This window comes from Mycobacterium sp. NGS26, assembly GCF_059813025.1.
The window spans coordinates 278,807-333,228 of the sequence record NZ_JCALDU010000002.1; the positions used below are offsets into that span (position 1 = coordinate 278,807).

Below are 54,422 nucleotides of genomic sequence, written 5' to 3' on the forward strand. Positions count from 1 at the left end.
GCGCACCCAGCTGGTGGTCAGCCCGGCGATGCTGTGGCTGTGGATCCGCGGGGTGCGGTTCATGTACTCGGTGGACCCGCAGCTGCCGCCCGGGACCAAGCCGCGCTGGCGCGACTACTTCCGCGCGGCGCGCCGCGGCCTGGTGCCGGGGCCGCGGCGGTTCATCCGGGTGGTGGGGAGCTACTACCGGCCGGGGTTCCACCCGTCACAGCTGGGCGGGCTGGGCCTGGCGGTCGACTACCTGGCCGTCTCGCCGGCCGCCCGCGCCTCGCACTGACCCATGACCGGAACCTCCGGCATCACGTCGCACGTCACCGGGTCCGCCGGCGTCGACCTGGCGGTGCACTCCTACACCGACATCGACCCGGCACGCCCGACCATCCTGGCCATTCACGGCTATCCCGACAACCACCACGTGTGGGACGCGGTCGCCGAGGAGTTCGCCGAGCGCTACCGGGACCGGTACAACGTCGTCGCCTACGACGTGCGCGGGGCCGGCGAATCGTCGCGTCCCGCAACACGATCCGGGTACGCGTTCGGGCAGCTGGTGTCCGACCTCGTCGCCGTGATCGACAGCCTGGGCGTCGAGCGGGTGCACCTGCTGGCCCACGACTGGGGCTCGATCCAGGCCTGGGCGGCGGTCACGGCTGATTCGGTGATGGGCGATTCCGTGATGGGCAGGATCGCCTCGTTCACCTCGATCTCGGGCCCGCACCTGCGGTACGCGGGCGCCTTCCTGCGATCCGGGCGCACGCCCCGGACGTTGGCCCGGGTTGCCAGGCAGCTGGTGGCGTCCGGATACATCGGCTTCTTCCTGTGCCCGGTGGTGCCCGAGCTGGCGTTTCGCTCGCGCATGGGCGTGAAAGTCGTTGAGGCCCTGGAACGCATCGGCCGGTCCAGCAGCCGCAGCCGGCACCGCAAGCCGGCGCGGTCGGTCGCCGACTACGTCAACGGGCTCAACCTGTACCGGGAGAACATGCCCGCGCCATTCCTGGCGCCGGGGCCGCTGCCGAAGACCACGGTCGCGGTGCAGGTGCTGGCGCCGCGCCGCGACATCTTCGTGACACCCGCCCTGCAGCGGTTCACCGGCTCGATTCCCGCCGGGGGCCGGGTGATTTCGATCGAGGGCGGGCACTGGGTGGTGACCTCGCGCCCCGAGGTCATCGCGCGGCTGACCGCCGAATGGGTCGATCGCAACACGGGCGCCTCGGCCGCCGACGACGGCGCGCCGGTCGCGCGCGGCGGCCCGCGCGAGGTGCGCGGCAAACTCGCGCTCGTCACCGGGGCGGGCGCCGGCATCGGCAGGGCCACCGCGGTGGAACTGGCCCGGCACGGCGCCCACAAGGTGGTGATCGTCGACCGCGATCTGGCGGCGGCCAACGAGACGGCGGACGCCGTCCGGGCGGCCTGCGCCGAGGCCGCGGTCTACCGGGCCGACGTCAGCGACGAGTCCGCGATGAACGACCTTGCCGCACAGGTCCTCACCGAGCACGGCGTGGTCGACATCCTGGTGAACAACGCCGGCATCGGGATGGCGGGCCGGTTCCTGGAGACCACCCCGGCGAATTGGGACGACATCATCGGGGTCAACCTGCGCGGCGTCATCTCCGGCAGCAGGGCGTTCGGCGCGCAGATGGTCGAGCGCGGCGAGGGCGGAACGATCATCAACGTGGCGTCGGCGGCGGCGTTCCTGCCGTCGAAGTCCATGGTCGCCTACGGCACCACCAAGGCGGCGGTGCTGGCGTTCAGCGAGTCGCTGCGGGCCGACCTCGCCGACGAGGGCATCACCGTGACGGCGGTGTGCCCGGGATTCGTCAACACCAACATCGCCAATAGCACCATCTACGCGGGCATGCCGGACGAACAGCAGGCCCGCGCCCGCGAGAAGGCGGACGCGGCCTACCGGCGGCGCAACTACACACCCGAGGCCACCGCCAGGGCCATCGTCAAGGCCGTCAGGACCGGCCCGGCCGTGCTGCCCATCGCCGCCGAGTCCAGGATCGGCTACGCGATGCGCCGCATCAGCCCGTCGGCGATCCGGCTCTTCGCGCGTTTCGATATCCGGCAGACGTAGGGGTTTGACTGTGCCGGAAAGCATTTGGACGTCCAGGCCCGCCGACCTCTACGGCCGGCGCGACCACGATCGGCTGGCCACGATGCTGTGGGGGATACGCACGCTGTTCGGCGGGCTCGCCTCGGTCTCGCGCTGGGAGCCGTCGCGGGTCAGGCCGGTGCGGCGCACGCAGACCGCGGTGGTCACCAAACGCGAACTCGTCGCCCCGGACGTCGTCGCATTGACGCTCGCCGATCCCGACGGCGGGCTGCTGCCCTCCTGGACGCCCGGCGGGCACATCGACGTCCAGCTGCCGTCGGGCCGGCGCCGGCAATACTCGCTGTGCGGCCCGCCCGGGCGGCGCACCGACTACCGCATCGCCGTGCGCCGGATCGCCGACGGCGGCGGCGGGTCGATCGAGATGCACGACGCGTACGGCGTGGGCGACGCGCTGGTGTTCGAGGGCCCCCGCAACGCGTTCTATCTCGGCACCGCCGAGCGTGACGTGCTGTTCGTGATCGGCGGCATCGGGGTGACGCCCATCCTGCCCATGCTGCACGCGGCCCAGCGGCGCGGAATCGACTGGCGCGCCGTCTATGCCGGCAGCAGCCGCGCCTACATGCCGTTCCTGGACGAGGTGGTGTCGGTGGCCCCGGAGCGCGTCACGGTGTGGGCCGACGACGAGCACGGCCGGGTCGCCGGCGTGGACGAACTACTTTCCGGCGCCGGGCCGACGACGGCGGTGTACGTGTGCGGGCCCACCGGCATGCTGGAGGCGGTGCGCGTGGCCCGCGACCAACACGCCGACGCGCCACTGCATTACGAGCGGTTCAGCCCCCCGCCGGTGGTCGACGGCGCTCCGTTCGAGCTCGAGCTCGCGCGTTCCCGCCGGGTGCTGCGCGTGCCGGCGAATCGGTCCGCGCTGGACGTGATGCTCGACCACGACCCGACCACCCCGTACTCCTGTCGGCAGGGCTTCTGCGGGACCTGCAAGGTCAAAGTGCTTGCCGGACAAGTCGATCACCGCGGCCGCACCGCGGTCGGCGGAGACGAGATGGTGGTGTGCGTGTCGCGGGCGAAGGGCGATCGCCTGGTCATCGACGCCTGAGGCGCGCCGACCGGGGGAGCCGGTAGCCCACGTGCGGCACGGGCACGCCGGGCAGCGGCTTCCACACGAAGGTGCGGCCGTCCAGACGGAAGTTCCTGTGCTCGTAGAACTCTCGCGCCTTGAGGTTGTTCTCCGCGCACCACAGGATCACGTCGCCCGGCGGGTCGGCGCGCACCGCCTCGTCGAGCAGGCGGCCGCCGATGCCGAGGCGCTGGCTTGCCTCCGCCGTGTACAGCGCGTCGATCTGCACGTCGTCGGGATTGAGGGCGTCGGGCCCGAAGATGGTCATGCCGAGCGGGTCGCCGTCGCGCTCGGCAATCCACATGGACCAGCCGGGGCGGCTGAGGTCGTGCGGGTAGGTCTCGGTGGCCCAGCGCTTCGGCGAACCGAGCACGTCGAGCAGATCCTCGGCCAGCATCCCCGACCAGGACCGTCGCCACACCGGATAGTGCATCCGCGCGACGTTCGCGAAATCGGCGGGCTTGGCCTCGCGGATCGTGATCATCGCGCCCGGGAGCCTTCCAGGTAGGCGGCCAGCGCGTTGGTCAGGCCCCGCCGCGCCACGTCGAGATCGGCGTACGAACCCAGCTGGCGCTCGGAGACCAGGCCGCGCATCGCGCCGGGGATCAGGGCGGCGACCTCGCGCACCCGCTTCGGGTCGACGTCGAGCCCGGCGAACGCGCTCTGGCAGGTCTGCAGCCAGCTCTTGCCCCAGGAGAACAGCTCGGTGGCGGTCCGCGGGTAGAGCCGCTCGAGCTCGACGGGGTCCCGGGGCAGCGCGGCCCGCAGGTTCTCGATCGCGCGCGAATCCGCCGATGCCAGGCCGTGATAGAGCGTTTCGACGATGGCGCCGACGCGCTCGCGCAGGGGAGCGTCCGGCTGGACCGGCGCGGACAGCGTGGAAAACGTCGCGGCGCGCCGCTCGGCGGTGCGGTGCAGGACCGCGGCCCAGAAGCCGTCGGTGTCGCCGAATTGGTACTGCACCGCGCCCCAGGTGGCGCCGATGTCCTTGGCGATGCGGTTGGCCGACACCGAGCCCGGCTCGCCCGAGGCCAGCGACCGCAGCGCCGCCTCGAGCATGCTCTCGCGGGTCGCGTTGCCGCGCCGGTTGGGGCGGCGGCCGGCGACCTTGGATTCGGTCACCCGTCTAGCCTAACATTTTCATAGAGGGTACTGTGATTCGTCGAGGAGGGATGCTCGCATGGCAGGGTTCGATGGCAGGGTCTGATGGCTAGGCCGCCGTTGTCGATGAAGCCGACCGGGTGGTTCCAGGTCGCCTGGTCCGACGAGATCGGCGCCGGCGACGTGCACAGGATGAAGTACTTCGACCAGGACATGGTCGCCTGGCGGGCCGACTCCGGCGAGCTCACCGTGATGAACGCCTACTGCGAACACCTCGGCGCGCACCTGGGATACGGCGGCAAGGTCGTCGGCGACGTGCTGCAGTGCCCGTTCCACGGGTGGCAGTGGAGCGCCGAGGGGCGCAACGTGTGCATCCCGTACCAGGACCGCCCCAACCGCGGCCGGCGCATCCGCACCTATCCCGTCGTGGAGCGCAACGAGTCGGTCTACATCTGGCACGACGTGCAGCGCCGCGAGCCCTACTTCGACGCGCCCGACGTGTTCGCCGCGTTCGGCGACGGCAGCAGCGCCGCCGGCTACTACCCGCAGCAGCGGCTGTACCGGCAAAGCCTCGAGCTGCACCCGCAATACGTGCTGGAAAACGGTGTCGACTTTGCGCACTTCAAGTTCGTGCACAACACGCCGATCGTGCCGGTGTTCACCCGGCACGACTTCGGCGAGCCGGTCTCCTTCGTCGACTTCACCATCACCTTCGAGGGCGACGACGGCCAGCGGATCGAGGACGTCAACAGCGGGGTGCAGGCCATCAACGGCGGGCTGGGAATCGCGGTGACCAAGAGCTGGGGCATGGTCGACAACCGCACCATCTCTGCGATCACGCCCGTCGACGAGTCCACCTCCGATGTGCGGTTCATGGTCTACATCGGTCGGCCTGAAATCGACGCGGGCAAGGACCCGGCCCGGGCCGAGCGCAAGGCCGCCGAATTCGGGCGGGAAGTCATCCGGCAGTTCGAGCAGGACATCGAAATCTGGTGCCACCAGCGCTATTCCGACCCGCCCGCGCTGGCCGCCGACGAGTACGAGGGCTTTACCGCGATCCGCAACTGGGCCAGGCAGTTCTACGAGGAAGGCTTGACGGCATGAACGCACCCGCCGCACCCATTCGCGTCTTCCAGGTCGGAAGCGGAAACGTCGGCTCGGAGATGATCAGGCGGATCGCCACCCAGCCCGACCTCGAACTCGTTGGCGTGCACTGCTATTCGCCGGAAAAGGTCGGCAGGGACACCGGGGAGTTCGCCGGCCTGGCGCCCAACGGGGTGAAGTTCACCGGGACTGTCGAGGAGATCGTCGCGGCCAGCCCGGACGTGCTGACGTTTCATGGCGTGTTCCCCGACGAGGACCTCTACGTCAAGGTGCTCGAGGCGGGCATCAACATCGTCACCACCGCCGACTGGATCACCGGGTGGCACCGCGACAGGAACCACCCGCACCCGTCGGGCAAGCCGGTGACCCGGCTGCTGGCCGAGGCCGCCGAGAAGGGCGGCGCGACCTTCTACGGCACCGGGATGAACCCGGGGCTGAACCAGATCCTGGGCGTGGTGTGCTCGGCCGACGTCGCCGACATCGAGAACATCACCACCATCGAATCCGTGGACGTGTCGTGCCACCACTCCAAGGACACCTGGATCGAGGTCGGCTACGGCCAGCCCGTCGACGACCCGGAAATCCCGTCGAAGCTGGAGAAGTACACCCGCGTGTTCGCCGACAGCGTGCTCATGATGGCGGACTGCTTCGACCTACCCCTCGACGAGGTGAGGTTCAGCTACGAGCTGGGCGCCTGCACCAAGGACGTCGACCTGGGCTGGTACACGCTGCCCAAGGGCTCGCTGGGCGGCAACTACATCAAATACCAGGGCATCGTCGACGGGGTGCCGCGCGTCGAGACGCACCTGGAATGGCAGATGACCCCGCACACCGACCCGAGCTGGAACATCAAGGGCTGCTACATCACCCAGGTCAAGGGCGACCCGTGCGTCTACAACAAGCACATGATCTTCCCCAAACCCGGTGTGGACCTGTCCAACCCGGACAATTTCGCGTCGATCGGCATGACCGTGACCGGCATGCCCGCGCTGTACTCGATCAAGTCGGTGGTGGCGGCGCCGCCCGGGCTGATCACCAGCGCCGACCTCCCGCTGCGCGGGTTCGCCGGACGCTTCAAGAAGTAGGCTGCGCCGAGTCTCCTTGTGCTCTAAGCTCTTTCGCTAGCCGTGCCACGGGCACAGGTCGCGGATGGTGATCCGGACGACCTGCGCCGCGCCGTCGGGGCCCAGGTCCGGATTGGCCGCCGCGAACTGGCTCGCCATGCTCTGCGGGGGGAGGCCGGCGTCCATCAGGCCACACATGGCCAGGCCCTGGTCCAGGGCCGCCGAGCCGCCGTAGCTGTTACCGAGGCCGGCCGCGGCGATGTCTTGCAGGAAGGCGTGCCGGCCGCACCCCGGGCCCGCCCCCGGTGCCTGCCCCTGGGGGCACACCGGTGCCGGGGCGGCGTTCGCCTGAGGCCCGGGGCCCAGGGTCATGGCCGCCAGGACCGCCAGGCCGGCCGTTCCCGCCGTGCCGACTGCGCGGGACAGAGTTGACATTTGCCACCTCACTCGGTGGCAACGGTCCATCGGCACTGGACCCGGCCCTGGCCTGGCCCGTCAGGCCGGAAGCCCGGGCGGAGGCACGATAGATCGTTGCCTCGACGTTTTCGTGACTGTCTCGCTGCGCATATTTTTGCTCAGCGTGATTCCAATGTGGTTCCGCAAGGTCACACGCGGCTGGATTTTGGCTGTGAGTTTCCTGGCCGTTTGCATTCGCGTCACCAACCGGACACCTTGGCGGCCCGGGCTAGGGTGAAGACCATGCGGGTAGGCGTGCTGGGGGCCAAGGGCAAGGTCGGGTCGACGATGGTGGGCGCCGTGCAGGCCGCCGAGGATTTGACCCTGTCCGCCGAGGTGGACGCCGGCGACCCGATGAGCCTGCTGACCGACGCCGACACCGAGGTGGTCATCGACTTCACCCACCCCGACGTGGTGATGGACAACCTGAAGTTCCTCATCGACAACGGAATTCACGCCGTCGTCGGCACCACCGGGTTCACCGCGGAGCGCCTCGAGCGGGTGGAGTCGTGGCTGTCCGGGCGGCCGAACACCGGCGTGCTGATCGCGCCGAACTTCGCCATCGGGGCGGTGCTGTCGATGCACTTCGCCCGGCAGGCCGCGCCGTTCTTCGACTCGGCGGAGGTCGTCGAGCTGCATCACCCGCACAAGGCCGACGCCCCCTCGGGCACCGCGGCCCGGACCGCCAAGCTGATCGCCGAGGCGCGAAAAGGGCTGCCGCCCAACCCCGATGCCACCAGCACCGGCCTGCCCGGCGCCCGCGGCGCCGACGTCGACGGCATCCCGGTGCATTCGGTGCGGCTGGCCGGGCTGGTCGCCCACCAGGAGGTGTTGTTCGGAACCGAAGGGGAGACGCTGACCATCCGCCACGACAGCCTGGACCGCACGTCCTTCGTGCCGGGCGTGCTGCTGGCCGTGCGCCGCATCGCCGAACGCCCGGGCCTCACGGTGGGCCTCGAGCCGCTGCTCAATCTGCAATGACGCGCACCCAGCTGCTCATCGCCTTGCTGTGCGCGGCAATGCTGGTGTACATCGGCCTGCTCGGCCGGCTGGCCGTCGCGCTGATCGCCTCGGGTCGGGCCGCCGCCGTCGGCCTGGGGCTGGCGCTGCTGCTGATGCCCGTGATCGGGCTGTGGGCGATGATCGCCACGCTGCGGGCCGGGTTCGCGCACCAGCGGCTGGCCCGCCTGATCGCCGAGGACGGAATGGAACTCGACACCAGCGCGCTGCCGCGGCGGCCGTCGGGGCGCATCGAGCGGGATGCGGCCGACGCGCTGTTCGCCACCGTGCGCACCGAGGTCGAGGGCGATCCCGACGATTGGCGGCGCTGGTACCGGCTGGCCCGGGCCTACGACTACGCGGGGGATCGCCGCCGCGCGAGGGAAACGATGAAGACCGCAGTCGAGCTGCAGGGCCGCCGATGAGCAACACATGAGCAAGACGCTGCTGATCGTCCACCACACGCCGTCCCCGTTCACCCAGGCCATGTTCGAGGCGGTGCTGTCCGGCGCCACCGACCCCGAGATCGAGGGCGTCGAGGTGGTGCGCCGGCCCGCCCTGACCGTCGCGCCGGCCGACATGCTCGCGGCCGACGGCTATCTCCTCGGCAGCCCGGCCAACCTGGGCTACATGAGCGGCGCGCTCAAGCACGCGTTCGACGTCTGCTACTACCCATGCCTCGACGCGACGCGCGGGCGCCCCTTCGGCCTGTACCTGCACGGCAACGAGGGCACCGAGGGTGCCGAGCGCGCCGTGGAGGCGATCACCACCGGGCTCGGCTGGGTGAAAGCCGCTGAGCACGTGGTGGTCTCGAGCAAGCCGAGCAAGGAAGACCTCGAGGCGTGCTGGAACCTGGGCGCGACGGTCGCCGCTCAGCTGATGGGGTGACCCCGCAGGTCAGTCGTCGGCGATGCCCGGCGCGCTCAGCGCCGCGACGGTGTCCTCGCGATGTGCCAGGGATCGCGCGGCGGCGGCGAACATCTCCAGCTTGTCGATGACGGTCTGCCCTTCGGGCTTGTGCCCCCAGATGCTGATGCCCTGATGAGTGGTGGGTTTCCAGGTGGACTCGTCGACGACGATCGGGTTCCACCCGACCTCCCACTCGAACCCGGACGGGGTCATCGCGTAGTACGACAGTTCCTTGTCGTTGGTGTGCTGCCCGACCGACAGGGCCATGTGGAAGCCCAGCTCCTTGACGCGCTGATATGAGGTCACCATGTCGTCGAGCGTGCCGACCTGCACGTTCACATGCTGGACGCGCGTGCGAATCGGGTTGACGGGCAACGCATTCGCCGCCGCGATCGCCACCGAGTGATGGCGCTGGTTGACCCGCAGGAAGCGGATCTTCAGCTTCATGCCGTTGATCGTCTCGTCGATGTAGTCCGACAGGCGCGCGTCGAACACGTGGCTGTAATACCCGCGCAGCCGATGCGGCCTTTTCGTGGTGATGGCGACATGGCCGAGTCCGCCTGCGCCGGTGACGAATCCGCTGCCCGGTATGTCCAGCGGCAGCGCGGCGGTGCGGGCGGTGGTGTAGACCTCCTGCGTCAAGCCGTTCGGCCCGGGAAACCGCAGGAAGCGCTCGACGCCGCGCAGCTTGGCGTCGTCGTCGGAGCCCTCGACCGCCGGCACGCCGTGGTCGGTGACCCGGCTGTGGATCTCGTCGAACGTGTCGTGGCCGTCGAGGTGCCAGCCCAGCGCGACGACGTCCTCGGCCGGTCCCCGCCGCAACAGGAAGCGGCATTCGTTGGCGTCCAAGCGAAATCGGACCACGTCGGGCATCATCTCGTCGAGGTGCATGCCGATCGCGTCGCGGCCGAAGCGTTTCCAGTCGTCGAACCTGTTCGTTTCGATCACGGCGTAGCCCAGGTGGACATTGCCGAACAGATCAGCGGTCATGCGAATCTCCTGCCAAAAATGCGGCGGTGACCGCGTTGAAGAAGTCGGCGCGTTCCCACTGCACCCAGTGGCCGGTGTTGGCGCTGATGAGCACGTCGGCGTTGGGCAGCCGCTTGCCGAGCATCGCTGCGCCGCTTGGCTTGTTGACCTTGTCGTCGCGGCCCCAGATGACCAGGGTCGGGGTCGCCAGGCTGCTGAGCCTGCTGTCGCGCGTTGGGTCCATCCGCCACAGCGTCCGCAACCCGTTCGGGCGTTGCAGGGGCGGGTTGGCGACGACCTCCGGGTCGATCGACGACGCATAGCGGGACTCGATCAGCGACTCCGGTACGGCGCCGCCGTCGTACACCAGATAGTCGCGGATGAACGTGCGCATCTTGTCCAGGCTGGGCCCGTCGCCGCCGTAGTACGACAACAGTGCCTTGAGGCCCGCGGTCGGCAGTTCGCGGCTGAGGCCGACGCCGCCCGGGCCCATCAGCACGAGCCTGCCGACCCGGTGGGGCGTGTCCAGCGCCAGGCGCAACGCGCAGGCGCCGCCGGCGGAGTTGCCCACCAGGTGCGCCCGCTGGATGCCGAGCTGGTCGAGCATCCCGCGGATGTGGTCGGCGAAATATCCGAAGGGGTCGCTTTGGTCGACGCCCTTGGACGATTGGCCGTAGCCGGGCATGTCGGGAACGATCACAAGGAAGTTCTCCGCCAGGGCGTCGATGTTGCGCGAATAGTTCGACACGCCAGAGGCTCCGGGGCCACCGCCGTGCAGCAGGACCACCGGCTCGCCGGCGCCCTTCTCGGCGACGAAGATGTCCCGGCCGTTGATGCGCACGGTCCGCTCGGTCATGGTGAGGCTTGTCATGAGGGTTTCCCTTTATGTCTTGAATTACGCCTTGAATTACGCCTTGAATCACCCCTGAATCCGGCCGGAGGGGGCGGCAGCGGCCGGCCTTCGGCGGCGCCGGCATAGGTGAACCCGTCGGGTCGCACGACAACCGCGGAAGCGCCCTTCCTGTCGAGCCAGCGCGTCAGCACGCCGTCGGCGTCGACGACGCTGTCAGGACTCGGCTTGCTTCCCGGCACAAGGACTTTCACGATGGGCACGCCGGCCGCGCGCCAGTCGTCCAGCGCGGGTGCGGGGCCGAGGTGCAGGACTACCCATTGGCCGCCGACGACGTCGTCGAGGCGGACGGCGTCGCCCTTTTCGTCGACGACCCACGGCTGCGGGATCAGGCAACCGACCGAGGCGTTACCGTTGGGCGCCAGCAGACCCTTGTGATGGCGCGCATCCGGCAGCCACCGATGTTGGCGCAGCCACGCGGTGAATCCGGGCACCTTGCTGATCGTTCGGTACACGTGATTGCGCACCGCCGCGCGGCGGGGGTCTCGCTGGGTGATGACCTGCCCGACCTTCACCGCGCGGCTGGTCACCTCCTTGACGTGCGGCACCCGCTCGGCCTGGTAGGTGTCGAGTACCCATTCGGGCAGGGACCCGCGCAGCACCGCGTCCAGCTTCCAGCACAGGTTCGCGACGTCGCGAACTCCGGCGCACATGCCCTGACCGATCCACGGCGGCATCGCGTGCGCGGCGTCGCCGGCCAAGAAGATCCGCCCGACCCGCCACCGGTCGGCGAAGCGCACGTGGTGGCTGTAGCAGGCGAACCCGAGGATCTTCACGTCTTCCGGCGAAATGCCCTGGCCGCCTAGGACTTTCCAGATCGCTTCCTCGTTGAGGAGGTCCTTTTCGTCCTCCTCGTCGCGCACCGGGAACTCCCAGCGGTGATGCCCCAGCGGGGTGGGGCAGTCGACGGTGGGCCGGGCCGGGTTGCAGTGGAACCGAAGCCGGTCGTGGCCGGGCCATTCCTTGAGCACCTTGGTGTCGATGACGATCCACCGCTCGGCGTAGGTGCGGCCCGAGAAGCCGATGCCCAGCTGCCCGCGGATCGGGCTGGACCCCCCGTCGGCCGCGATCACATAGGAGGCCCGAATCCGCCGCAGCTCATCGGCTTTGAGATCGGCAAGCATCAACTCGACGTCCCCGTCGCCCTGGATCACCCGCAGGCACTCGTGCTCGAGGAGGACCGAGACGTTGGGGAAGCGGTCGACGCCCTCCCGCAGCACCTTCTCCAGCGCGGGCTGGTAGATGAACTGCTGGGGCGGGTGGCCGTTGCCGCGCGAAACCGGCAGCAGCCGCACGAACGGCACGCCGTCGGCGTCGACGAAGGTCGCCCCGTTGCCGGGCTGCATGTCGGCGTTGAGGCGGTCGGCCAGGCCGACCTGTTGCCAGATGCGCACGACCTCCTCGTCGGTGGAGATGGCCCGGGCGCGGGCGTAGATGTTCGGGTCGCGCTCGACGACGACGACCTTGAGCCCCGCCTGGCCCAGCATGTTGGCGGCCGTGACGCCCACGGGTCCGTACCCGACGATCGCCACGTCGTACGTCGATTGGTCTGTCATGGGCCGGCCCTTCGGGGAGTTGCTGGGGGAGTTGTTAATGTAGCGTTCCATACAGTAAGCTGTCGGCAGCGTGATCGTCAACACCCGGAAGGGGCCAGCGTGGCAGCGAAGAGTCCATCCGCCGGTACGCGGCGCACTCGCGCCAACGGCGAGCAATCCCGCGAGCGCATCCTGGACGCGGCGACCGAGGTGGCCACCGAGCGCGGCTACGACGGCGCCACGATCTCGCTGGTCAGCAAGAAGAGCGGTCTGCCGCCGACGTCGATCTATTGGCACTTCGCCGACAAGGACGACCTGATCGCCGCGGTGATCGAGCGGAGTTTCCAGCGATGGCTGGCCGAGCTGGACCTGCCCGACGTCGGGTCGGACCGCGAGTGGGCGACGGAGCTCGGCGCGCGGGTCGCCAAGGCGCTCCTGGACGCGCCCGATTTCCTCCGGCTGGGGCTGATGCTGTCGCTGGAGCGTCGCCCCGTTGAACCGCGGGCCAGGGCGATGTTCCTCGAGGTCCGCGATCGGGCGTTTCACCGGTTCGAGGCGATCGTGCGGGAGGTTGCACCGAGGCTTGACGACGAAGGCGTGCGCACGCTCACCACTTACGCGATCGCGGGCGCCGACGGCTTGTTCATCGCCAAGGAAGTCGGCGGGGACTCCGTGGACCTGGTCAAGTTGTTGGGTCTGCACGCGCGGGTCGTCTTCGAGGCGGCCGCCAAAGTTCTCGAGTCCGAGTAGTCGGCAGGAGCAGATCCATGAATACCGAACAATTCCCGGTCGCGATCATCGGGTCGGGGAACATCGGCACCGACCTGATGATCAAGATCCTGCGCGGCGACGGCCCGTTGCGGGTGGCCGCGATGGTCGGGGTGGACCCGGAATCCGACGGGCTGGCCCGGGCGAAACGGCTTGGCGTTCCCACGTCTTCGGACGGGATCGACGGCCTGGTGGCGATGCCGCACTTCGGCGACATCCGGCTGGTGTTCGACGCCACCTCGGCCGGCGCCCACGCCAGGCACTGGAACGTGCTGCGCGACAAGGATGTACGTGTCCTCGACCTGACACCCGCGGCGATCGGGCCGTTCTGTGTGCCGGTGGTCAATCTCGACGACCACATCGACGCGCCGAACCTCAACATGGTCACGTGCGGGGGACAGGCCACCGTGCCGATCGTCACCGCGGTCAGCCGGTCGGCGCTCGTGTCGTACGCCGAGATCGTGTCGTCGATCTCGGCGAAGTCGGCCGGTCCGGGCACCCGGGCCAGCATCGACGAGTTCACCGAGACGACCGCCACGGCGCTGAAAGTCGTTGGGGGAGCGCAACGAAGCAAGGCGGTGATCATCCTGAACCCGGCCGATCCGCCGATCCTGATGCGCAACACCGTGTACTGCCTGGTCGAGGGGGACTGCGACCACGCGGCCGTCGACGCGTCGATCACGGCGATGGTTGCCGAGGTGCAACGCTACGTGCCGGGCTACCAGCTCAAGCAGCCCGTGCAGTTCGAGACGTTCGACGCCGACAATCCGCTGCACATTCCGGAGACCGGGAAATTCATCGGCACCAAGGTGACCGCGATGCTGCAGGTGACCGGTGCCGCACACTACCTGCCGGCCTACGCCGGCAACCTCGACATCATGACCTCGGCCGCGCTCGCGACCGCGGAACGGATCGCCGCGCACTCGATGACTCACTCGATGACTGGAGTATCGAAATGACCGAGCGGCTCTACATCAGTGACGTCACGCTGCGCGACGGGATGCACGCCGTGCGGCACCAGTACAGCCTGGGACAGGCCACCGAGATCGCGGCGGCGCTCGACGCGGCGGGGGTCGACTCGATCGAGGTGGCGCACGGCGACGGGCTGTCCGGATCCAGCTGCGTCTACGGGTTCGGTGCTCACACCGACCTCGAGTGGATCGAGGCGGTGGCCGGCGTCGTCCACAGGGCCGCGATCGCGACGCTGGTGCTGCCGGGCATCGGCACCGTGCGCGAGCTGGCCGCCGCGCACCGGGCCGGAGCCAGCGTGGTGCGGGTGGCCACGCACTGCACCGAGGCCGACATCTCGGCGCACCACATCGCCGCCGCGCGCGAACTCGACATGGACACCGTCGGCTTCCTGATGATGAGCCACATGGCCGGCCCGCAGCAGCTGGCCGAGCAGGCGAAGCTGATGGAGGCTTACGGCGCCGGGTGCGTGTACGTCGTCGACTCGGGCGGCGCGATGACCATGCGCGATGTCGCCGAGCGCGTCGATGCCGTGCGCCAAACCCTGGACGGCGCAACGGAAATCGGTATCCACGCGCACCACAACCTGTCGCTCGGCATGGCGAATTCGATCGTCGCCGTCGAGCATGGCTGCCGCCGGGTCGACGCGTCGTTGGCGGGCATGGGCGCGGGCGCGGGCAATGCGCCGCTCGAGGTCTTCGTCGCGGCGGCCACCCGCATGGGCTGGCGACACGGCTGCGACCTCGACGCCCTCGAGGACGCCGCCGACGACCTGGTCCGGCCGCTGCAGCAACGACCCGTGCGCGTCGACCGCGAGACGCTGACCCTGGGCTACGCGGGCGTGTACTCGAGCTTCCTGCGTCACGCCGAGGAGGTCGGCGAACGGTTCGACGTCGACGCGCGTGCGCTGCTCGTCGAGGCCGGACGCCGCGGCCTGGTCGGCGGGCAGGAAGACATGCTCGTCGACATCGCCCTCGACCTGTCCGGCGAACGGGCTTCGGTGCTGCCTTCCAGGCTGCCGGGCTGATGGATCTCAGGAACGACGACGCGCGGCCAGCTGGCCGTCGTCGCCCCACCGGGCCATGATGTCCTCGGCCCGGGATGCGCGGCCGGCCAGCTCGAATGCGATGATCCCGGGCCCGCCGCTGCGGCGCATGCGCTGTTCCAGCACGAGCATCACCGTCGTGTAGCCGAGGAAGCCCAGGGCGGCCGTCGCGAGGCGACGGTGCGTTATGCGCGTGATCGCACTCATGTGTAGGACGGCCGGAAGGCCTCGGCCGGCTGCGCCAAGGCCAGCGCCGAGCTGGTGCCGATCGGCCCGTGCCGATCGAACAGGGTCGCGGCGCCGGTGGCCACACCGGCGGTGCCGTAGTGGCTCTGGGCGGCAAGGCCCAGGAATTCGCCGTCGGGCAATCGGCTCGCGGTGACGGTGTAGTCGGCGTTGATGTAGCGCAATCCTCCTGTGCCCCAATGGGTCAGCGAGCTGGTGATGTCGCCGACGAACGCCAGGCGGGTGAACGGGGTGAGGGGGTGTCCCTCCACCATGGGGCGGAACACCCGCGCCCAGGCGAACTTCTGCGAGTGGGACTGCTCCCACTCGCCCGCCGCGATGCCGGGGCTGCCCTCGAGCGTGGCGCCGTACCCCCAGATGAGAAACGGCATGTCCGCCGGGAAGCCGGCGGAGTCCGCCGGCAGCGGCGGCATCTGGACCGGGGAGGACCAGACCCGGCCGTCGGGATGCTCGCCCCGCCTCAGGAACAGCGCGCTGGCCCGCGCGACGGTCGTCCCGTTCTGCACCAGCGCCCCGTCCACCAGCTTGATGCGCCGGCCCTCGCGCTGCACCGAGGTGCGGATCTGCACCGGCTCGAGCAGCACCGGGCGCAACAGGTCGACCGTGAAGCGGGCGGGCTGAAACTCGGGGTCGATGCCGGATCGCTCTATCCCCCAACCCAACAGGCCGCCGACGTTCTGGCCGCCCATGGCCGCACCCCAGGGGCCGCGCGTCAGCGGGCCCGGCAAATAGGAGTCGCCATCGACAGTGAAGAACGCCTCGGGCATGATGGCGGAATCCTCGATCGTCACCAGCATCACGATAGGACACCGGATCGTAAGGGCAGGATCGTAAGGGCATGTCTGCAGTGATCGAAATCCCCAGTGACCGCAACCCCTTCCCGGCGACAGGTGTCTCGCGCGATCCCGACGGCGTCCCGCACTACGAACGTCTGCCCGCGACGCTGCTGGACATGCTCGCCGAGCAGGTCGACAACCGCCCGAACGGCGAGGCCGTGGTCGAGCTCGGCGGAGGCCGCCTGACCTACCGCGAACTGTGGAACCGCGCGGCGCGGGTGGCCGGCGGGCTGCGGGCCGACGGGCTGGGCCCGGGCGATCGCGTCGCGGTGCGCTACCCGGCCGGCATCGACTGGGTGCTCGCGTTCTGGGGCACCGTGATGGCCGGTGGCGTTGCGGTGCCGGTCAATACGCGCTCCGCGCAGCCCGAGATCGAGTTCATCCTGTCCGACGCGGGCGCCCGGATGGATCTGGCGCCCGGCACCCCGCTGCCCGACGGCGAACCGCACGTGACCCACGGGCTCGGCCACGCCGACACGGCCGCGCTGTTCTACACGTCGGGAACCACCGGCCATCCCAAGGGCGTTCCGACCACGCACGAGGCGTTCCTGACCAACACCGAGAACATGCTGCGCTGCCTCGGGGAGTCGGCCGATCTCGGCGACCGGCTGCGCACCCTCATCTCGGTGCCCCTGTTCCACGTGACCGGTTGCAACTCACAGCTGTTGATCGCCGCCCGGGTCGGGGGAGCGGCGGTGATCATGCCCGCGCTGAACCTCGACGAGTTGATCGCGACGCTGCCCGCCGAGCGGATCTCGTTCATGGTCACCGTGCCCGCGGTGTACTCGCTGTTGTTGCGGCACAAGGACTTTGCCGCGGCCGACGTTTCAGGCGTGCGCTGGGTGGGATACGGCGGCGCACCGATCGCCCCGACGCTGGTGCGGTCGGTGAAGGAGGCGTTCGGCCGGGCCACGGTGTTCAACGGGTACGGCATGACCGAGAGCGCCTCGCTGATGACGGTGCTGCCCGACCGCGACGCCGTCGAGCACGCCGACTCCGTCGGGTACGCCGTGCCCTCGGTGGATCTCGGTGTGATCCCGTTCGGCGAGGACGCCGGCGAGCTGACGGGCGAGCTGGTGGTGCGCGGCGCCAACGTGACCCGTGGCTACTGGAACCGGCCCGAGGCCACCGCGGCCACCATCGTGGACGGCTGGTTGCACACCGGCGACGTGGTCCGGGTCGACGACGCGGGCCGGGTGTACATCGTCGACCGGCTCAAGGACATCATCAACCGCGGCGGCGAGAACGTGTCCAGCGTCGAGGTGGAGGCCGTGCTGCTGGCGGCGCCCACCGTCGCGGACGCCTGCGTGCTGGCGGTGCCCGACGAGGTGATGGGGGAGAAGGTCGGCGCGGTGCTGTTCGGCGGCCAGGACCGGGTCGACGTGCCGGCCGTGCTCGAGCACTGCCGCGCCGAGCTCGCCGACTTCAAGGTGCCGCAGTACGTCACGGTGGTCGACAGCCCGTTGCCGCGCAACCCCGGCGGCAAGCTGCTCAAGGGCAAGCTCCGCGAGCAGGTCCGGTGGGGCGACCCGCTGCGATGAGCCTGCTGATCGCCAACCGCGGCGAGATCGCGCTCCGAATCGTCCGCACCGCAACGGAACTGGGCCTGCAAACGGTCGCGGTGTACGCCGAGGACGACGCCGACAGCCCGCATGTGCACGCGGCCGACGAGGCGATCGGCCTGCCCGGCGCCGGCCCGCAGTCCTACCTGGACCACGCCCAGATACTGGCTGCCGCCAAGAAGTCCGGCGCCGGGCTGATCCACCCGGGCTACGGATTTCTGTCCGAGAACGCCGAGTTCGCCCGCGCCTGCCGGGCCGCCGGATACACGTTCGTGGGACCGCACCCCGACGTGCTCGAGCTGGCCGGCAACAAGTCGGCGGCCCGCGGTGCCGCGATCGCCGCCGGCCTGCCGGTGCTGCCCGCGACCGAGGGCCCCAGCACCGTCGACGATATCCGGGCGTTCTTCGCCGCCCGCGACGGCGGCATCATGATCAAGGCGCTGGCCGGCGGCGGCGGGCGGGGAATGCGCAAGGTGCGCAGCGCCGATCGGATCGACGACGCCTACCGCCAGTGCGCCGCGGAGGCGCGGCTCGGTTTCGGCGACCCGGCGCTGTTCGCCGAGGCGCTGCTGGACGCGGCACGGCACATCGAGGTGCAGGTGGTGGGCGCGCCGGCCGGGCACCAGACCCACGCGCTGGCCCTGGGCGACCGCGACTGCAGCATCCAGCGCCGCTACCAAAAGCTGGTCGAAATCGCGCCCGCGCAAGGCCTTTCGGACACCCTGCGCCGCGAATTGCACCAGGCCGCCGCCCGGCTGTGCGCCAGGGTCGGCCTGCACGGGCTGGCCACGGTCGAGTTCCTGGTCACCGGCGAACAGTACGTTTTCCTCGAAATCAACCCGCGAATCCAGGTGGAACACACCGTCACCGAGGAGACCACCGGGGTGGACCTGGTGGCCGTGCAGCTGGCCATCGCCGGCGGCGCGTCCTACTACGGGCTGGGCAACCAGCTGGGCCTGCCGGCCGGGATCGCCTCCGACGGCACCGAAGTCATCGGCGAACCGGCCGCGCGACGCGGCATCGCGATCCAGGCCCGGGTCAACATGGAGACCTTCGCCGCCGACGGGTCCGTCGTCCCGGCGGCGGGCACGCTGACGGTGTTCTCGCCGCCGACCGGGCCGGGGGTGCGCGTCGACAGCTACGGCCGTCCCGGCCTGGCCACCAGCCCGCGCTACGACTCGCTGTTGGCCAAGGTCGTCACGCACGTGCGGGGGTCGTCGTTCGCCGCGGCGGTGCGCAAGGCCCGCACGGCGCTGGACGAGTTCGCCATCGAGGGCGTCGGCACCAACGTCGGACTGCTGCGGGAGCTGTTGTCGGACAGCCAGATCCAATCGGGTGTGGTGACGACGGGCTTCCTCGACGAGAGGCTGCCCGAACTTGCGGCCGCGGCGCTTTCCCACCAGCACGACACCCGGGTGGCCGCCGTCGAGCTCTACCCGGGTGAGGAAGTGCTGCGCGCGCAGCTGGCCGGCACGGTGGTCGAGGTGGCCCCCGAGGGCGCGGAGTACGGCCCCGGCGCCCAGCTGGTCGTGCTCGAGGCGATGAAGATGCAGCACGCGCTGGCGGCACCGGACGCGCTGCGGACCGCGCGCAGCCTGGTGACGCCCGGCCAGGTCGTCGGCACCGGGGACCCGTTGCTGGTCTTCACCCGGACCGGGGCCGGTGGCACCGGCGAATCTGCCGCGGCCACAACGGATCTCGATCGCCCCCGCGCCGACCTCGACGAGGTCCGCGAGCGCCACCTGCTCACGCTCGACGAGGGCCGGCCGGCCGCGGTCGCCAAGCGGCACCAGCAGGGCCGGCGCACCGCGCGGGAGAACATCGCCGACCTGGTCGACCCGGGCAGCCTCGTCGAATACGGCGCCCTGGCCATCGCCGCGCAGCGCAGCCGGCGTTCGGAGGAGGACCTGATCGCCAACACCCCGGCCGACGGCCTGGTCGCCGGTTTGGCGACCATCGGGGGCGCCGAGACGATAGTCGTGTCCTACGACTACACCGTGCTGGCCGGGACGCAGGGCATGCGCAACCACGCCAAGACCGACCGGGTCTTCGAGCTGGCCGCCCGAAAACGCTTGCCGGTGGTGCTGTTTGCCGAGGGGGGCGGTGGGCGGCCGGGCGACACCGACGTCGGCGGGCAGGCCGGGCTGGACGTGCCGACGTTCCGGATGCTGGCCGGCCTGAGCGGCCGGGTGCCGCTGGTGTCGATCGTCTCCGGCCGCTGCTTCGCCGGCAACGCCGCGCTGGCGGGGGTGTGCGACGTGATCATCGCGACCCCGGACGCCAACATCGGGATGGGCGGCCCCGCCATGATCGAGGGCGGCGGGCTCGGGGTGTACCCGCCCGAGGCGATCGGCCCGATCGACGTGCAGCGCCACAACGGCGTGGTGAGCCTGGTCGCCCGCGACGAGGCGCACGCGGTGGCGCTGGCCAAGCAGTACCTGTCGTACTTCCAGGGCGGCGTCGGCGATTGGGCAGCGCCGGATCCGCGGCTGGCCCGACAGGTGGTGCCGCAGAACAGGTTACGCGCCTACGACGTGCACCGGGCGATCGAGTCGATCGTCGACATCGGCTCCGTGCTCGAGCTGCGACCCGACTACGGCGTCGGGATCGTCACCGCGCTGGTCCGCGTCGAGGGCGTGCCATATGGCTTGATTGCCAACAGCAGTCACCATCTCGGCGGCGCGATCGACGCCGAGGCGGCCGACAAGGCCGGCGACTTCCTGGCGCTGTGCGAGTCGTTTCGGTTGCCGGTGATCTCGCTGTGCGACACCCCGGGGTTCATGGTCGGGCCGGACGCGGAAAAGGAGGCGGCGGTCCGGCGGTTCGGCCGGATGTTCGTGCTGGGCGCCAGGCTGACGGTGCCGCTCGGAATGATCATCCTGCGCAAGGGTTATGGGCTGGGCGCGATGGCGATGGCCGGCGGCTCCTTCCGCGCGCCGCAATTCACCGTCGCGTGGCCGACGGGGGAGATCGGCGGCATGGGCCTGGAGGGGGCCGTGCGGCTGGGCTTCAGCAAGGAGCTCGCCGCGGCGGCCGATCCCGAGGAACGCCGACAGCTGTTCGACAAGCTGGTGGCGGCGGCCTACGAGCACGGCAAGGCGCTGCGGGCGGCCACCACCTTCGAACTCGACGACGTCATCGACCCCGCAGACTCCCGGGCCTGGATCACCAGGCTGCCGGGAGGCTGAGGATCGAACCGGATCTAGCTGTTATGCGTGGCCGGAGCCGCAGCCGACGCCCGGCAGGCAACCCTGGCCGCCCGGCACGCCGCCGGGACCCGCGAACTGGCCGCCCGAGCCGCAGCCGACGCCCGGGACGCAGCCCTGCCCGCCCGGACCGCCGCCGGGGCCCTGGTTCTGGCCGCCGGAGCCGCAGTTGCCGTTGGCGTCACAGCCGCCGCCGCCCGGGTCGTCCTTGAACACGACGTGGGTGGGCGCGGGCCCCGTCGCCGCTGGTCCCACCACAAAAACGTCGGCGGCCGCCGTCGGCGCGGCGGCAATCGCCGCGGCAACCGCACCGGCCACCACCATTGGTTTCATGAGGGTCAATTTCGCTAACATGCGTGTCGCATACCACGCCAACACGTGTACAAAACATCTACAGGACACCGTGACCCTCCGACCGCGGCGCCCGGCCACCACACAGTCACCAACGAGACAGAAGGCACACCGATGACCTCACTGGATCTGACCGGCCGCACCGCGATCATCACCGGCGCCTCGCGCGGAATCGGGCTGGCCACGGCGCAACAGCTGGCGGCCGCCGGCGCCGACGTGGTCCTCACCGCCCGCAAGCAGGAGGCGGCCGAGGCGGCCGCGGCGCAGGTGGGCGAGAAGGCGCTGGGCGTCGGCGCCCACGCGGTCGACGAGGACGCGGCCCGGCGCTGTGTGGAGCTCACGCTGGAGCGCTTCGGCAGCGTCGACATCCTGGTCAACAACGCGGGGACCAACCCCGCCTACGGTCCCCTGATCGATCAGGACCACGCCCGCTTCACCAAGATCTTCGACGTCAACCTGTGGGCGCCGCTGCTGTGGACCTCGCTCGTGGTCAAGTCGTGGATGGGCGAGCACGGCGGGTCGGTGGTCAACACCGCATCCATCGGCGGCTTGCACCAATCGCCGGCGATGGGCATGTACAACGCCACCAAGGCCGCCCTGATCCACGTCACCAAGCAGCTGGCGCTGGAGCTGTCGCCGCGCATCCGGGTCAACGCGATCTGCCCCGGGGTGGTTCGCACCCGGCTCGCCGAGGCGCTGTGGAAGGACCACGAGGATCCGCTGGCCTCGTCGATCGCCCTCGGGCGCATCGGCGAGCCGACCGACGTGGCCGGGGCGGTCGCCTTCCTGGTTTCCGACGCCGCAAGCTGGATCACCGGCGAGACGATGGTGATCGACGGCGGCCTGCTGCTCGGCCCGGTGTTCGGGTTCCGGCAATGAGTTCCCAGGACTCCACCCAGGACTACGCCGCCGACCTGGACGCGCGGGTGCAGGCCCTGTTGGACGAACACGACCCCGCGACCAGCGACCCGCGCGAGTTCCTCGGCGCGCAATACGACGCGGGCCTGGCGTGGGTGTACCTGCCGCGGGGTTTCGGCGGGCTGGATCTGCCGCGGAAGGCCCAGGAGCGCGTCGACGCGAAGCTGGCCGCCGCCGGCGCGCCGATCGGCGGCACCGTGAAGAACTACATCGGCATGGGCATGGCGGCGCCGACGATCGCGGCGTTCGGCACCGACGAACAGAAGCGAAAGTTCCTGCGCCCCTTGTTCACCGGCGACCAGATCTACTGCCAGCTGTTCAGCGAGCCCGGTGCCGGATCCGATCTGGCCGGGGTCGCAACGCGCGCGGTCCGCGACGGTGATGACTGGATCGTCAACGGGCAGAAGGTGTGGACGTCGCAGGCGCAGCACGCGCAGATGGCGATCCTCGTCGCCCGCACGGACCCGACGGTGCCCAAACACTTTGGCCTGACCTACTTCCTGTGCGACATGACCCAACCCGGCGTCGAGGTGCGCCCGCTGCGCCAGATCACCGGCGAGGCGGAGTTCAACGAAGTGTTTCTCACCGACGTGCGGGTGCCGGATGCGAATCGGCTCGGGCCGGAGGGCGGGGGCTGGCGCGTTGCCACCACCACGCTCAACAACGAGCGGGTCGCGATCGGCACTCGCGCCGGAACGCCGCGGGAGGGCGGCCACATCGGCAAGGTCACCCGGGCCTGGCGAGACGAGCCCGCACTGCGCAATCCCGCCATGCACGACGAGCTGATGCGGCTGTGGGTCGACGCCGAAGTCCTGCGCCTGGCCGGCGAGCGGCTGCGGCAACAGGCGGTCGCCGGCCAGCCCGGACCGGAAGGCGCCGGCATGAAGGTGGCCTTCGCCAAACTGGCGCAGGCGATTTCGGGGTTCGAGATCGAGTTGCACGGCGAAGCGGGGCTGCGCTACGACGACTGGACCATGCGCAGGCCGGAAACGGTCGACCTGATCGGTCGCGAGCCCGGCTACCGCTACCTGCGAGCCCGCGGCAACTCTATCGAGGGCGGCACCTCGGAGATCCTGCGCAACACCATCTCCGAGCGGATCCTGGGCCTGCCGGGCGAACACCGCGTCGACAAGGACGTCGCGTGGAAGGACCTGGATCGATGAGCACCGGCGACCTGCTGTACTCCGACACCGAGGAGGCGCTGCGCGACAGCGTGCGCCACCTGTTCGCCGACCGCTGCCCAGCCGAAGCCGTGGTCAGCGCGTATGACCCGGTGCCGCAAGACTTTTCACCCGTGTGGCGGACGCTGTCCGCCGACCTGGGGGTGGCGGGTCTGCTGGTGCCCGAGTCCCTCGGCGGCGCCGGCGCGGGTGCGCGCGAGGCCGCCGTCGTCATGGAGGAGATCGGCCGGGCCGTGGCGCCGGTGCCGTTCCTGTCCAGCGCGGTGCTTGCGACTGTCGCGCTGTTGCGCGCCGGCGACACCGAGACCGTGCCCCGGCTGGCCCAGGGGTCGGCGACCGCCGCGCTGGTGGTGCCGCTGTCCACGGCCCCGGGAGATCCGATCGCGGGCGTCGGCGTCGCCGGCGATGGGCTCACCGGCTCGGTCACCAGCGTGGCCGGTGCCGCCGAGGCCGACGTGCTGGTGGTGCCGATCGCGGGCCCGGACGGGCTCGAACTCCACACCGTCCCCTCCGGCGCGCCCGGGGTCGAGGTGTCGCCGCTGCTGGCGTTGGACATGACGAGACCCCTTGCGAATGTGCGGTTCTCGGCGGCGGCGTCGTCGTCGATCGGGGCGCGGGTCGGGGCGGCCGAGGCGGCCGTGACCGCGGCGCTGCAGACCGGGGCGACGCTGCTCGCCTCCGAGCAACTCGGCGTGGCGCAGTGGTGTTTCGACACCACACTCGCTTATGCCAAGCAGCGCAAGCAGTTTGGCCGCACCATCGGCTCCTATCAGGCGATCAAGCACCGGCTGGCCGACCTGTGGTTCGAGGTCGGGTCGGCGACGGCGGTGGCCCGCTACGCCGCCGACACCCGCGCCCGCGGGGACGAAGACGCGAACACCGCCGCGGCCATCGCGCAGGCCTACTGCAGCGGCGTGGCCGTGCACGCCGCGGAGGAGTGCGTGCAGCTGCACGGCGGCATCGGGATGACCTGGGAGTATCCGGCGCACCTGTATCTCAAGCGGGCCAAGAGCGACCAGCTGGCGTTCGGGTCCGCCTATCGTCACCGGGCCCGGCTGGCGGAATTGGTGGGCCTGCCTCCGAGCTAGACGAATCCCTGCGTCAATGGGGTTCGTCGTCGTCTTGGCCGCGCAGGAATCGTTCGGGGTGGTGGAAGCTGTTTGTTCTGGGCTGGCCGCGATCGAGATGCGGCGGTGGGATCCATTCGGTTTCGCCTCTTGTGTTGGTGCGGGTGGTCCAGCCCTTCTCGACGAGTCTGTTATCCGGGCCGCAGGCCAGGCCGAGGTCGGTGATGTCGGTGCGCCGCGTGTTCGTCCATCCTGTTACGTGGTGGACCTGGCTGTGATAGGCCGGGGCGTCGCAGCCCGGCCTGGTGCACCCGCGATCCTTGGCGTACAGCATGATGCGTTGTGCGGGGGAGGCCAGCCGCCTGGTGTGATACAGCGCCAGCGGCTTGGCGCCATCGAAGACCGCCAGGTAATGGTGGGCGTGGCCGGCCCAGCGGATCACATCCGACATGGGCACCAGGGTGCCGCCGGCGGTCAGCGCCTTGCCCGCGGCGGCCTCCAACTCCCGCAGCGTGGCCATCGCGATGATTGACACCGGCAACCCGTTGTGCCGCCCCAACTTTCCGGAGGCGAACAAGCCACGCAGTGCGGCCAAAAACGCGTCGTGGTTGCGCTGGGCTGCGGTGCGGTGATCGCGGCGCACCGCCTCCTCATCGGGGGCCGCATCCACGATCGGGGTTTGGTCGTCGGGGTTGCAGGCGCCGGGGGCGGCCAGCTTGGCCAGCATGGCCTCGATCGCGGCCCGCAGCTCGGGGGTGATCATGCCGCTGAGGCGCGACATGCCGTCGTATTCCTGGGCGCCCAAACTGATGCCGCGCTTGCGGGCCCGTTCGGTGTCGCTGAAGTCGCCGTCGGGGTGCAGCCAGTCCATGATCCGCTGGGCGTAGCGGGCCAGCTCGTCGGGGCGGTAGTGGGCGGCGTGCTTGGCCAAATCGGCGTCGGCGGCCTCCCGGATAGACAAATCCACCTCGGCGGGCAGGTGGGCAAAGAAACCCCGGATCACGCGCACGTGCCCGTCGCCGATGAGGCCCGCCCGTTGGGCGGTGGCGGTCGCGGCCAACCGCGGCGCCAACAACTCCCCGGTCAGCGCGCGCCGCTCACCGAGGTCCTCGGCGTCGTCGATGCGCCGGGCGGCCTCGGCCCGGGTGATGTGCAACCGGTCGGCCAGCGCGCTGCGCAGGCTGCCGCCCAGCTCTTCGGCGCAGGCGTGGGCGCCGATCTGGTTGATCAGGGTGTGCTGCGGGGCGCGCAGCCGCCGCGCCGCGCATTCGAGCAGCTCGAGGGTTCGCAGTCGTTCCGGGGTGGTCAACACCTCAAAGGACAACTCGCCCAGCCGGTCCAGGGCGGTGTCGAGCGCGCCGAAGGCCTCGACGATCTCCTCACGACTGCTCGCACCCATGCCCCCCAATCTATCGAACACCTGTGCGAATCAACATCGCCAATCGCGCAAACTGTGGATAAAGCCGCAACTGTGGATTAAATCGCGCCGCCGCCGCGGGTCACTCCCCGCGACGTCCGGGCCAGTGCCTCCTGCGGTAGTTCGAGGGCTTTGCGGCACAGCCAGAGCTCTTCGGTGAGGTCGTGGAAGCCGACCAGCGCGACGGTGTCATCGCGGCGCCGCATGGCCGACTTGCTCATGTTGGCCCACACCGTGTGGCCGTCCCGGTGCCGCAGCTCCACCAACCGCGGGCCGTCGGTTCCCACCAGCGCGACCCAGTGGTCGTCGGCCGGCAGGCGGTGGAAGACGTCGTCGAAGTTCGTCGGTAGCCGCTCGTCAGACGAATAGCCGACCATCTCGCGGAACGCCCCGTTGGCGAAAAGGATGGTTCCGGCGCGGTCGACCGCCAGGGCCGGCGTGGGCAGCCGCTCCAGCACGACCAGCGCGGGCATGTCCCGCAGTGTTTCCATGGGCAGCTGACCCGGTGGCTTCGGCCGTCGTCGTTCGATGCGTTCGCCGTCCACAGTGGTGGGACCGTTGGTAGCCACGGCTCACTCCGTCATCGCGCCGACCATTCCGCTGGCAGCAAATGCTAGATTACGGCGCGTGCGAAAGTCCATAGTCCGATAGTCGAATTTGCTATTCGGCACGTGCGCAATTGTTTGCGGTGGCGGATAACGATATTGCGCGGGTCTTCTGGCGTATTTCGTTAGCTGACACAAGCGAAATTCGGTTGCTGCCGCTCTGCCACAGCAAACACGCTAGCGCGGTAGCGCCGAGGCGAAGAGGTCCGTCATCGCCGCCCAGTGCCGCTCGTCGGCCGCGGGGTCGTAGGGCGGGTTGTCCGGGACCGCGAACCCGTGCGCCGCCGGGTACCACTCGATGGTGTGGGCAACCCCGGCGGCGGTCAGCGCCTTGCCGAGTTGCTCGGCGTCATCGGCCGTGAACGATGCGTCGTTCTCGGCGCCGCCGACGTACACCGTGGCGCTCATCCGGTCGGCCAGCAGGTGCGGGCTGTCGGCCGTGTCGGTCACCAGGCCGCCGCCGTGGAAGGACGCCGCGGCCGCGACACGGTCGGCGACCCGGCCGGCAACCACCAGCGACGTCCGCCCGCCCATGCAGTAGCCGCACACACCGAATCGCTCCCCGGACACCTCGGGGCGAGCGGCCAGGTAGTCGAAGAAGGCGGCGGCGTCGGCGGCCATCTTGTCCGGCGTGATGCTGCCGATCATGGCAAACAGCCGCCGGCGTTCGCGCTCGTCGCCGAACACGGTGGCCATGTCGAACGGGGCCCAGTCGCCGCTGCGGTAGTACACGTCCGGCAGCAGCACCGCGTAGCCGAATCCGGCCAGCTTGGCCGCCATCTGGTGGAAGGTGTCGCGCACGCCGCCGGCATCCGGGAACATCACCACGCCGGGCCAGGGGCCCGAACCGTCGGGAGTGAACAGGTGGACGGTGCAGGTGCCGTCGTCGGTGGTGACGGCGTCTTCGATGTTCGGCATGGCACCCGTTCTACTCCTGCCGATCGCCGCTAAGCTGGCCGCGTGCCGGTTCCCACGCCCTACGAGGACCTGCTGCGCCTGGTGCTCGAGCGCGGCGCGGCCAAGCCGGACCGCACCGGCACCGGCACCCGAAGCCTGTTCGGCCAGCAGCTGCGCTACGACCTGTCGGCCGGCTTCCCGCTGCTGACCACCAAGAGGGTGCATTTCAAATCGGTTGTCTACGAGTTGTTGTGGTTCCTGCGCGGCGACTCCAACGTCGGCTGGCTGCGCGAGCATGGAGTCACCATCTGGGACGAATGGGCCGACGCCACAGGCGATCTCGGGCCGATCTACGGCGTGCAGTGGCGATCCTGGCCCACCCCGACGGGTGAGCACATCGACCAGATCAGCGCCGCGCTGCAGTTGCTGCGCACCGACCCGGACTCGCGGCGCATCATCGTGTCGGCGTGGAACGTCGGCGAAATCCCGCGGATGGCGCTGCCGCCGTGTCACGCGTTCTTCCAGTTCTACGTCGCCGACGGGCGGCTGAGCTGCCAGCTCTACCAGCGCAGCGCCGACCTGTTTCTGGGGGTGCCGTTCAACATCGCCAGCTACGCGCTGCTGACCCACATGATGGCCGCCCAGGCGGGGCTTTCCGTCGGCGAGTTCGTCTGGACGGGCGGTGACTGCCACATCTACGACAACCACGTCGACCAGGTGCGGCTGCAGCTGAGCCGCGAGCCGCGGCCATACCCGGAACTCTTTCTGCGCCAACGGGATTCGATCTTCGACTACACCTACGACGACGTCGGCGTGAAGAACTACGACCCGCATCCCGCGATCAAAGCCCCCGTCGCTGTATGAGCACCCTGGGCCTGGTGTGGGCTCAGTCGACGTCCGGTGTGATCGGGCGCGGCGGTGACATCCCGTGGCGGGTGCCCGAAGACCTGGCCCGCTTCAAGCAGGTGACCATGGGCCACACGGTGGTGATGGGCCGGCGAACCTGGGATTCCCTGCCGGCGAGGGTCCGGCCGTTGCCGGGCCGCCGCAACGTCGTCCTGTCCCGCCAAACCGGGTTCGCGGTCGACGGGGCCGAGGTGTTCGGTTCGCTGGAGGCGGCCCTGGCCGCTCTCCAGACCGAGCCCGAGACGTGGGTGATCGGCGGCGCGCAGATCTACTCGCTCGCGCTGCCGCACGCCAGCCGGTGCGAGGTGACCGAGGTCGAGATCGACCTGCCGCGCGACGACGACGACGCGCTGGCCCCGGTGCTCGACGCCACGTGGCGGGCCGAGACCGGCGAGTGGCTGCTCAGCCGCTCGGGGCTGCGGTACCGGTTTCACAGCTACTCTCGGCGGTGAGTGCTCGTGTCCGCGCCCATGGCCTGACCTGACATACTCGACGTCGGGGTCGGTCTACCGGGTTTACCAGGAGCTTCCAGGAGGGGAATTTGGCAGTGATCACCGAACCCACAAAGACGTTCACCCGCATGTTCCGGGGCTACGACCCGGCCGCGGTCGACGCCCACATCGAGGTGTTGACCACCAAGCAGAAGCTGCTGCTCGACGACGTGGAGAGTTTGCGGGCCCGGCTGAAGGAATCGGGCGATGAGGCGGCCGCGCTGCGCAAGGAGGTTGCCGTCCTCACCGACACCTCACCGTCGCCGCACGCGATGCAGAAGCGGATGGCGAAGATGCTGCGGCGCGCGGTCGACGAGGTGTCCGAGATGCAGGCCGAGGCGCAGGCCGAGGCGGAGGCACTGATCGCGGCGGCCGAGGCCGAGGCCGAGGCCACCCGGCAAAAGCGCGACGAGATGTTGGCCGACATGGCCGCCCAGCAAAAGGCCCTCGAGGCCGAGTACCAGGAAACCAAGGCGAAGCTCGAGGCCGAGTTGGCCAGCCTGCGCGACGACGCCGAGCAGGCCCGCGAGCGGCTCCTGGCCGAGGCGCGACAGCGGGCCGACCGGGATCGTGAGGAGGCCCGCCGCGCGGTGAACGCGGCGAGCCAGCAGCGGATCAAGATCCTGGAGCAACTGATGGGCGTGTACCGCGACCTGGAAGCGGTCCCGGGCGCCCTCGAGGCGGCGTACCAGGAACGCGACGACCTGCCCGACGGCAGCGCCGTGGTGCCGCTGGACGAGAAAGTCAGCGCCGGCTGAGCGCGCGGCTGACCGCCGCGCAGGCCCGGCGGATAGCCGTTGCGGCCCAAGGATTTAACGAACCGCGGCCCACGGGCTCGGTGACGCGTGCGCACCTGAAACGGCTCATTTCGAGAATCCAAGTGCTGCAACTGGATTCGGTGTCGGTGGCGGTGCGCGCACACTACGCGCCGGTGTTCAGCCGGCTCGGCCCGTACGACCGCGACGTGCTGGACCGCGCGGCGTGGGGCCCGCGCCGGGCGCGGTTGCTGGCCGAGTACTGGGCGCACGAGGCCGCGCTGGTGGCCGTCGACGACTGGCCGCTGCTGCGCTGGCGGATGCGGCAATACCCGCACGGCCGCTGGGGCACCCATATCGTCAAGGCCAACCCGCGGCTGGCCGACGAAATCGTCGCCGCCGTGGCGGAACTCGGGCCCAGCACCGCCGGGCAGATCGAGGCGCACCTGGCCGGCGGCCCGCGCGGCCCCAGGGGAAGCTGGTGGGGCAGCCGCAGCGACACCAAGTGGGTGGCCGAGGCGCTGTTTTCCTCCGGGGTGCTCACCACGGCCACCCGGGTCGGCTTCGCCCGCCACTACGACCTGGTGGAGCGGGTGCTGCCGGCCGACGTGCTGGCCCGCCGGGTGGACGACGACGAGGCCATCCGCGAGCTCACGCTGCGGGCCGCCACCGCGCTGGGCGTGGGCACCGAGGCCGACATTCGCGACTACTTCCGGCTGCCCGCGCCGCGGGTCAAGCCGGCGATCGGCGACCTGCTGGCGGCCGGGGAGATCGAGCGGGTCAGCGTCGACGGCTGGTCCGCGCCGGCGTACCTGCGGGCCGGGCGGACGGTGCCGCGCGCGGACCGCGGCACCGCGCTGCTTTGCCCGTTCGACCCGTTGATCTTCTTCCGGCCCCGGGTGGAGCGGCTGTTCGAATTCGCTTATCGCATCGAGATCTACACCCCGGCAGTCAAGCGCAAGTACGGCTATTACGTGTGGCCGTTCCTGCTGGACGGCCGGCTGGTCGCGCGCGTGGACCTCAAGGCCGACCGCGGCGCCGACTCGCTTCGCGTGGTGGGCGCTTTCGGCGAGCCCGACATCTCGCGGCCCCGGGTCGCCGCGGCGCTGGCCGGCGAGCTGGAGTCCATGGCGTGGTGGCTGGGCCTGGGCGGGCTCAGCGTTTCCGGGCGGGGCGATCTGGCCCCGGCGCTGCGCGCGGCCGCGCGGCACGCCTTAAGGTGAGCGCCGTGGCCGAGCTGGCGCCGATGCGCGTGCAACTGATCGCCAAGACCGAGTTCCTGGCACCCCCCGACGTGCCGTGGAGCACCGACGCCGACGGCGGTCCCGCGCTGGTCGAGTTCGCCGGCCGGGCCTGCTACCAGAGCTGGTCGAAGCCCAACCCCAAGACCGCGACCAACGCCGGCTACATCCGGCACATCATCGACGTCGGCCACTTCTCGGTGCTCGAGCACGCGAGCGTGTCGTTCTACATCACCGGTCTGTCCCGGTCCTGCACGCACGAGCTGATCCGGCACCGGCACTTCTCCTACTCGCAGCTCTCGCAGCGCTATGTCCCGGAACGGGACTCGCGGGTCGTCGTGCCGCCGGGCATGGAGGACGACCCCGAGCTGCAGGCGATCCTGGCGGCCGCCGCCGACGCCAGCCGCGCGACCTACGCCGACCTGCTGGCCAGGCTGGAGGCCAAGTTCGCCGATCAGCCCAACGCGATCCTGCGCCGCAAGCAGGCCCGCCAGGCCGCGCGCGCGGTGCTGCCCAACGCGACGGAAACCCGCATCGTGGTGACCGGCAATTACCGGGCGTGGCGGCACTTCATCGCGATGCGGGCCAGCGAGCACGCCGACGTGGAGATCCGGCGGCTGGCCATCGAGTGCCTGCGGCAGCTCGCGGGGGTCGCGCCCGCGGTGTTCGCCGACTTCGAGATCTCCACCCTGGCCGACGGCACCGAGGTCGCCACCAGCCCGTTGGCTACCGAAGCCTGAGGCCGCTCACCGGGACACGGCCGGGGCGGCGGGTACCAAATGGCTTGCCGCCGCCAGGTAGCCTGAACACCGTGAGTACCGTCGGATTCGACGCCCCGGCGCGCCTGGGAACTCTGCTGACCGCGATGGTGACGCCGTTCGGCGCCGACGGGACGGTCGACCTCACTACTGCCGCCCGGCTGGCGAACCACCTGGTGGAAGCCGGCTGCGATGGCCTGGTGATCTCCGGAACCACCGGCGAGTCGCCGACCACCACCGACGACGAGAAGCGCGACCTGTTGCGCGCCGTGCTCGAGGCGGTGGGGGACCGCGCCCGGGTGATCGCCGGCGCCGGCACCTACGACACCGCGCACAGCATCCGGCTGGCCAAGGCCGCCGCGGCCGAGGGCGCCCACGGCCTGCTGGTGGTCACCCCGTACTATTCGAAGCCGCCGCAGAGCGGGCTGATCGCGCATTTCACCGCCGTCGCCGACGCGACCGAGCTGCCGGTGCTGCTCTACGACATTCCGCCGCGCTCGGTGATACCGATCCAGACCGAGACCATCCACGGGCTGGCCGCGCACCCGAACATCGTCGGAATCAAGGACGCCAAGGGCGATCTGCACGCCGGCGGCCAGATCATGGCCGAGACCGGGCTGGCCTACTACTCCGGCGACGACGCGCTGAACCTGCCGTGGCTGGCGATGGGCGCCACCGGCTTCATCAGCGTGATCTCGCACCTGGCGGCCGGTCAGCTGCGAGAGTTGTTGTCCGCCTTCGGTTCCGGCGACATCGCCACCGCCCGCAAGATCAACGTCGGCCTCGCCCCGCTGTGCGATGCGATGGCCCGGCTGGGCGGGGTGACGATGTCCAAGGCGGGCCTGCGCCTGCAGGGCTTCGACGTCGGCGACCCGCGGCTGCCGCAGATGGCGGCGACGCCGGAGCAGAGCGACGCGCTGGCCGCCGACATGCGCGCGGCCTCGGTGCTCAGGTGAGCAAGTGGATGTAGACCTCACCCCACCGGGTCCGCTGACCGCGGGTGGGTTGCGGGTCACCGCGCTGGGCGGCATCAGCGAAATCGGCCGCAACATGACGGTTTTCGAGCACCTGGGCCGGCTGCTGATCATCGACTGCGGGGTGATGTTTCCCACCCATGACGAGCCCGGGGTCGACCTGATCCTGCCCGACCTGCGCCACATCGAGGACCGGCTCGACGACGTCGAGGCGCTGGTGCTGACCCACGCGCACGAGGACCACATCGGGGCGATCCCGTTTTTGCTCAAGCTGCGGCCCGACATCCCCGTCGTCGGCTCGAAGTTCACCCTGGCGCTGGTCGCCGCGAAATGCCGCGAGCACCGCATCAAGCCGGTGTTCGTCGAGGTCAAGGAGGGGCAAAGCACCCGCCACGGCGTGTTCGAGTGCGAATACTTCGCCGTCAACCATTCCATCCCGGACGCGCTGGCGATCGCCGTATACACCGGCGCGGGAACGGTTTTGCACACCGGCGACATCAAGCTGGACCAGCTGCCCCTCGACGGCCGCCCCACCGACCTGCCCGGCATGTCCCGGCTCGGCGACGCCGGCGTGGACCTGTTCCTGTGCGACTCAACAAATTCCGAGCTCCCCGGCGTCGGGCCGTCGGAAAGCGAGGTGGGCCCGACGCTGCACCGGCTGATCCGGGGCGCGGACGGGCGCGTCATCGTTGCGTGCTTCGCCTCCAACGTGGACCGAGTGCAGCAGATCATCGACGCCGCGGTGGCGTTGGGCCGGCGGGTGTCGTTCGTCGGGCGATCCATGGTGCGCAACATGGGGATCGCCCGCGAACTGGGTTTTCTGCGGGTGGCCGATTCCGACGTGATCGACATCGCGGCCGCCGAGATGATGCCGCCCGACCGGGTCGTGCTGATCACCACCGGCACCCAGGGCGAGCCGATGTCGGCGTTGTCGCGCATGTCGCGCGGCGAGCATCGCAGCATCACGCTGACGTCGGGCGACCTCATCGTGTTGTCGTCGTCGCTGATCCCCGGCAACGAGGAGGCGGTCTACGGCGTGATCGATGCGCTGTCCAAGATCGGCGCCCGGGTGGTCACCAATGCCCAAGCGCGGGTGCATGTTTCGGGTCACGCCTACTCCGGCGAGCTGCTGTTCCTCTACAACGGGGTGCGCCCGCGCAACGTGATGCCCGTGCACGGCACCTGGCGGATGCTGCGGGCCAACGCCAAGCTGGCGGCCAGCACCGGGGTGCCGCCGGAGTCGATCCTGTTGGCCGAGAACGGCGTCAGCGTCGACCTGGTCGCCGGCAAGGCCTCCATCGCCGGGGCGGTGCCGGTCGGCCAGATGTTCGTCGACGGGCTGATCACCGGCGACGTCGGCGACATCACCCTGGGCGAAAGACTCATCCTGTCTTCGGGTTTCGTCGCGGTCACCGTGGTGGTCAAGCGTGGCACCGGGCGCCCGGTCGCCGCGCCGCACCTGCATTCGCGCGGATTCTCCGAGGACCCCAAAGCGCTCGAGCCCGCCGCCCGCAAGGTCGAGGCGGAGCTGGAATCCCTGGCCGCCGCCGACGTGACCGACCCCAACCGCATCGCGCAGGCGGTGCGACGGACCGTCGGCAAGTGGGTGGGCGAGACCTACCGCCGGCAGCCGATGATCGTGCCCACCGTCATCGAGGTCTAAAGGGTCTTGGTTCGCGAAACTGTAACTGCCGACACGTTTCCCGAGAGGGAACGTCGGCAGTTACAGTCTCGCGGAGCGTTAGGTCGTTTCCGTCAGATCTTCTCCGCGTAGGCCGACCATTCCAGCTGCGACGCGGTGAGCTTGCGGCCCGCGGGCTCGACGTAGCGGCTAAGAAACTCGTCGGGCCCGGCCTGCTCCACCAGCCGCCAGCCGTAATCGCCGATGAATCCGGCGACCTCGTCGGGCTGCAAGCCGAAGCGCCACAGTTGTTGGCGCTCACGGACATTGCGATACAGGGTCCGGGTGCCGTAGCGATTCGTCCCGTCGATGAAGTCGCGGCGGACGTAGGTGAACACCAATCGGCTGCCCGGCGCGGCCGCGCGCAGCCCCTCCAGGGTCCGCCGGACGCCGTCCTCGGTGAGGTATTGGGTGACGCCCTCGCAGATGAAGAACGCGCGGTAATCGGGGCGATAGCCGTGCTCGGCCAGGGCGGTGAGCAGGTCGTCGCGTTCGAAGTCCAGTGCCACCAACCGAACTGACAGCGGCGGGGCGCCGAGCGCCCGCCGGACGGCCTTGATCTTCCTGGCGATGTTGACCGGCAGGTCCACCTCGAACACCGGGATGCGGACCCGTCGGGTCAGCCGGTAGGGGCGGGTGTCGAACCCGGCGCCCAGGATCACGACCGCGTCGATGGCGTCGCCGTCGCCGAGCGCTTCGGCGAGCTTGTCTTCGATGAAGCGCTTGCGGCAGGCCATGTTGACCCACAACCCGGGGCCGGTGAACTCCGAGCCGCGAATCATCAGGCGGCGCACCGGCGCCACCCGGGTCGCGGCGACCAGCCAGCGCAGCGGGGCCGGCAGGAACAGGTCGGCCAGGTCGTCGTCGACCAGGCGGCGTCCGGGCGGCTCGTTCTGTTCGACGGCCGCCAACACCATGGGGCCGAAGGCCGTCTGCGCCACGGGGTTTCGCGCCATGGCTACTTCTTGTTCAGGAAGCCCGCATCGACCGGCAGCGTGACGCCGGTGATGTAGCGGGCCTGGTCGGACACCAGCCATGCCACCGCGTTGGCGATGTCGTCGGATTGCATCACCTGCACCGGCAGCGCGTTGCCCATGTCGGGCGGCGAATCGGAGTCGGCGACCAGCTGGGCCAGCCACTGCCGGGTGAACTCGTTGTTGATCATCGGGGTGTCGACGCCGGACGGGTGTATCGAGTTGACCCGGATGTCGTGCCGGGCAAGCAGATTCGCGTACACGCGCATTAGCCCGACCACGCCGTGCTTGGCCGCGGTGTAGCCGACGGAGCCGGCATCGGCGCTGCCGATGCCGGCCAGCCCGGCGGCCGAACTGATCAGCACGATCGAACCGCCGGTGCCCTGGGAGGTCATCGTCGGTATCGCGGCCTCGACGGTGTGGTACACGCCGGTGAGGTTGACGTCGATGACGTCGCGCCAGCCGTCGGCCGATTGCATCGGGGCGATGCCGGCGTTGGCCACCACGATGTCGAGCCGGCCGAACTCGTCGAGGCCGGCCGCCAAAGCGGCCGACAGCGATTCGGGATCGCGGACGTCGCCCTGCCTGGCGACGATGCGGGCGCCGGTGTCCTCGACGAGCTTGACCGTGGCCGCCAGGTCGTCCGCGGTGGCCAGGGGGTAGGGGACGCTGGCGATCTGCTCGCACAGGTCGACGGCGATGATGCTCGCCCCGTCGGCGGCCAGCCGAACGGCGTGCGCGCGGCCCTGACCCCGCGCGGCGCCGGTGATGAACGCGACCTTCCCGTCGAGTGGCCGGCCCATCAGGCGCGCAGCTGCCCCTTGCCGGGGTCGCCCGCGGGCACCGGCTGCAGCATCTTGATGTCCGGCGCCCCGGCCAGGTGCTCCCCGGCCGCCGCGAACATCTTGCCGATCGCGGGCGCGGTGCTGTGCGCCTTGAGCGCCTCGGGGTCGGCCCATTGCTCGACGAACACGAACGTCTCGCCCGTCTCGTGCAGCGAGTAAAGCTGGCAGCCGGGCTCGTCGTGCACTTCCTCGACCGCGCGGATGAGGATGTCGCGGACGGTGTCGACCGATTCGGGTTTGACGGTCATGGTGGCGACGACGACGACGGGCATGCTAGGGCCTCCTGGTCGGGGTGGGTGCTGGCGTGGCTGGCGGCATGACTTTGATCACCGTCCGTCACCCTACCCGGCGTTACCAGTGTGGCGGGTGGTGCAGATGATGTGTTTACGACTACCCTTGCCCCCATGGCTAGTAAGACCGCCGCCCGCTCTCGAACCCGAACGAGCAGGTCAAAGGCCACTTCGCGGGGCAGGTCCCGGGGTGCGAAACCAGCAGCACCCCGCCGCAGGGTGGGCAGGCCCGCCAAACGACGCAACCGGTCGCTGCTGGTGGCCGCGGGACTGACCTGCGGCCGGGCCGCCCGCGCGACCTGGCTGATGGCGGCGCGCGGCACCGGCGGCGCGGCGCGATCGATCGGACGGGCCCGCGACATCGACCCCGGGCATCGCCGCGACGGCGTCGCGCTGGTGCTGCTCGGCCTCGCCGTCGTGGTCGCGGCCAGCTCCTGGTTCGACGCCGCCCGGCCGATCGGCGCCTGGGTCGACGTCGTGTTCCGGACGTTCATCGGGTCGGCCGTCCTGGCGCTGCCGGTGGTCCTGGCCGGCGTGGCGGTGGTGCTGATGCGGACTCAGCCCAACCCCGAGGCGCGGCCCCGGCTGATTCTCGGCGCGAGCCTGATCGCCCTGTCGGTGCTCGGCCTGCGCCACCTGTGGTCGGGATCCCCGGCCGATCCCGAATTGCGGCGTCGCGCAGCGGGATTCATCGGCTTTGCCATCGGGGGTCCGCTGTCCGACGGGCTGACGGCCTGGATCGCCGCGCCGCTGCTGTTCATCGGGTTCATGTTCGGCCTGCTGCTGCTGACCGGGACCACCATCCGGGAGGTGCCCGACGTGGTGCGCGCCATGATCGGCACCCGCCTGGTCGGCGAAGCCGATTACGACGCCGACTACGACGAACCCGCATACGACTACGCCGGCGAGTTCGACGACGAGGAGGAGGCGCCTTTCGACCCGGAGCCGCAGGCGTGGGCGTCGGAGGGCGCCGGGGACGACACGTACGACGAGACCCCCACCGTGCCCGAACCCGCCTTCCGGCAGGCCGTCACGCGCGGCCGGCGCGGCTCCCGCAAGCAGACCCAGGCCACCGACCGCGTCGTCGAGGGCCCCTACACGCTGCCGTCGCTGGACCTGCTGATCGCCGGCGACCCGCCCAAGAAGCGCAGCGCGGCCAACAACCACATGGCCACCGCCATCGGCGAGGTGCTCACCCAGTTCAAGGTCGACGCGGCCGTCACCGGCTGCACCCGCGGGCCCACCGTCACCCGCTACGAGGTCGAGCTGGGACCCGGCGTCAAGGTGGAGAAGATCACGGCCCTGCAGAAGAACATCGCCTACGCGGTGGCCACCGAGAGCGTCCGCATGCTGGCCCCCATCCCCGGCAAGTCGGCCGTCGGCATCGAGGTTCCCAACACCGACCGCGAGATGGTGCGCCTGGCCGACGTGCTCACCGCGCCCTCGACCCGCCGCGACCACCACCCGCTGGTGATCGGGCTGGGCAAGGACATCGAGGGCGATTTCATCTCGGCCAACCTGGCCAAGATGCCGCACCTGCTGGTGGCCGGCTCCACGGGTTCGGGCAAGTCGAGCTTCGTCAACTCCATGCTGGTGTCGCTGCTGACCCGGGCCACCCCGGAGGAGGTCAGGATGATCCTGATCGACCCGAAGATGGTGGAACTGACGCCGTACGAGGGCATTCCGCATCTGATCACCCCGATCATCACCCAGCCGAAGAAGGCGGCGGCCGCGCTGGCGTGGCTGGTCGAGGAGATGGAGCAGCGCTACCAGGACATGCAGGCGTCGCGGGTGCGTCACATCGACGACTTCAACGCCAAGGTGCGATCCGGCGAGATCACCACGCCGCTGGGCAGCCAGCGCGAGTACCGGCCGTACCCGTACGTGGTGGCGATCGTCGACGAGCTGGCCGACCTGATGATGACCTCGCCGCGCGACGTCGAGGACGCCATCGTGCGGATCACCCAGAAGGCCCGCGCCGCGGGCATCCACCTGGTGCTGGCCACCCAGCGCCCGTCGGTGGACGTGGTCACCGGGCTGATCAAGACCAACGTGCCGGCCCGGCTGTCGTTCGCGACGTCGTCGCTCACCGATTCCCGGGTGATCCTGGACCAGGCCGGCGCGGAGAAGCTGATCGGGATGGGCGACGGGCTGTTCCTGCCGATGGGCGCGAGCAAGCCGCTGCGGTTGCAGGGCGCCTACATCACCGACGAGGAGATCCACGCCGTCGTCAACGCCTGCAAGGACCAGGCCGAGCCCGAATACACCGAGGGCGTGACCACCGCCAAGCCCACCAGCGAGCGCACCGACGTCGACCCCGACATCGGCGACGACATGGACGTGTTCCTGCAGGCCGTCGAGCTGGTGGTGTCCAGCCAGTTCGGCTCGACGTCGATGCTGCAGCGCAAGCTGCGGGTGGGCTTCGCCAAGGCGGGCCGGCTGATGGACCTGATGGAGACCCGCGGCATCGTCGGGCCGTCCGAGGGATCCAAGGCGCGCGACGTGCTGGTCAAGCCCGACGAGCTGGCCGCCACGCTGGCCGCGATCCGGGGCTCGGATGGCGGCTCCGACCCCGGCCCCCAGTAGCGCCGAACGTGAAGCTGTTGCGAAAAGTCGCGCCCGATTTCGCAACAGTTTCACTCTCGGCGACTACAAAACCAGCAGCATCCGGGAGTTGCCCAGGATGTTGGGCTTGACGTAGCTCAGGTCCAGGAATTCGGCGACCCCGATGTCGTAGGACCGGCACATCTCCTCGAACACCTCGGCGGTGACGGGCGTGCCCTCGATCTCGGTGAACCCGTGCCTGCCGAAGAACTCGGTTTCGAAGGTCAGCACGAACAGCCGCTGCAGCTGCAGCTCGCGGGCGACCTCGAGCAGCCGGTCGACGATCGCGTGGCCGATGCCGCGGCCGGTCACGGCCGGGTCGACCGCGACGGTGCGGATCTCGCCGAGATCCGACCACAGCACGTGCAAAGCGCCGCAACCGACCACTTTTCCTGCGAGTTCGGCCACCCAGAATTCCTGGACGGCCTCATAGAGGGTGACCAGGTTCTTCTCCAGCAGGATCTTTCCGGCATAGGTGTCGACGAGCTGTTTGATCGCCGGGACATCGGAGGTTCGCGCGCGCCGGACCACCGGCCGGTGATCCTGTTGGCTTTCGGTCACGGGTCAACAGTATTGACATCGGGGACGGCCGCGCTGGTCAACCGTTATTCTGTTGCGGTGTCGGGGCAGCCGCAAACACCTCCGATGGTCCGACGCGCCCGAATAGCCAACCTCGCGAACATCCTCACGCTGCTGCGGCTGGTGCTGGTCCCGATCTTCCTGCTCGCGCTGTTCGCCGGCGACGGCCACGAAATCGCCGGGCGCATAGTCGCTTTCGTGATCTTCACGGTTGCCATCATCACCGATCGGCTGGACGGCCTGCTGGCCCGCAACTTCGGCATGGCGACCGAGTTCGGCGCGTTCGCCGACCCCGTCGCCGACAAGACGCTGATCGGGGCGGCGCTGATCGGGTTGTCGATGCTGGGCGACCTGCCGTGGTGGGTCACCGTGCTGATCCTGACCCGCGAGCTCGGGGTGACCCTGTTGCGGTTGGCGGTGATTCGGCGCGGGGTCATTCCGGCCAGTTGGGGCGGCAAGCTCAAGACCGTGGTCCAGGCGCTGGCGATCGGGTTGTTCGTGCTGCCGCTGTCGGGACCGTTCCTGGTGGCGGCGTCGGTGGTGATGGCCGTGGCGATCGTGCTCACGGTGGTGACCGGCATCGACTACGTCGCCTCGACCGTCCGGGAAGTCCGTCAGACGACCTGACCGGGAACCAGGGCACCGCCGCCGGCGTTCACCTAATGAGGCCCATGATGATTCGGGCCCATTTCGTGTCGAGCAGGGCCGATTGACGAAGGAGAGCGGGGATGCCGCCATTGGTTCGCGAGGTCATCGGCGACGTGTTGCGCCTGGCCCGGACGACGCAGGGACGGACGTTGCGCGAGGTGTCGGATTCGGCCCGGGTGAGCCTCGGGTACCTGTCCGAGGTGGAGCGCGGCCGCAAGGAGCCGTCCAGCGAGCTGCTCAACGCGATCTGCGACGCGCTGGACGTCCCGCTGTCGACGGTGCTCACCGACGCGGGTGAGCGGATGGCGAGCGAGGAGCGCGCCGCCCACCGCAAGCCGGACGCCGTGGCAAGCGGTTCCACCGTCGAGGCAGCCACCGTCGACGCAGCCACCAAAATCGACCCCGCCACCAAGGTCGTCATTCCGCCGGTGGCGTCGCTGGCGGTCGTCTGAGCGCCCCACTAAATTGAGCGGCAGGGTTCCCACGAGCCCATCCGGGGCCCACCCGGCCCACGAGTAGCGGAGGCGGAGCTGACAGATGGCTAACCCGTTCGTCAAAGCGTGGAAGTACGTCATGGCGTTGTTCAACGCGAAAATTGACGAGCACGCCGACCCCAAAGTCCAGATCCAGCAGGCCATCGAGGAAGCCCAGCGCACCCACCAGGCGCTGACCCAGCAGGCGGCGCAGGTGATCGGCAACCAGCGCCAGCTCGAGATGCGGCTCAACCGGCAATTGGCGGACATCGAGAAACTGCAGGTCAATGTGCGCCAGGCGCTGACCCTGGCCGACCAGGCCACCGCGTCCGGCGACACCGCCAAGGCCACCGAGTACAACAACGCCGCCGAGGCGTTCGCGGCCCAGCTGGTGACCGCCGAGCAGAGCGTCGAGGACCTCAAGACGCTGCACGACCAGGCGCTGTCCGCCGCGGCCCAGGCCAAGAAGGCCGTCGAGCAGAACGCGATGGTGCTGCAGCAGAAGATCGCCGAGCGCACCAAGCTGCTCAGCCAGCTCGAGCAGGCGAAGATGCAGGAACAGGTCAGCGCGTCGCTGCGGTCGATGAGCGAGATCGCCGCCCCGGGCAACGTCCCGAGCCTCGACGAGGTGCGCGACAAGATCGAACGCCGGTACGCCAACGCGATCGGCGCGGCCGAGCTCGCGCAGGGTTCGGTGCAGGGGCGGATGCTCGAGGTCGAGCAGGCCGGCGTGCAGATGGCCGGTCACTCGCGGCTGGAGCAGATCCGCGCGTCGATGCGCGGCGAGGCCCTGCCGGCCGGCGGCACCGCCGCCGCGCCCGGAGCCACCCAGGCCACCCCGGCGCCCGCCGAGACCAGCGGGCAGGCCGCCGAGAAGCCCTTCGGCCAGTCCTGAGCCGCGACGGTCCGGAAATGGCGGTGAACGCGACCCAGCGCGGGTCCCTGCGCGCGCTGTTGCAGCGGGCTCTGGACACCGCCGCCGACCTTTCCGACCTGGTGGCCCGCAAGATCAGCGCCGCCGCGGACCCGCGCGCGCGGCTGCTGCGCCGCCGCCGCCGCGCGCTGCGGTGGGGCCTGATATTCGCCGCCGGGTGCGTGTTCTGGGCGGTGCTGACGGCGGTGCTGGCCGCGTGGGGCTGGTTCGCGCTGCTGCTCGAGATCACCGGCGCCGTCGCGGTGCTGCTCGCGATTCCGGCGACGCTGTTGCTGCTGCGCTACCGGTGGCTGCGGTCGGAGCCGCTGCCGGCGAGCCGGCCCGCCGGCCCCCGCCGGCTGCCGCCGCCCGGTTCGGCCGCCCGGCCGGCGATGTACGCGCTGGGCGCCTCGGAACGCGGCTTCTTCTCGCTGCTGGGTGTGCTGGAGCGCGGCGCGATGCTGCCGGCCGACGAGATCCGCGACCTGACCGCGGCGGCCAACAAGACCTCGGCGGCCATGGCGGCCACCGCGGCCGAGGTGGTGTCCATGGAGCGCGCGGTGCAGTACTCGGAGTCGTCGCGGTCTTACCTGGTGCCCACCATCAACGCGTTCACCGCGCAGTTGAGTGCGGGCGTCCGTCAGTACAACGAAATGGTCACCGCCGCAGCGCAATTGGTGTCGTCGGCCAACGGCGGCGCGGGGTTGGCCGCTTCGCAGCAGCGCTACCGCGCCGAGCTGGCGGAGGCCACCGACCGCCTGACCGGCTGGGCCCAGGCGTTCGACGAACTCGGCGGGCTGGCCGGGCGCTGAGCCGGGCTAGTCGTCCGGTCGCGGGCCGTAGCGTTCGATGTAGGACCGATGGATGTGGGCGTCGCGCTCGCGGGCGCGTTCGTCGACCAGCTCGGGATCGAGGCCGTGCACGGCCAGCATGTGCCGGCGCCACACCTTGTTCAGCGCGTGCGAAAAGTACACGAACGGAATGAGAATCGGCAGCGTCATGCTCAGGTGGACGTCCAGCGTCGTCGGGATGAACCAGAACGGAATGAGCACCAGCACCGCCGGCACCGCCACACGCAACATCATCCGGGCGACGGCGCCCTTGCCCGCCAGGTCATTTCGCACCCAATCCCGCATCGAGTCGGGCAGCCGCCGCCCGCAGCAGTAGCGGATGTATTGCCACGCGTTGGGCTTGGTGCGCGCCGTGTCTTTGGTCATGCCCGTTAGAACGATGCCTTCAGTGACGGCAGCACCAGCGCCGCCAGCCCACGAACCGTCGCCTTGAGCATGTCGTAGACGTCGACGTAGTCGCGCCACAGGGTGATCCGCCCGTTGTGGACCTCGAAGATCCCGCACGCCCAGAACTGAATTCGCAGCGGGCCGAAGATCAGCGCGTCGGTGCGCTCGGTGAGCACCGCGCCACCGTCGGCCGCGATGCGGTGGATCTTCACCTCGAATCCGACGCGGCCCTGCATCCTGCTCAGCAGCTTCGCCGTTCGTCGCCCGCCGCGGATCCTCGAAAGTCCGACGTTCTCGTAGACGAGGTCGTCGTCGAACAACGATTCAATGGTCTCGAAGTCCTCCTCCTGCAAGGCGTTCAGGAAAGCCTCGACCGTGCGGGTGTTCTCGGCGGTTGTCTGTGTCACCTCGGTCATGGTGGCCAGCGTATTCGAGCGTGGCTGTGGCAGGGTAGGGCGGATGCGTGTCGCCGTGGTCGCCGGGCCGGATCCCGGGCACTCCTTTCCGGCGATCGCGCTGTGCCTGCGCTTCCGCGACGCCGGCGACGAGCCCACCCTGTTCACCGGCGGGCAATGGGTCGAGGCGGCCCGCGCCGCCGGCCTGGACGCGGTCGCGCTGGAGGGGCTCGCGGCGCTGGACGACGACGTCGACGCCGGGGCCAGGATCCACCGGCGCGCGGCGCGGATGGCGGTGCTCAACGTGCCCGCGCTGCGCGACCTGGCGCCCGACCTGGTGGTGTCCGACGTCATCACGGCGGGCGGGGGGATGGCCGCCGAGCTGCTGGGCATTCCGTGGATCGAGCTCAACCCGCATCCGCTGTATCTGCCGTCCAAGGGGTTGCCGCCGATCGGCAGCGGCCTCGCGCCCGGCGCCGGCGTCCGCGGCCGGCTGCGCGATGCCACGATGCGCGCGCTGACCGCGCGATCCTGGCGCGCCGGCATCAAGCAGCGTGCCGCCGTGCGGCTGCAGATCGGGTTGCCCGCCGTCGATCCCGGCCCGCTGCGCCGGCTGATCGCCACGCTGCCCGCACTCGAGGTGCCGCGCCCGGACTGGCCCGACGAGGCCGTCGTCGTCGGCCCGTTGCACTTCGAGCCGACCGAGCGGGTGCTCGAGGTTCCCGCGGGCCCCGGCCCGGTGGTGGTGGTCGCGCCGTCGACCGCGCTGACCGGGACCGCCGGCCTGGCCGAAGTCGCACTGGACTGCCTGACGCCGGGCGACACGCTGCCGGCGGGGTCGCGCCTGGTGGTGTCGCGGCTGGGCGGATCGGACCTGACCGTGCCGCCGTGGGCTGTGGTGGGGCTGGGGCGCCAGGACGAGCTGATGGCGCATGCCGACGTGGTGATCTGCGGCGGCGGTCACGGGACGGTGGCCAAGGCGCTGCTGGCCGGGGTGCCGTTGGTGGTGGTGCCCGGCGGGGGCGACCAGTGGGAGATCGCCAACCGGGTGGTCCGGCAGGGGAGCGCGCGGCTGGTTCGCCCGTTGACCGCCGGCGCGCTGGCCGCCGCGACGAACGACGTGCTGTCCTCGCCCGGCTACCGCGAGGCCGCCCGGGAAGCCGCCGCCGGCATCGCCGGCGTCGCCGACCCGGTGCGGGTGTGCCACGACGCGCTGGCCCTTGCGGGCTGAGCGACTGGGTATGTTGACTGGCGTGCGGCTGACGGAGTTCAACGACAGGGTGGTGTTGCGGTTCGGCGCCACCTACGGGGCATCGGTTCTGGTGGATCACGTGCTGACCGGTCTCGACGGCCGGACCGCCGCCCAGGCCATCGAGGACGGCGTGGACCCGCGCGACGTGTGGCGGGCGTTGTGCGTCGACTTCGACGTGCCCCGCGATCAGTGGTGACTCAGCGGCGGGTGGATCGCCGTGCCCGCCGCGGTGTCCGCCGAAAGACGCAATCGTGGCAGACCGCCCGGCCGGGGACGCGGTAGAACAGGCAGCAGCTGCGCCGCCGGAAGCCCAGATGCGGGCCGGTGACGACGCCGGCTCCGGCCAGCATGCCGGTGTCCAGCAGTGAGTTGGTGACCTCGACGATGGGGCGGCGCAGGTCCGGCCGGGCCGAAAGCAGGGCCCGGGACGCCCCGACGAGCGCGGACGCGATGTTGCCCGCGAGCAGGGCGGGCGCCAGCTTGACCCGCAGGCCGGCGGCGAACGGCTTCATGTGCTGTTTCACCACGATCCGGTACAGCAAATTCGCCGACGGCGAGTCGATGGCTTGCCCGACGGGCTCGGGCATTCGCAGTTGCGCCCCGTCGTCGGCGCGTTGCAGGTCCTTGAGATCGGGAACGACGCCGTGGGCCAGCGCGCACGCGAGCACCGGTGACCACAGCCGGGTGGCGTGGCCGAGATGCACCAGGGAGGCGCCGATCCGCAAGTCCGTCGTGCGGTAGCGCCGGGCGGTGGCCTCGACCAAATCGGCGCAGCCGTCGGCGTAGGACTGCCTCACCGGATGCCATCCCGCCGCGTCACCGCCCACGGTCAGCGCGAAAAAGCCCTTGTAGGAAGATATTTCGGCCAGCTCGGCAGAGATGTCCATGCTCACCCTCTCTGGGGAGATCCGCCCCAGTTGTGTCGAGGAGGCGCCAACGGTGAGTATCTGGCTCTCGGGTTGGGACATGCCCAGCCCGATCACAGTGGCGGGACCGCACCGGATTCGCACCGGTTTCCTCAGGCCTTGTCGGATTTCCTGAAGGCCCCGTCGGCGCCTTTCGGTAGCCGATGTTGCCACACCCGGTTCGCTGCGGCGTGTCGAACTTGAATCGAACAGGTGTTCGGCTACTGTGGTGAGCGTTCGGAGATGTGGACTTGTCGGTGGCCATCTCTAGTGTCACGGCCAACCGACCGATACCGGTCACCGAAACACCGACCAAGGAGAGGCACCATGACGCAAGCCCCCGACCGCGAGAAGGCTCTCGAGCTGGCGATGGCCCAGATCGAAAAGAGCTACGGGAAAGGCTCGGTGATGCGTCTCGGCGACGAGATGCGTCAGCCGATATCGGTCATCCCGACCGGATCCATCGCACTGGACGTGGCCCTGGGCATCGGCGGCCTGCCGCGCGGCAGGGTCGTGGAGATCTACGGTCCGGAGTCCTCGGGTAAGACCACCGTCGCGCTGCACGCGGTGGCCAACGCCCAGGCCGCCGGCGGCGTCGCGGCGTTCATCGACGCCGAGCACGCCCTGGACCCCGACTACGCCAAGAAGCTCGGAGTCGACACCGATTCGCTGCTGGTCAGCCAGCCCGACACCGGTGAGCAGGCGCTGGAGATCGCCGACATGCTGATCCGCTCCGGCGCGCTGGACATCCTGGTCATCGACTCGGTGGCGGCGCTGGTGCCGCGCGCGGAGCTCGAGGGCGAGATGGGCGACAGCCACGTCGGCCTGCAGGCCCGGCTGATGAGCCAGGCGCTGCGGAAAATGACCGGCGCGCTGAACAATTCGGGAACCACGGCGATCTTCATCAACCAGCTCCGCGAAAAAATCGGGGTGATGTTCGGCAGTCCAGAAACGACGACGGGCGGAAAGGCTTTGAAGTTCTACGCGTCGGTGCGCATGGACGTGCGCCGGATCGAGACGCTCAAGGACGGCACCAACGCGGTCGGCAACCGCACCCGGGTCAAGCTCGTCAAGAACAAGTGCCTCGCCGAGGGCACCCGGATCTTCGATCCGGTCACCGGTACGACCCACCGCATCGAGGACGTCGTCGATGGGCGCAAGCGGATCCATGTCGTGGCTGCGGCCAAGGACGGAACACTGCATGCGCGGCCCGTGGTGTCCTGGTTCGATCAGGGAACGCAGGATGTGATCGGGTTGCGGATCGCCGGAGGCACAACCGTGTGGGTCACGCCCGATCACAAGGTGCTGACAGAATACGGCTGGCGTCAGGCCGGGGAACTCCGCAAGGGAGACCGGGTGGCGCAACCGCGGCGCTTCGAGGGATTTGGTGACCGGGCGCCGATCTCGGCGGATCATGCACGGCTGCTTGGCTATCTGATCGGGGATGGCTACGTGGGGGGTAAGACCCCGGTCAACTTCATCAATATTCAGCCGGCACTCATTGATGACGTGACCCGAATCGCTGCCGAACTCGGTTGTGCCGCGCACCCGCAGGGGCGCATGTCACTGGCGATCGCTCATCGACCTGGTGAGCGCAACGGTGTCCTCGACCTTTGCCGGCGGGCCGGTATCCACGGCAAGCTTGCATGGGAGAAGACGATTCCGAACTGGTTCTTCGAGCCGGATATCGCCGCCGACGTAGCCGGGAATCTGCTCTTCGGCCTGTTCGAGAGCGACGGCTGGGTGAGCAGGGAACAGACCGGGGCGCTTCGCGTCGGTTACACGACGACCTCCGAACAGCTTGCGCACCAAATCCATTGGCTGCTATTGCGATTCGGTGTCGTGAGCACCGTTCGAAATTACGATCCCACCCAGAAGCGGCCGAGCATCGTCAACGGCCGACGGGTCCAGAGCAAGCGCCAGGTGTTCGAGGTCCGGGTTTCCGGTATGGAAAACGTCACGGCGTTCGCCGACGCAGTCCCCATGTGGGGGCCGCGCGGTATGGCTCTTACGAAGGCCATCCCAGAAGCCATGCAGGGCCGCCGACGGGGGTCGCAGGCGTCATATCTGTCGTCGGAGATTGCCGATGCCGTGCTCAACTATCTTGACGAGCGTGGCGTGACCGCGCAGGAGGCCGCGGCAATGATCGGTGCCGGCGCCGGCGATCCTCGAGGCGGCATGAAGCAGGTCTTGGGTAGCAGCCGTCTCCGCCGGGACCGTGTGCAGGCGCTGGCGGATGCCTTGGATGACAAGTTTCTGCACGATGTGCTGGCGGAAGAGCTCCGGTACTCGGTGATCCGGGAAGTGCTGCCAACGCGGCGGGTACGGACGTTCGACCTCGAGGTCGAGGAACTGCACAACCTCGTCGCGGAAGGCGTTGTCGTGCACAACTGCGCCCCGCCCTTCAAACAGGCCGAGTTTGACATCCTCTACGGCCGGGGCATCAGCCGGGAGGGCTCGCTGATCGACATGGGCGTGGATCAGGGCTTCATCCGCAAGTCCGGTTCCTGGTTCACCTACGAGGGCGAGCAGCTCGGCCAGGGCAAGGAGAACGTCCGCACCTTCCTGATGGAAAACGCCGACGTGGCCAACGAGATCGAGAAGAAGATCAAGGAAAAGCTCGGCATTGGCGCGGTCGTGACGGATGATCCCTCCGGCGATGTCCTCCCCGCTCCCGTCGACTTCTGAGCCATCGCGCGAGGAGCAGGCGCGGGCGTTGTGCCTGCGCCTGCTCACCGCGAGGTCGCGCACCCGCGCCGAGTTGTCCAGTCAGCTGGCCAAACGCGGTTACCCCGACGACGTCAGCGCCCGGGTGCTGGACCGGCTGGCCGCCGCCGGCCTGGTGGATGACGCCGACTTTGCCCAGCACTGGGTGCACTCCCGGCGGGCCAACGTGGGGAAAAGCAAGCGCACGCTGGCCGCGGAGCTGCGCACCAAGGGCGTCGACGACGACGTGATCACCACGGCGCTGGCCGGGATCGACACCGGCGCCGAGCGAGACCGGGCCGAGCAGCTGGTGCGGGCCAGGCTGCGACGGGAGACGCTGAGCCAGGTCGACGCGAGGGTGAGCCGCAGGCTGGTCGGCATGCTGGTGCGGCGTGGCTACGACCAGAACCTGGCGTGTGAGGTCGTCCTTGCCGAGTTGGCCGCCGAACGGGAGCGCCGACGCGTCTGAGGAGGAGCGTGTTGGCGATATATGCTGAATTCATACATCACCAACAATTCATACATCACCAACGTTGGAGGCTGTCGTGTCGGTGACGCAAATCGACCTCGACGACGACGCGCTGGCCGAAGTCATGCGAATCGCCGGAGTGCATACCAAAAAGGAAGCAGTGAACCTCGCGATGCGGGACTACGTCGAGCGATTTCGGCGCATCGAGGCGCTGGCCCGGTCTCGCGAGCACGCAAAGGGTTGGGATTATGAAGGCTGGCTCGCGGCACGCGCCGACGAGAAGGCCATTGGGTCTTGATCTCCTTTCTTGCGGATTCGTCTGCGGTTTGGCGCCTCCAACGACAGCCTGAACTCAGCGAGGAATGGAGTTTTTCGCTTCTCAGTGGGGCTGTCGGATCGTGCCAACCGCAACGGGCCGAGTTTTGTCGGTCGGCGCGGAATGCAGAAGAGTTCGACCAGATGAGTCAGATGTTTGGTGACGTCTATCCCGATGTGCCCGTGCCGAAATCCGTATGGCGGTGGATAGATTCGGCGCAGCGCCGGCTCGCAGAAGTGGGTGCTGTGCGGGCCTTGTCAGTCGTCGATCTGCTGATCTGCGGCACCGCGGCGGCTAAAGGTCTAGTGGTCCTCCACGATGACGCCGATTACGAACTCGCAGGGCGCCACCTGCCCGACGTCAGAGCGCAACGCGTGGTTCGCGCGGAACTATAGCCGCGGCTCGGACGGTCGGCACGGCGCCGCTGCGACGTGGAGGCTACCTCGCTTCGACACCAGCGTGCTTCCGTCGTTCGGGCTACCGCGATCGCTCCCGGGCCGCTAGTCAGCTTCCCGACCGCCGTACCATGGGCCCGTGACCAACCCGGTGACTTCGCTGGCGGCTCCGGCCCGCACCTACCAGGTGCGCACCTACGGCTGCCAGATGAACGTCCACGATTCCGAGCGGCTGGCGGGGCTGCTGGAAGCGGCCGGCTACCGGCGGGCCGCCGACGGCTCCGACGCCGACGTGGTGGTGTTCAACACCTGCGCCGTGCGGGAGAACGCCGACAACAAGCTGTACGGCAACCTCAGCCACCTGGCCCCGCGCAAGCGCGGCAACCCCGAGATGCAGATCGCGGTCGGCGGCTGCCTGGCGCAAAAGGATCGAGACGCGTTGCTGCGCAAGGCGCCGTGGGTCGACGTCGTCTTCGGCACGCACAACATCGGATCGCTGCCCACGCTGCTCGACCGGGCCCGGCACAACAGGGTCGCCCAGGTGGAAATCGCCGAGGCGCTGCAACAGTTCCCGTCATCGCTGCCGAGCGCCCGCGAATCCGCCTACGCCGCATGGGTTTCCATCTCCGTCGGCTGCAACAACAGCTGCACCTTCTGCATCGTCCCGGCGCTGCGCGGCAAGGAGGTCGACCGCAGTCCGGCCGACATCCTCGCCGAGGTGCAATCGCTGGTCGACGACGGCGTGCTCGAGGTCACGCTGCTGGGCCAGAACGTCAACGCCTACGGGGTCTCCTTCGCCGACCCCGAGCTAACGCGGAATCGCGGCGCGTTCGCCGAGCTGCTGCGGGCCTGCGGGGGAATCGACGGGCTGGAGCGGGTGCGGTTCACCTCGCCGCACCCGGCCGAGTTCACCGACGACGTCATCGAGGCGATGGCGCAGACGCCGAATGTCTGCCCCGCCCTGCACATGCCGCTGCAGTCGGGATCCGACCGGGTGCTGCGCGCGATGCGGCGGTCGTACCGCGCCGAGCGCTACCTCGGCATCATCGACCGGGTCCGGGCGGCCATGCCGCACGCCGCGATCACCACCGACCTGATCGTCGGGTTTCCCGGCGAGACCGAGGAGGACTTCGCGGCCACGCTCGACGTGGTGCGGCAGGCTCGGTTCGCGGCCGCGTTCACCTTCCAGTATTCGAAGCGGCCCGGCACCCCGGCCGCCGAACTCGGCGGACAGATTCCGAAACCCGTTGTGCAGGAACGCTACGAGCGGCTGGTCGAGCTGCAGGAGCAGATCTCGCTGGAGGGCAACCGGGCGCTGATCGGACGGACCGTCGAGCTGCTCGTCGCCACCGGCGAAGGACGCAAGGACGCCCGCACTTCGCGCATGACCGGTCGCGCCCGCGACGGCCGGCTGGTGCACTTCGCCGTCGACGCGCCCGGGGACGTCAGGCCCGGTGACATCGTCACCACGGTGGTCACCGACGCCGCGCCGCACCACCTGATCGCCGACGCCGGGGTGGCGACCCACCGCCGCACCCGCGCCGGCGACGCCCACGCCGCCGGGCGGCGCCCGCGCGGTGTCGTCCTCGGCATGCCCGGTGTCGGGCCCTCGGTCGCGGGACCGGTTGAGCCGCTCGGGTGCGCCCGATGAAGAAACAACAGAAGAAAGAGCACGTCGACATCGACGCCCTGCGTTCCGAGATCGAGGCCGCCGAACGCCGCGTCGCACGCGAGATCGACCCCGGCCCAAGGGGATTCGTCGTCGCCATCCTGGTGTTCGTGCTGCTGGGCTCGTTCATCCTGCCGCACACCGGCGCCGTGCGCGGCTGGGATGTGCTGTTCAGCAGCCACGGCGCCGGCGCGGCCGCGCTGGGCCTGCCGTTGCGGGTGTTCGAGTGGCTGGCGCTGGTGTTCGGCGTGGGATTCTCAATGGTGGCGTTGCTGACGCGGCGATGGGCGCTGGCCTGGGTCGCGCTGGCGGGCTCGGCGATCGCCAGCGCCGCCGGCCTGCTGGCGGTGTGGTCGCGCCAGACCGTGGCCGCCGGTCATCCGGGCCCCGGTGTGGGGCTGATCGTCGCGTGGATCACCGTGATCGCGTTGAGCTTTCACTGGGCCCGCGTGGTGTGGGCGCGCACCGTCGTGCAGCTCGCAGCCGAGGAGCAGCGGCGCCAGGCCGCGGCACGCCAGCAGTCCAAGACACTGCTGGACAGCCTGCAAGCCGACGACACGCCCGACGAACCGGCCGACAAACCGGACGAGCCCGAAAACCCCGAAAACTAGGACCTGCGGGTCAGCGCCTCGGCGGCCGCGTCGGCCCACTGCCGCCACTGCTCGGCGTTGGCCTTGGCTTCCTCGGCTTCCTTGGTGCGGCCGGCCGCCTCGGCCTTGCGGGCCTGCTGCTCGTACTGCTCGGCACGGGTCGCGAACTGCTCGGCGCGCGCCTGCGCCTGGGGGTCGGACCAATCCGCGTCGCCGGCGTCGCGCACCCTTTTCTCGACCGCGCGCAGCCGCCGCTCCAACTCGGCGGACCGTTCCCGGGGCACCCGGCCGATCGCGTCCCACCTCTCGACGATCGACCGCAGCGCCGCCCGGGCCGCGTCGTGATTGCCGGTGTCCAGCTTCTCCGCCTCGGCCAACAGCGCCTCCTTGGCGGCGGCGTTGGCCCGCAACTCCGCGTCCTTTTCCGCCGTCGCGGCGTTGCGCGCGGTGAAGAACGTGTCCTGCGCGGCCTTGAAGCGGCGCCACAGCGCGTCGTCGACGTCCCTGGAGGCGCGTCCCGCGGCCTTCCATTCGCTGAGCAGCTTGCGGAATTCCGCGCTCGTCGCGGTCCAGTCCGTCGAGCCGGACAGCTGCTCGGCCCGTTCGCAGAGCCGTTCCTTGGACTCCCGAATCCCCGATCGCTCGCGGTCCAGCTCGGCGAAGTGGGCCCCTCGCCGCCGGTTGAACGCTTCCCGCGCCGCGGAATAGCGCTTCCACAGCGCGTCGTCGACCTTGCGGTCCAGGCCGCTGATCGTCTTCCACTCGTCCAGGATTGCCCGCAGCCGGTCGCCGGCGGCCTTCCATTGCGTCGAGTTGGCGGCCAGGTCCTCGGCCTCGGCAGCCAGCGCCTCCTTGCGGGCGGTCTGGGCGGCGCGATGCTCCTCGCGCCGGGACTTGTCCGCGGCGACCGTCGCCTCGGCGTGCTCGAGAACCGTCGTCAGCCGGCGCGCGAGCGCGTCGATGTCACCGAGCACGCACGCCGTCGGCAACGATTCGGCAAGCTCGGCCGCGTGGGCCTTGATCTTGCGGGCATCGCCGGTGCCCGACGCCAGCCGCTCCTCCATGAGCGTGATCTCGGTGCTCAGGTCCTCGAAGCGCCGACCGAAGTGGGCGAATGCGGCCTCGGCGTCGCCGGCCTGCCAGGACCCGACGACGCGTTCGCCGGCCCCGCTGATCAGCCACACCGTGCCGTCGTCGTCGACGCGCCCGAACCGATGCGGATCGCTGGACAGGGGCGCGGGCACCGGGTGGGGGACGGGCCGGGCCCCCGAGCTGACAGGCCGGGGACCGGGACGCGGTCCGGGACGCGGCGACGGCTTGGGTGAATCCTTGGGTGAATCTTGGCCCCGGGGTTCGTCAGCCGTCATCGCTCGTCACCTGCCCTGCCGCGCGTAGCGGCGCCCATACAGCTATTTCCTAACCGTTTCCAACAGTATTCAAGCAGCTTGCCGGGCGGCGCGCCGCCACCTTGGTCGGTGCCCACCCGTGGCCGCATGCGAGCCCCCGCTATGGTGGTTGCCGGCGTTGCGCAAAGCCGGCCGGTGCACGGGTTCGAGGCGTAACTGGCGTAACAATCGACAAAATTGGCGTAACGATTGATGGGTCGCCGCCTTCCGGCCGGGGTCGACGGGGCCGCTGTCGAACTACAGTGGGCGTGAACTCGTAGAAAACGGCACGTGTACGCAAAGCTTTTCGGGGAGCGCTGGTGAGGGGGTGCCCATGTCCAAAGTGGACATCGCGGCTTTGATCGCGTTGTGCGCCGCGCTGTCCTCCGCCGTCGGCGATGTGATCCGGCAGCGCTCCGCACAGGAAATCACCGACAAAAAGGTAGGACACCTCGAGCTGTTCCGCATGTCACTTCGTGACAAGCGGTGGTGGTTGGGTGGTGCGGCGGCGATCGTCAACTACAGCCTGCAGGCCGGCGCTCTGGCGTGGGGTTCGGTGGTGCTGGTGACGGCGCTGCAGGTGACGGCGCTGCTATTCGCCCTGCCCATCTACTCGCGGCTGACCCGGCACCGGGTGACCCGCTGGGAATGGGTGTGGGCGATCGTGCTGGCCGGCGCGTTGGCGGTGGTCATCATCGTCGGCGACCCGAAGTCCGGCCTGCAGCGAGCCCCGGTGTCCACCTGGATCATCGTGGGCTCGGTCATGGGCCCGGCGTTGGTGCTGTGCGTGCTGGGGGCCCGGGTCTGGTCGGGCCGTCCCGTCGCCGCGGTGCTGCTGGCCCTGGTGGCCGGGTCGTCGTTGGCGCTGTTCGCGGTGCTGACGAAGGGGCTCGTCGAGGTGCTCGAAGACGGCCTCGGGGCCGCGCTGACTTCGCCGGAGTTCATACCGTGGCTGGTGATGATGCTGGCGGGGATGATCTTCCAGCAGTCGGCGTTCCGCGCCGGCGCGCTGACCGCATCGCTGCCGACGATGACCGTGGCCAAGCCGGTCGTGGCCGGCGTGCTCGGAGGGATCCTCCTCGGCGAGACGTTCGACGTCGCAGGGCCCGAGGTGATCGTCCTGATCGGGGCGGTGGCTCTGGTGATCATTGCCACGGTTGGGCTGGCTCGCGGGGAGGCCGCGACGATGGCGGCGGGGACGGGGCAAGACGTCCCACGCGACGAGCAGCACGAACCGGCCGCAGTGTCCCCGGCCGAGCCCGAGGAAACCCCGACCGTCACGTAGTGCGGTTGGCCCGCGTTAGTTTGGTGGCGTGCTGAGCGCCATCGCGATCATTCCCTCGGCGCCGGTGCTGGTCCCCGAGCTCGCCGGCGCGGCCGCCGCCGAGCTGGCCGACTTGTCCGCGGCGGTGCTGGCCGCGGCCGCCGTGCTGCCGCCGCGCTGGATCGTCGTCGGGACGGGCCGCGCTGACGACGTGCTGGGCCCCGACGCGACGGGCACCTTCGCGGGCTTCGGGGCGGACGTGCCGGTCCGGCTCTCGCCCCGGCCCGGGGACGGCCCGCCGGTCGAGATGCCGCCCTGCGCGCTGATCGCCGCCTGGGTCCGTGGCCGGCTCATGCCCGAGGCCGATGCGCGCGTCCACGTCTACCGCGGCGACCATGACGCCGGCGCC

55 protein-coding genes, 3 pseudogenes and 1 riboswitch (2 of these 59 running past the window's edge) are annotated in these 54,422 nt (G+C 69.9%); of the genes and pseudogenes, 38 read left to right on the forward strand and 20 right to left on the reverse strand.

Annotation, left to right across the window (positions count from 1 at the left end; translation table 11 throughout):
* The 3 genes in view from AC5Y6X_RS07400 to AC5Y6X_RS07410 are tightly spaced (at most 4 nt apart) and all read left to right on the forward strand, a layout consistent with a single transcriptional unit that may run on beyond the window.
* On the forward strand, positions 1–277 hold the final stretch of the coding sequence (locus AC5Y6X_RS07400) for a metal-dependent hydrolase (RefSeq protein WP_499985607.1). The gene continues 647 nt to the left of window position 1, outside the view; only the last 277 of its 924 coding nucleotides appear in the window; its start codon lies off the left edge, out of view; the stop codon is at positions 275–277.
* Between the two features lie 3 nt (positions 278–280).
* Entirely contained in the window at positions 281–2,074 is a 1,794-nt protein-coding gene (locus AC5Y6X_RS07405) for an SDR family oxidoreductase (RefSeq protein WP_499985609.1), read from the forward strand.
* Between the two features lie 4 nt (positions 2,075–2,078).
* Entirely contained in the window at positions 2,079–3,161 is a 1,083-nt protein-coding gene (locus AC5Y6X_RS07410; protein ID WP_499985610.1) for a PDR/VanB family oxidoreductase, read from the forward strand.
* On the opposite strand, the gene AC5Y6X_RS07415 is transcribed toward AC5Y6X_RS07410, so the two are convergent.
* Together AC5Y6X_RS07415 and AC5Y6X_RS07420 are read right to left on the reverse strand one after the other, a co-directional pair.
* The gene (locus AC5Y6X_RS07415; protein ID WP_499985611.1) at positions 3,148–3,666 is read right to left on the reverse strand and encodes a GNAT family N-acetyltransferase; all 519 of its coding nucleotides are present in this window, start codon (positions 3,664–3,666) and stop codon (positions 3,148–3,150) included. The genes AC5Y6X_RS07410 and AC5Y6X_RS07415 overlap by 14 nt on opposite strands.
* Complete coding sequence (locus tag AC5Y6X_RS07420; RefSeq protein ID WP_499986465.1) at positions 3,663–4,241, reverse strand: TetR/AcrR family transcriptional regulator; 579 nt, start codon at positions 4,239–4,241, stop codon at positions 3,663–3,665. Before AC5Y6X_RS07420 ends, AC5Y6X_RS07415 begins: the two co-directional genes overlap by 4 nt.
* A gap of 147 nt (positions 4,242–4,388) precedes the next feature.
* Here AC5Y6X_RS07420 and AC5Y6X_RS07425 point away from each other — a divergent pair, with 147 nt between their 5' ends.
* Together AC5Y6X_RS07425 and AC5Y6X_RS07430 are read left to right on the forward strand one after the other, a co-directional pair.
* Positions 4,389–5,387: an aromatic ring-hydroxylating dioxygenase subunit alpha gene (locus AC5Y6X_RS07425; RefSeq protein WP_499985613.1), complete on the forward strand. Its 999-nt coding sequence runs from the start codon at positions 4,389–4,391 to the stop codon at positions 5,385–5,387.
* Entirely contained in the window at positions 5,384–6,472 is a 1,089-nt protein-coding gene (locus tag AC5Y6X_RS07430) for an NAD(P)H-dependent amine dehydrogenase family protein (RefSeq protein ID WP_499985615.1), read from the forward strand. The genes AC5Y6X_RS07425 and AC5Y6X_RS07430 overlap by 4 nt, the downstream gene beginning before the upstream one ends.
* Before the next feature lie 36 nt (positions 6,473–6,508).
* Here the strand turns inward: AC5Y6X_RS07430 and AC5Y6X_RS07435 are convergent, their stop codons facing one another.
* The gene (locus AC5Y6X_RS07435) at positions 6,509–6,886 is read right to left on the reverse strand and encodes a DUF732 domain-containing protein (protein WP_499985617.1); all 378 of its coding nucleotides are present in this window, start codon (positions 6,884–6,886) and stop codon (positions 6,509–6,511) included.
* Positions 6,887–7,150: 264 nt separating this feature from the next.
* Here AC5Y6X_RS07435 and dapB point away from each other — a divergent pair, with 264 nt between their 5' ends.
* The 3 genes from dapB to AC5Y6X_RS07450 are packed head-to-tail and all read left to right on the forward strand — an operon-like array spanning position 7,151 to position 8,794.
* A complete protein-coding gene (dapB, locus tag AC5Y6X_RS07440; protein WP_499985618.1) occupies positions 7,151–7,888 on the forward strand; it encodes a 4-hydroxy-tetrahydrodipicolinate reductase in 738 nt (245 codons plus the stop codon).
* On the forward strand, positions 7,885–8,331 hold the full coding sequence (locus tag AC5Y6X_RS07445; protein ID WP_499985619.1) for a hypothetical protein: 447 nt from the start codon (positions 7,885–7,887) through the stop codon (positions 8,329–8,331). The genes dapB and AC5Y6X_RS07445 overlap by 4 nt, the downstream gene beginning before the upstream one ends.
* A gap of 7 nt (positions 8,332–8,338) precedes the next feature.
* The gene (locus tag AC5Y6X_RS07450; RefSeq protein WP_499985621.1) at positions 8,339–8,794 is read left to right on the forward strand and encodes a flavodoxin family protein; all 456 of its coding nucleotides are present in this window, start codon (positions 8,339–8,341) and stop codon (positions 8,792–8,794) included.
* Positions 8,795–8,803: 9 nt separating this feature from the next.
* Here AC5Y6X_RS07450 and AC5Y6X_RS07455 read toward each other — a convergent pair whose 3' ends face one another.
* The 3 genes from AC5Y6X_RS07455 to AC5Y6X_RS07465 are packed head-to-tail and all read right to left on the reverse strand — an operon-like array spanning position 8,804 to position 12,250.
* Entirely contained in the window at positions 8,804–9,805 is a 1,002-nt protein-coding gene (locus AC5Y6X_RS07455) for a VOC family protein (RefSeq protein WP_499985623.1), read from the reverse strand.
* The gene (locus AC5Y6X_RS07460) at positions 9,795–10,655 is read right to left on the reverse strand and encodes an alpha/beta fold hydrolase (protein ID WP_499985625.1); all 861 of its coding nucleotides are present in this window, start codon (positions 10,653–10,655) and stop codon (positions 9,795–9,797) included. Before AC5Y6X_RS07460 ends, AC5Y6X_RS07455 begins: the two co-directional genes overlap by 11 nt.
* Positions 10,652–12,250 (reverse strand): bifunctional 3-(3-hydroxy-phenyl)propionate/3-hydroxycinnamic acid hydroxylase, encoded by a 1,599-nt coding sequence (locus AC5Y6X_RS07465; RefSeq protein ID WP_499985626.1) that lies wholly within the window; start codon positions 12,248–12,250, stop codon positions 10,652–10,654. The genes AC5Y6X_RS07460 and AC5Y6X_RS07465 overlap by 4 nt, the downstream gene beginning before the upstream one ends.
* A gap of 99 nt (positions 12,251–12,349) precedes the next feature.
* Here AC5Y6X_RS07465 and AC5Y6X_RS07470 point away from each other — a divergent pair, with 99 nt between their 5' ends.
* Genes AC5Y6X_RS07470 through dmpG form a run of 3 tightly spaced genes read left to right on the forward strand, consistent with a single transcriptional unit; the run spans position 12,350 to position 14,993 of the window.
* Positions 12,350–12,979: a TetR/AcrR family transcriptional regulator gene (locus tag AC5Y6X_RS07470; protein ID WP_499985628.1), complete on the forward strand. Its 630-nt coding sequence runs from the start codon at positions 12,350–12,352 to the stop codon at positions 12,977–12,979.
* A 17-nt stretch (positions 12,980–12,996) separates the two neighbouring features.
* The gene (locus tag AC5Y6X_RS07475; RefSeq protein ID WP_499985629.1) at positions 12,997–13,956 is read left to right on the forward strand and encodes an acetaldehyde dehydrogenase (acetylating); all 960 of its coding nucleotides are present in this window, start codon (positions 12,997–12,999) and stop codon (positions 13,954–13,956) included.
* A complete protein-coding gene (gene dmpG / locus AC5Y6X_RS07480; protein ID WP_499985631.1) occupies positions 13,953–14,993 on the forward strand; it encodes a 4-hydroxy-2-oxovalerate aldolase in 1,041 nt (346 codons plus the stop codon). The genes AC5Y6X_RS07475 and dmpG overlap by 4 nt, the downstream gene beginning before the upstream one ends.
* A 6-nt stretch (positions 14,994–14,999) precedes the next feature.
* Here the strand turns inward: dmpG and AC5Y6X_RS07485 are convergent, their stop codons facing one another.
* Positions 15,000–15,218, reverse strand: coding sequence for a hypothetical protein (locus AC5Y6X_RS07485; protein WP_499985633.1), 219 nt, complete (start codon positions 15,216–15,218; stop codon positions 15,000–15,002).
* Entirely contained in the window at positions 15,215–16,048 is an 834-nt protein-coding gene (locus AC5Y6X_RS07490; protein WP_499985635.1) for a thioesterase family protein, read from the reverse strand. The genes AC5Y6X_RS07485 and AC5Y6X_RS07490 overlap by 4 nt, the downstream gene beginning before the upstream one ends.
* 47 nt (positions 16,049–16,095) lie before the next feature.
* On the opposite strand from AC5Y6X_RS07490, the gene AC5Y6X_RS07495 reads away from it, so the two are divergent.
* Together AC5Y6X_RS07495 and AC5Y6X_RS07500 are read left to right on the forward strand one after the other, a co-directional pair.
* Entirely contained in the window at positions 16,096–17,634 is a 1,539-nt protein-coding gene (locus AC5Y6X_RS07495) for a class I adenylate-forming enzyme family protein (RefSeq protein ID WP_499985636.1), read from the forward strand.
* Positions 17,631–20,843: an acetyl-CoA carboxylase family protein gene (locus tag AC5Y6X_RS07500; RefSeq protein WP_499986466.1), complete on the forward strand. Its 3,213-nt coding sequence runs from the start codon at positions 17,631–17,633 to the stop codon at positions 20,841–20,843. The genes AC5Y6X_RS07495 and AC5Y6X_RS07500 overlap by 4 nt, the downstream gene beginning before the upstream one ends.
* Positions 20,844–20,864: 21 nt before the next feature.
* Here the strand turns inward: AC5Y6X_RS07500 and AC5Y6X_RS07505 are convergent, their stop codons facing one another.
* On the reverse strand, positions 20,865–21,194 hold the full coding sequence (locus tag AC5Y6X_RS07505) for a PE-PGRS family protein (RefSeq protein ID WP_499985638.1): 330 nt from the start codon (positions 21,192–21,194) through the stop codon (positions 20,865–20,867).
* A 132-nt stretch (positions 21,195–21,326) separates the two neighbouring features.
* On the opposite strand from AC5Y6X_RS07505, the gene AC5Y6X_RS07510 reads away from it, so the two are divergent.
* Genes AC5Y6X_RS07510 through AC5Y6X_RS07520 form a run of 3 tightly spaced genes read left to right on the forward strand, consistent with a single transcriptional unit; the run spans position 21,327 to position 24,399 of the window.
* Positions 21,327–22,091 (forward strand): SDR family oxidoreductase, encoded by a 765-nt coding sequence (locus AC5Y6X_RS07510; RefSeq protein ID WP_499985639.1) that lies wholly within the window; start codon positions 21,327–21,329, stop codon positions 22,089–22,091.
* Positions 22,088–23,293 carry an acyl-CoA dehydrogenase family protein gene (locus AC5Y6X_RS07515; RefSeq protein ID WP_499985641.1) on the forward strand — a complete coding sequence of 402 codons (1,206 nt, stop codon included), beginning with the start codon at positions 22,088–22,090 and terminating at the stop codon, positions 23,291–23,293. Before AC5Y6X_RS07510 ends, AC5Y6X_RS07515 begins: the two co-directional genes overlap by 4 nt.
* Entirely contained in the window at positions 23,290–24,399 is a 1,110-nt protein-coding gene (locus AC5Y6X_RS07520; protein WP_499985643.1) for an acyl-CoA dehydrogenase family protein, read from the forward strand. The genes AC5Y6X_RS07515 and AC5Y6X_RS07520 overlap by 4 nt, the downstream gene beginning before the upstream one ends.
* Before the next feature lie 13 nt (positions 24,400–24,412).
* On the opposite strand, the gene AC5Y6X_RS07525 is transcribed toward AC5Y6X_RS07520, so the two are convergent.
* The 3 genes and pseudogenes from AC5Y6X_RS07525 to AC5Y6X_RS07535 form a co-directional block, all read right to left on the reverse strand.
* Positions 24,413–25,777, reverse strand: a complete 1,365-nt coding sequence (locus AC5Y6X_RS07525; RefSeq protein WP_499985645.1) for an HNH endonuclease signature motif containing protein — start codon at positions 25,775–25,777, stop codon at positions 24,413–24,415.
* Between the two features lie 161 nt (positions 25,778–25,938).
* A pseudogene (locus AC5Y6X_RS07530) lies at positions 25,939–26,286 on the reverse strand (PAS domain S-box protein); the annotation flags it as partial.
* A 291-nt stretch (positions 26,287–26,577) separates the two neighbouring features.
* Positions 26,578–27,318: a dienelactone hydrolase family protein gene (locus AC5Y6X_RS07535; protein WP_499985646.1), complete on the reverse strand. Its 741-nt coding sequence runs from the start codon at positions 27,316–27,318 to the stop codon at positions 26,578–26,580.
* Between the two features lie 42 nt (positions 27,319–27,360).
* Between AC5Y6X_RS07535 and AC5Y6X_RS07540 the strand changes: the two genes are divergently transcribed.
* From AC5Y6X_RS07540 to AC5Y6X_RS07570, 7 genes are all read left to right on the forward strand, one after another.
* Positions 27,361–28,161, forward strand: coding sequence for a thymidylate synthase (locus AC5Y6X_RS07540; RefSeq protein WP_499985648.1), 801 nt, complete (start codon positions 27,361–27,363; stop codon positions 28,159–28,161).
* A complete protein-coding gene (locus AC5Y6X_RS07545) occupies positions 28,158–28,655 on the forward strand; it encodes a dihydrofolate reductase (RefSeq protein ID WP_499985650.1) in 498 nt (165 codons plus the stop codon). Before AC5Y6X_RS07540 ends, AC5Y6X_RS07545 begins: the two co-directional genes overlap by 4 nt.
* Positions 28,656–28,750: 95 nt before the next feature.
* Entirely contained in the window at positions 28,751–29,452 is a 702-nt protein-coding gene (locus AC5Y6X_RS07550) for a cell division protein DivIVA (protein ID WP_324680666.1), read from the forward strand.
* On the forward strand, positions 29,449–30,672 hold the full coding sequence (locus tag AC5Y6X_RS07555) for a winged helix-turn-helix domain-containing protein (protein WP_499986467.1): 1,224 nt from the start codon (positions 29,449–29,451) through the stop codon (positions 30,670–30,672). Before AC5Y6X_RS07550 ends, AC5Y6X_RS07555 begins: the two co-directional genes overlap by 4 nt.
* Positions 30,673–30,677: 5 nt before the next feature.
* Positions 30,678–31,430 carry an FAD-dependent thymidylate synthase gene (gene thyX / locus AC5Y6X_RS07560; RefSeq protein WP_499985652.1) on the forward strand — a complete coding sequence of 251 codons (753 nt, stop codon included), beginning with the start codon at positions 30,678–30,680 and terminating at the stop codon, positions 31,428–31,430.
* A gap of 71 nt (positions 31,431–31,501) precedes the next feature.
* Positions 31,502–32,404 carry a 4-hydroxy-tetrahydrodipicolinate synthase gene (gene dapA / locus AC5Y6X_RS07565; protein WP_499985653.1) on the forward strand — a complete coding sequence of 301 codons (903 nt, stop codon included), beginning with the start codon at positions 31,502–31,504 and terminating at the stop codon, positions 32,402–32,404.
* A gap of 4 nt (positions 32,405–32,408) precedes the next feature.
* Positions 32,409–34,085, forward strand: a complete 1,677-nt coding sequence (locus AC5Y6X_RS07570) for a ribonuclease J (protein WP_499985655.1) — start codon at positions 32,409–32,411, stop codon at positions 34,083–34,085.
* Positions 34,086–34,177: 92 nt separating this feature from the next.
* Here the strand turns inward: AC5Y6X_RS07570 and AC5Y6X_RS07575 are convergent, their stop codons facing one another.
* Genes AC5Y6X_RS07575 through AC5Y6X_RS07585 form a run of 3 tightly spaced genes read right to left on the reverse strand, consistent with a single transcriptional unit; the run spans position 34,178 to position 36,194 of the window.
* On the reverse strand, positions 34,178–35,059 hold the full coding sequence (locus AC5Y6X_RS07575; protein ID WP_324680540.1) for an SAM-dependent methyltransferase: 882 nt from the start codon (positions 35,057–35,059) through the stop codon (positions 34,178–34,180).
* A gap of 2 nt (positions 35,060–35,061) precedes the next feature.
* A complete protein-coding gene (locus tag AC5Y6X_RS07580; RefSeq protein ID WP_324680662.1) occupies positions 35,062–35,883 on the reverse strand; it encodes a mycofactocin-coupled SDR family oxidoreductase in 822 nt (273 codons plus the stop codon).
* Positions 35,880–36,194, reverse strand: a complete 315-nt coding sequence (locus tag AC5Y6X_RS07585) for a putative quinol monooxygenase (RefSeq protein WP_324680538.1) — start codon at positions 36,192–36,194, stop codon at positions 35,880–35,882. The genes AC5Y6X_RS07580 and AC5Y6X_RS07585 overlap by 4 nt, the downstream gene beginning before the upstream one ends.
* Before the next feature lie 132 nt (positions 36,195–36,326).
* Between AC5Y6X_RS07585 and AC5Y6X_RS07590 the strand changes: the two genes are divergently transcribed.
* On the forward strand, positions 36,327–38,798 hold the full coding sequence (locus AC5Y6X_RS07590) for an FtsK/SpoIIIE family DNA translocase (RefSeq protein WP_499985656.1): 2,472 nt from the start codon (positions 36,327–36,329) through the stop codon (positions 38,796–38,798).
* Positions 38,799–38,861: 63 nt separating this feature from the next.
* Here AC5Y6X_RS07590 and AC5Y6X_RS07595 read toward each other — a convergent pair whose 3' ends face one another.
* Positions 38,862–39,377, reverse strand: a complete 516-nt coding sequence (locus tag AC5Y6X_RS07595; RefSeq protein WP_499985658.1) for an amino-acid N-acetyltransferase — start codon at positions 39,375–39,377, stop codon at positions 38,862–38,864.
* A gap of 84 nt (positions 39,378–39,461) precedes the next feature.
* Here AC5Y6X_RS07595 and pgsA point away from each other — a divergent pair, with 84 nt between their 5' ends.
* The 4 genes from pgsA to pspM all read left to right on the forward strand — a co-directional run bounded on the left by pgsA (position 39,462) and on the right by pspM (position 42,241).
* Complete coding sequence (pgsA, locus tag AC5Y6X_RS07600) at positions 39,462–40,022, forward strand: CDP-diacylglycerol--glycerol-3-phosphate 3-phosphatidyltransferase (protein ID WP_499985659.1); 561 nt, start codon at positions 39,462–39,464, stop codon at positions 40,020–40,022.
* Positions 40,023–40,123: 101 nt separating this feature from the next.
* A complete protein-coding gene (clgR, locus tag AC5Y6X_RS07605) occupies positions 40,124–40,495 on the forward strand; it encodes a transcriptional regulator ClgR (protein ID WP_499985660.1) in 372 nt (123 codons plus the stop codon).
* Between the two features lie 85 nt (positions 40,496–40,580).
* Positions 40,581–41,411: a phage shock protein PspA gene (gene pspA, locus AC5Y6X_RS07610; RefSeq protein ID WP_499985661.1), complete on the forward strand. Its 831-nt coding sequence runs from the start codon at positions 40,581–40,583 to the stop codon at positions 41,409–41,411.
* A 17-nt stretch (positions 41,412–41,428) separates the two neighbouring features.
* A complete protein-coding gene (gene pspM / locus AC5Y6X_RS07615; RefSeq protein ID WP_499985662.1) occupies positions 41,429–42,241 on the forward strand; it encodes a phage shock envelope stress response protein PspM in 813 nt (270 codons plus the stop codon).
* A 6-nt stretch (positions 42,242–42,247) separates the two neighbouring features.
* On the opposite strand, the gene AC5Y6X_RS07620 is transcribed toward pspM, so the two are convergent.
* Positions 42,248–42,646 carry a DUF5313 domain-containing protein gene (locus AC5Y6X_RS07620; protein WP_499985664.1) on the reverse strand — a complete coding sequence of 133 codons (399 nt, stop codon included), beginning with the start codon at positions 42,644–42,646 and terminating at the stop codon, positions 42,248–42,250.
* A 5-nt stretch (positions 42,647–42,651) separates the two neighbouring features.
* Entirely contained in the window at positions 42,652–43,083 is a 432-nt protein-coding gene (locus tag AC5Y6X_RS07625) for a limonene-1,2-epoxide hydrolase (RefSeq protein WP_499985665.1), read from the reverse strand.
* Between the two features lie 43 nt (positions 43,084–43,126).
* On the opposite strand from AC5Y6X_RS07625, the gene AC5Y6X_RS07630 reads away from it, so the two are divergent.
* Positions 43,127–44,293: a glycosyltransferase gene (locus AC5Y6X_RS07630; protein ID WP_499985667.1), complete on the forward strand. Its 1,167-nt coding sequence runs from the start codon at positions 43,127–43,129 to the stop codon at positions 44,291–44,293.
* A gap of 22 nt (positions 44,294–44,315) precedes the next feature.
* Complete coding sequence (locus AC5Y6X_RS07635; protein ID WP_499985669.1) at positions 44,316–44,510, forward strand: DUF3046 domain-containing protein; 195 nt, start codon at positions 44,316–44,318, stop codon at positions 44,508–44,510.
* A gap of 1 nt (position 44,511) precedes the next feature.
* Here the strand turns inward: AC5Y6X_RS07635 and AC5Y6X_RS07640 are convergent, their stop codons facing one another.
* Positions 44,512–45,201 carry a (2Fe-2S)-binding protein gene (locus AC5Y6X_RS07640; RefSeq protein ID WP_499985670.1) on the reverse strand — a complete coding sequence of 230 codons (690 nt, stop codon included), beginning with the start codon at positions 45,199–45,201 and terminating at the stop codon, positions 44,512–44,514.
* Between the two features lie 34 nt (positions 45,202–45,235).
* Positions 45,236–45,380: riboswitch (cobalamin riboswitch) on the reverse strand.
* A gap of 166 nt (positions 45,381–45,546) precedes the next feature.
* Here AC5Y6X_RS07640 and recA point away from each other — a divergent pair.
* From recA to AC5Y6X_RS07670, 6 genes and pseudogenes are all read left to right on the forward strand, one after another.
* Positions 45,547–47,907, forward strand: a complete 2,361-nt coding sequence (gene recA, locus AC5Y6X_RS07645; RefSeq protein WP_499985672.1) for an intein-containing recombinase RecA — start codon at positions 45,547–45,549, stop codon at positions 47,905–47,907.
* Entirely contained in the window at positions 47,879–48,394 is a 516-nt protein-coding gene (gene recX / locus AC5Y6X_RS07650; RefSeq protein ID WP_499985674.1) for a recombination regulator RecX, read from the forward strand. Before recA ends, recX begins: the two co-directional genes overlap by 29 nt.
* Positions 48,395–48,470: 76 nt before the next feature.
* A pseudogene (locus tag AC5Y6X_RS07655) lies at positions 48,471–48,623 on the forward strand (type II toxin-antitoxin system VapB family antitoxin); the annotation flags it as partial.
* A 133-nt stretch (positions 48,624–48,756) separates the two neighbouring features.
* A pseudogene (locus tag AC5Y6X_RS07660) lies at positions 48,757–49,105 on the forward strand (PIN domain-containing protein).
* A 139-nt stretch (positions 49,106–49,244) separates the two neighbouring features.
* Positions 49,245–50,756, forward strand: coding sequence for a tRNA (N6-isopentenyl adenosine(37)-C2)-methylthiotransferase MiaB (miaB, locus tag AC5Y6X_RS07665; protein ID WP_499985676.1), 1,512 nt, complete (start codon positions 49,245–49,247; stop codon positions 50,754–50,756).
* On the forward strand, positions 50,753–51,385 hold the full coding sequence (locus tag AC5Y6X_RS07670) for an Rv2732c family membrane protein (protein ID WP_499985678.1): 633 nt from the start codon (positions 50,753–50,755) through the stop codon (positions 51,383–51,385). Before miaB ends, AC5Y6X_RS07670 begins: the two co-directional genes overlap by 4 nt.
* On the opposite strand, the gene AC5Y6X_RS07675 is transcribed toward AC5Y6X_RS07670, so the two are convergent.
* Positions 51,382–52,731: a DUF349 domain-containing protein gene (locus AC5Y6X_RS07675; protein ID WP_499985679.1), complete on the reverse strand. Its 1,350-nt coding sequence runs from the start codon at positions 52,729–52,731 to the stop codon at positions 51,382–51,384. The genes AC5Y6X_RS07670 and AC5Y6X_RS07675 overlap by 4 nt on opposite strands.
* Positions 52,732–53,083: 352 nt before the next feature.
* Here AC5Y6X_RS07675 and AC5Y6X_RS07680 point away from each other — a divergent pair, with 352 nt between their 5' ends.
* A complete protein-coding gene (locus AC5Y6X_RS07680) occupies positions 53,084–54,034 on the forward strand; it encodes a DMT family transporter (protein WP_324680507.1) in 951 nt (316 codons plus the stop codon).
* Between the two features lie 28 nt (positions 54,035–54,062).
* Positions 54,063–54,422 carry the 5' portion of a class III extradiol ring-cleavage dioxygenase family protein gene (locus tag AC5Y6X_RS07685; protein ID WP_499985681.1) on the forward strand. Its footprint extends 330 nt past the window's final position, so 360 of the gene's 690 nt are visible here — the first part of the coding sequence; it begins with the start codon at positions 54,063–54,065; its stop codon lies beyond the right edge, outside the window.

Excerpts from the sequence above, each read along its gene's own strand:
- AC5Y6X_RS07515 (WP_499985641.1), top strand. The coding sequence starts at position 22,088 with ATGAGTTCCCAGGACTCCACCCAGGACTACGCCGCCGACCTGGACGCG.
- dapB (WP_499985618.1), top strand. The coding sequence starts at position 7,151 with ATGCGGGTAGGCGTGCTGGGGGCCAAGGGCAAGGTCGGGTCGACGATG.
- AC5Y6X_RS07405 (WP_499985609.1), top strand. The coding sequence starts at position 281 with ATGACCGGAACCTCCGGCATCACGTCGCACGTCACCGGGTCCGCCGGC.
- AC5Y6X_RS07450 (WP_499985621.1), top strand. The coding sequence starts at position 8,339 with ATGAGCAAGACGCTGCTGATCGTCCACCACACGCCGTCCCCGTTCACC.
- AC5Y6X_RS07590 (WP_499985656.1), top strand. The coding sequence starts at position 36,327 with ATGGCTAGTAAGACCGCCGCCCGCTCTCGAACCCGAACGAGCAGGTCA.
- AC5Y6X_RS07435 (WP_499985617.1), bottom strand. The coding sequence starts at position 6,886 with ATGTCAACTCTGTCCCGCGCAGTCGGCACGGCGGGAACGGCCGGCCTG.
- AC5Y6X_RS07430 (WP_499985615.1), top strand. The coding sequence starts at position 5,384 with ATGAACGCACCCGCCGCACCCATTCGCGTCTTCCAGGTCGGAAGCGGA.
- AC5Y6X_RS07425 (WP_499985613.1), top strand. The coding sequence starts at position 4,389 with ATGGCTAGGCCGCCGTTGTCGATGAAGCCGACCGGGTGGTTCCAGGTC.
- pspA (WP_499985661.1), top strand. The coding sequence starts at position 40,581 with ATGGCTAACCCGTTCGTCAAAGCGTGGAAGTACGTCATGGCGTTGTTC.
- dmpG (WP_499985631.1), top strand. The coding sequence starts at position 13,953 with ATGACCGAGCGGCTCTACATCAGTGACGTCACGCTGCGCGACGGGATG.
- AC5Y6X_RS07495 (WP_499985636.1), top strand. The coding sequence starts at position 16,096 with ATGTCTGCAGTGATCGAAATCCCCAGTGACCGCAACCCCTTCCCGGCG.
- AC5Y6X_RS07625 (WP_499985665.1), bottom strand. The coding sequence starts at position 43,083 with ATGACCGAGGTGACACAGACAACCGCCGAGAACACCCGCACGGTCGAG.
- AC5Y6X_RS07545 (WP_499985650.1), top strand. The coding sequence starts at position 28,158 with ATGAGCACCCTGGGCCTGGTGTGGGCTCAGTCGACGTCCGGTGTGATC.
- AC5Y6X_RS07670 (WP_499985678.1), top strand. The coding sequence starts at position 50,753 with ATGAAGAAACAACAGAAGAAAGAGCACGTCGACATCGACGCCCTGCGT.
- pspM (WP_499985662.1), top strand. The coding sequence starts at position 41,429 with ATGGCGGTGAACGCGACCCAGCGCGGGTCCCTGCGCGCGCTGTTGCAG.
- AC5Y6X_RS07415 (WP_499985611.1), bottom strand. The coding sequence starts at position 3,666 with ATGATCACGATCCGCGAGGCCAAGCCCGCCGATTTCGCGAACGTCGCG.
- AC5Y6X_RS07525 (WP_499985645.1), bottom strand. The coding sequence starts at position 25,777 with ATGGGTGCGAGCAGTCGTGAGGAGATCGTCGAGGCCTTCGGCGCGCTC.
- AC5Y6X_RS07510 (WP_499985639.1), top strand. The coding sequence starts at position 21,327 with ATGACCTCACTGGATCTGACCGGCCGCACCGCGATCATCACCGGCGCC.
- AC5Y6X_RS07420 (WP_499986465.1), bottom strand. The coding sequence starts at position 4,241 with ATGCTCGAGGCGGCGCTGCGGTCGCTGGCCTCGGGCGAGCCGGGCTCG.
- pgsA (WP_499985659.1), top strand. The coding sequence starts at position 39,462 with ATGGTCCGACGCGCCCGAATAGCCAACCTCGCGAACATCCTCACGCTG.
- AC5Y6X_RS07575 (WP_324680540.1), bottom strand. The coding sequence starts at position 35,059 with ATGGCGCGAAACCCCGTGGCGCAGACGGCCTTCGGCCCCATGGTGTTG.
- AC5Y6X_RS07535 (WP_499985646.1), bottom strand. The coding sequence starts at position 27,318 with ATGCCGAACATCGAAGACGCCGTCACCACCGACGACGGCACCTGCACC.
- AC5Y6X_RS07475 (WP_499985629.1), top strand. The coding sequence starts at position 12,997 with ATGAATACCGAACAATTCCCGGTCGCGATCATCGGGTCGGGGAACATC.
- AC5Y6X_RS07520 (WP_499985643.1), top strand. The coding sequence starts at position 23,290 with ATGAGCACCGGCGACCTGCTGTACTCCGACACCGAGGAGGCGCTGCGC.
- AC5Y6X_RS07585 (WP_324680538.1), bottom strand. The coding sequence starts at position 36,194 with ATGCCCGTCGTCGTCGTCGCCACCATGACCGTCAAACCCGAATCGGTC.
- recA (WP_499985672.1), top strand. The coding sequence starts at position 45,547 with ATGACGCAAGCCCCCGACCGCGAGAAGGCTCTCGAGCTGGCGATGGCC.
- AC5Y6X_RS07505 (WP_499985638.1), bottom strand. The coding sequence starts at position 21,194 with ATGAAACCAATGGTGGTGGCCGGTGCGGTTGCCGCGGCGATTGCCGCC.
- recX (WP_499985674.1), top strand. The coding sequence starts at position 47,879 with ATGTCCTCCCCGCTCCCGTCGACTTCTGAGCCATCGCGCGAGGAGCAG.
- AC5Y6X_RS07455 (WP_499985623.1), bottom strand. The coding sequence starts at position 9,805 with ATGACCGCTGATCTGTTCGGCAATGTCCACCTGGGCTACGCCGTGATC.
- AC5Y6X_RS07445 (WP_499985619.1), top strand. The coding sequence starts at position 7,885 with ATGACGCGCACCCAGCTGCTCATCGCCTTGCTGTGCGCGGCAATGCTG.
- AC5Y6X_RS07630 (WP_499985667.1), top strand. The coding sequence starts at position 43,127 with ATGCGTGTCGCCGTGGTCGCCGGGCCGGATCCCGGGCACTCCTTTCCG.
- AC5Y6X_RS07485 (WP_499985633.1), bottom strand. The coding sequence starts at position 15,218 with ATGAGTGCGATCACGCGCATAACGCACCGTCGCCTCGCGACGGCCGCC.
- AC5Y6X_RS07680 (WP_324680507.1), top strand. The coding sequence starts at position 53,084 with ATGTCCAAAGTGGACATCGCGGCTTTGATCGCGTTGTGCGCCGCGCTG.
- AC5Y6X_RS07640 (WP_499985670.1), bottom strand. The coding sequence starts at position 45,201 with ATGGACATCTCTGCCGAGCTGGCCGAAATATCTTCCTACAAGGGCTTT.
- AC5Y6X_RS07465 (WP_499985626.1), bottom strand. The coding sequence starts at position 12,250 with ATGACAGACCAATCGACGTACGACGTGGCGATCGTCGGGTACGGACCC.
- AC5Y6X_RS07675 (WP_499985679.1), bottom strand. The coding sequence starts at position 52,731 with ATGACGGCTGACGAACCCCGGGGCCAAGATTCACCCAAGGATTCACCC.
- AC5Y6X_RS07460 (WP_499985625.1), bottom strand. The coding sequence starts at position 10,655 with ATGACAAGCCTCACCATGACCGAGCGGACCGTGCGCATCAACGGCCGG.
- clgR (WP_499985660.1), top strand. The coding sequence starts at position 40,124 with ATGCCGCCATTGGTTCGCGAGGTCATCGGCGACGTGTTGCGCCTGGCC.
- AC5Y6X_RS07620 (WP_499985664.1), bottom strand. The coding sequence starts at position 42,646 with ATGACCAAAGACACGGCGCGCACCAAGCCCAACGCGTGGCAATACATC.
- AC5Y6X_RS07500 (WP_499986466.1), top strand. The coding sequence starts at position 17,631 with ATGAGCCTGCTGATCGCCAACCGCGGCGAGATCGCGCTCCGAATCGTC.